General features: G+C 46.2%; 57 protein-coding genes and 1 tRNA gene (2 of these 58 cut by a window edge). 10 read left to right on the top strand and 48 right to left on the bottom strand.

What is annotated here, in order from left to right:
• The 10 genes from eno to GJB59_RS05030 form a co-directional block, all read right to left on the bottom strand.
• Nucleotides 1-642 carry the 5' portion of a phosphopyruvate hydratase gene (gene eno, locus GJB59_RS05075; protein WP_142828879.1) on the bottom strand. It extends 654 nt beyond the left edge of the window, so 642 of the gene's 1,296 nt are visible here — the first part of the coding sequence; it begins with the start codon at nt 640-642; its stop codon lies off the left edge, out of view.
• Nucleotides 643-658: 16 nt separating this feature from the next.
• Complete coding sequence (gene gpmI / locus GJB59_RS05070) at nt 659-2,191, bottom strand: 2,3-bisphosphoglycerate-independent phosphoglycerate mutase (protein ID WP_142828877.1); 1,533 nt, start codon at nt 2,189-2,191, stop codon at nt 659-661.
• Nucleotides 2,184-2,945 carry a triose-phosphate isomerase gene (tpiA, locus tag GJB59_RS05065; RefSeq protein WP_142828875.1) on the bottom strand — a complete coding sequence of 254 codons (762 nt, stop codon included), beginning with the start codon at nt 2,943-2,945 and terminating at the stop codon, nt 2,184-2,186. The genes gpmI and tpiA overlap by 8 nt, the downstream gene beginning before the upstream one ends.
• Before the next feature lie 27 nt (nt 2,946-2,972).
• Nucleotides 2,973-4,157, bottom strand: coding sequence for a phosphoglycerate kinase (locus GJB59_RS05060; protein ID WP_142828873.1), 1,185 nt, complete (start codon nt 4,155-4,157; stop codon nt 2,973-2,975).
• Nucleotides 4,158-4,267: 110 nt separating this feature from the next.
• Nucleotides 4,268-5,275 (bottom strand): type I glyceraldehyde-3-phosphate dehydrogenase, encoded by a 1,008-nt coding sequence (gap, locus tag GJB59_RS05055; RefSeq protein WP_142828871.1) that lies wholly within the window; start codon nt 5,273-5,275, stop codon nt 4,268-4,270.
• Nucleotides 5,276-6,319 (bottom strand): sugar-binding transcriptional regulator, encoded by a 1,044-nt coding sequence (locus GJB59_RS05050; RefSeq protein ID WP_142828869.1) that lies wholly within the window; start codon nt 6,317-6,319, stop codon nt 5,276-5,278.
• Nucleotides 6,320-6,426: 107 nt separating this feature from the next.
• On the bottom strand, nt 6,427-6,657 hold the full coding sequence (locus GJB59_RS05045) for a glutaredoxin family protein (protein ID WP_142828866.1): 231 nt from the start codon (nt 6,655-6,657) through the stop codon (nt 6,427-6,429).
• Between the two features lie 95 nt (nt 6,658-6,752).
• Complete coding sequence (locus tag GJB59_RS05040; RefSeq protein ID WP_142828864.1) at nt 6,753-7,535, bottom strand: TPM domain-containing protein; 783 nt, start codon at nt 7,533-7,535, stop codon at nt 6,753-6,755.
• Nucleotides 7,532-8,116 carry a LemA family protein gene (locus GJB59_RS05035; protein WP_142828862.1) on the bottom strand — a complete coding sequence of 195 codons (585 nt, stop codon included), beginning with the start codon at nt 8,114-8,116 and terminating at the stop codon, nt 7,532-7,534. The genes GJB59_RS05040 and GJB59_RS05035 overlap by 4 nt, the downstream gene beginning before the upstream one ends.
• Nucleotides 8,117-8,380: 264 nt before the next feature.
• Nucleotides 8,381-8,452: transfer RNA gene (locus GJB59_RS05030), tRNA-Arg, on the bottom strand.
• A gap of 172 nt (nt 8,453-8,624) precedes the next feature.
• Between GJB59_RS05030 and clpP the strand changes: the two genes are divergently transcribed.
• Complete coding sequence (gene clpP / locus GJB59_RS05025; protein WP_142828860.1) at nt 8,625-9,236, top strand: ATP-dependent Clp endopeptidase proteolytic subunit ClpP; 612 nt, start codon at nt 8,625-8,627, stop codon at nt 9,234-9,236.
• A gap of 63 nt (nt 9,237-9,299) precedes the next feature.
• Here the strand turns inward: clpP and GJB59_RS05020 are convergent, their stop codons facing one another.
• The 20 genes from GJB59_RS05020 to hprK form a co-directional block, all read right to left on the bottom strand.
• Nucleotides 9,300-9,557 carry an HPr family phosphocarrier protein gene (locus GJB59_RS05020; protein WP_142828858.1) on the bottom strand — a complete coding sequence of 86 codons (258 nt, stop codon included), beginning with the start codon at nt 9,555-9,557 and terminating at the stop codon, nt 9,300-9,302.
• A 59-nt stretch (nt 9,558-9,616) separates the two neighbouring features.
• Complete coding sequence (whiA, locus tag GJB59_RS05015) at nt 9,617-10,567, bottom strand: DNA-binding protein WhiA (protein ID WP_142828856.1); 951 nt, start codon at nt 10,565-10,567, stop codon at nt 9,617-9,619.
• 23 nt (nt 10,568-10,590) lie between these two features.
• Nucleotides 10,591-11,586, bottom strand: a complete 996-nt coding sequence (gene mgfK, locus GJB59_RS05010) for a gluconeogenesis morphogenetic factor MgfK (protein ID WP_142828854.1) — start codon at nt 11,584-11,586, stop codon at nt 10,591-10,593.
• Between the two features lie 4 nt (nt 11,587-11,590).
• A complete protein-coding gene (rapZ, locus tag GJB59_RS05005) occupies nt 11,591-12,472 on the bottom strand; it encodes an RNase adapter RapZ (protein WP_142828852.1) in 882 nt (293 codons plus the stop codon).
• On the bottom strand, nt 12,465-12,950 hold the full coding sequence (locus GJB59_RS05000; protein WP_142828850.1) for an NUDIX domain-containing protein: 486 nt from the start codon (nt 12,948-12,950) through the stop codon (nt 12,465-12,467). Before GJB59_RS05000 ends, rapZ begins: the two co-directional genes overlap by 8 nt.
• A 205-nt stretch (nt 12,951-13,155) precedes the next feature.
• Complete coding sequence (trxB, locus tag GJB59_RS04995) at nt 13,156-14,118, bottom strand: thioredoxin-disulfide reductase (RefSeq protein WP_142828848.1); 963 nt, start codon at nt 14,116-14,118, stop codon at nt 13,156-13,158.
• 69 nt (nt 14,119-14,187) lie between these two features.
• Nucleotides 14,188-15,711: a tetratricopeptide repeat protein gene (locus GJB59_RS04990; RefSeq protein WP_142828846.1), complete on the bottom strand. Its 1,524-nt coding sequence runs from the start codon at nt 15,709-15,711 to the stop codon at nt 14,188-14,190.
• An 81-nt stretch (nt 15,712-15,792) separates the two neighbouring features.
• Nucleotides 15,793-16,419 (bottom strand): bifunctional phosphoribosyl-AMP cyclohydrolase/phosphoribosyl-ATP diphosphatase HisIE, encoded by a 627-nt coding sequence (gene hisIE, locus GJB59_RS04985; protein WP_142828844.1) that lies wholly within the window; start codon nt 16,417-16,419, stop codon nt 15,793-15,795.
• Entirely contained in the window at nt 16,416-17,168 is a 753-nt protein-coding gene (hisF, locus tag GJB59_RS04980) for an imidazole glycerol phosphate synthase subunit HisF (RefSeq protein WP_142828842.1), read from the bottom strand. The genes hisIE and hisF overlap by 4 nt, the downstream gene beginning before the upstream one ends.
• Entirely contained in the window at nt 17,162-17,890 is a 729-nt protein-coding gene (hisA, locus tag GJB59_RS04975; protein ID WP_142828840.1) for a 1-(5-phosphoribosyl)-5-[(5-phosphoribosylamino)methylideneamino]imidazole-4-carboxamide isomerase, read from the bottom strand. Before hisA ends, hisF begins: the two co-directional genes overlap by 7 nt.
• Nucleotides 17,883-18,512 (bottom strand): imidazole glycerol phosphate synthase subunit HisH, encoded by a 630-nt coding sequence (hisH, locus tag GJB59_RS04970; protein WP_142828838.1) that lies wholly within the window; start codon nt 18,510-18,512, stop codon nt 17,883-17,885. Before hisH ends, hisA begins: the two co-directional genes overlap by 8 nt.
• Nucleotides 18,509-19,096 (bottom strand): imidazoleglycerol-phosphate dehydratase HisB, encoded by a 588-nt coding sequence (hisB, locus tag GJB59_RS04965; protein ID WP_142828836.1) that lies wholly within the window; start codon nt 19,094-19,096, stop codon nt 18,509-18,511. The genes hisH and hisB overlap by 4 nt, the downstream gene beginning before the upstream one ends.
• Entirely contained in the window at nt 19,093-20,376 is a 1,284-nt protein-coding gene (hisD, locus tag GJB59_RS04960) for a histidinol dehydrogenase (RefSeq protein WP_142828834.1), read from the bottom strand. Before hisD ends, hisB begins: the two co-directional genes overlap by 4 nt.
• Nucleotides 20,373-20,999 carry an ATP phosphoribosyltransferase gene (gene hisG, locus GJB59_RS04955; RefSeq protein WP_142828832.1) on the bottom strand — a complete coding sequence of 209 codons (627 nt, stop codon included), beginning with the start codon at nt 20,997-20,999 and terminating at the stop codon, nt 20,373-20,375. The genes hisD and hisG overlap by 4 nt, the downstream gene beginning before the upstream one ends.
• Entirely contained in the window at nt 20,999-22,156 is a 1,158-nt protein-coding gene (locus GJB59_RS04950) for an ATP phosphoribosyltransferase regulatory subunit (protein WP_142828830.1), read from the bottom strand. Before GJB59_RS04950 ends, hisG begins: the two co-directional genes overlap by 1 nt.
• A gap of 132 nt (nt 22,157-22,288) precedes the next feature.
• A complete protein-coding gene (locus GJB59_RS04945; RefSeq protein WP_142828828.1) occupies nt 22,289-22,801 on the bottom strand; it encodes an acyltransferase in 513 nt (170 codons plus the stop codon).
• The gene (gene ppaX / locus GJB59_RS04940; RefSeq protein ID WP_142828826.1) at nt 22,798-23,454 is read right to left on the bottom strand and encodes a pyrophosphatase PpaX; all 657 of its coding nucleotides are present in this window, start codon (nt 23,452-23,454) and stop codon (nt 22,798-22,800) included. The genes GJB59_RS04945 and ppaX overlap by 4 nt, the downstream gene beginning before the upstream one ends.
• Nucleotides 23,451-24,386 (bottom strand): nucleoside recognition domain-containing protein, encoded by a 936-nt coding sequence (locus GJB59_RS04935; RefSeq protein WP_142828824.1) that lies wholly within the window; start codon nt 24,384-24,386, stop codon nt 23,451-23,453. Before GJB59_RS04935 ends, ppaX begins: the two co-directional genes overlap by 4 nt.
• 19 nt (nt 24,387-24,405) lie before the next feature.
• Nucleotides 24,406-25,218 (bottom strand): prolipoprotein diacylglyceryl transferase, encoded by an 813-nt coding sequence (gene lgt / locus GJB59_RS04930; protein ID WP_142828822.1) that lies wholly within the window; start codon nt 25,216-25,218, stop codon nt 24,406-24,408.
• A 21-nt stretch (nt 25,219-25,239) separates the two neighbouring features.
• Nucleotides 25,240-26,166, bottom strand: coding sequence for an HPr(Ser) kinase/phosphatase (gene hprK / locus GJB59_RS04925; RefSeq protein WP_142828821.1), 927 nt, complete (start codon nt 26,164-26,166; stop codon nt 25,240-25,242).
• A gap of 167 nt (nt 26,167-26,333) precedes the next feature.
• Here hprK and GJB59_RS04920 point away from each other — a divergent pair, with 167 nt between their 5' ends.
• The 3 genes from GJB59_RS04920 (at nt 26,334) to GJB59_RS04910 (ending at nt 29,396) form a co-directional block, all read left to right on the top strand.
• Nucleotides 26,334-26,882: an N-acetylmuramoyl-L-alanine amidase gene (locus GJB59_RS04920; RefSeq protein WP_142828820.1), complete on the top strand. Its 549-nt coding sequence runs from the start codon at nt 26,334-26,336 to the stop codon at nt 26,880-26,882.
• A gap of 110 nt (nt 26,883-26,992) precedes the next feature.
• Entirely contained in the window at nt 26,993-28,939 is a 1,947-nt protein-coding gene (locus GJB59_RS04915) for a GTP-binding protein (RefSeq protein ID WP_142828819.1), read from the top strand.
• Nucleotides 28,940-28,970: 31 nt separating this feature from the next.
• Nucleotides 28,971-29,396, top strand: coding sequence for a DUF1801 domain-containing protein (locus GJB59_RS04910; protein WP_142828817.1), 426 nt, complete (start codon nt 28,971-28,973; stop codon nt 29,394-29,396).
• Nucleotides 29,397-29,439: 43 nt separating this feature from the next.
• Here GJB59_RS04910 and GJB59_RS04905 read toward each other — a convergent pair whose 3' ends face one another.
• The 6 genes from GJB59_RS04905 to GJB59_RS04880 all read right to left on the bottom strand — a co-directional run bounded on the left by GJB59_RS04905 (nt 29,440) and on the right by GJB59_RS04880 (nt 37,885).
• A complete protein-coding gene (locus GJB59_RS04905; protein ID WP_185960084.1) occupies nt 29,440-30,672 on the bottom strand; it encodes a M20/M25/M40 family metallo-hydrolase in 1,233 nt (410 codons plus the stop codon).
• A gap of 23 nt (nt 30,673-30,695) precedes the next feature.
• Nucleotides 30,696-31,139 carry a potassium channel family protein gene (locus GJB59_RS04900; protein ID WP_142828815.1) on the bottom strand — a complete coding sequence of 148 codons (444 nt, stop codon included), beginning with the start codon at nt 31,137-31,139 and terminating at the stop codon, nt 30,696-30,698.
• Nucleotides 31,140-31,253: 114 nt separating this feature from the next.
• Nucleotides 31,254-32,426 carry a DUF4097 family beta strand repeat-containing protein gene (locus GJB59_RS04895; RefSeq protein WP_142828812.1) on the bottom strand — a complete coding sequence of 391 codons (1,173 nt, stop codon included), beginning with the start codon at nt 32,424-32,426 and terminating at the stop codon, nt 31,254-31,256.
• Nucleotides 32,427-32,526: 100 nt separating this feature from the next.
• Nucleotides 32,527-35,409, bottom strand: a complete 2,883-nt coding sequence (gene uvrA / locus GJB59_RS04890) for an excinuclease ABC subunit UvrA (protein WP_142828810.1) — start codon at nt 35,407-35,409, stop codon at nt 32,527-32,529.
• Between the two features lie 6 nt (nt 35,410-35,415).
• On the bottom strand, nt 35,416-37,398 hold the full coding sequence (uvrB, locus tag GJB59_RS04885; RefSeq protein ID WP_142828808.1) for an excinuclease ABC subunit UvrB: 1,983 nt from the start codon (nt 37,396-37,398) through the stop codon (nt 35,416-35,418).
• A 244-nt stretch (nt 37,399-37,642) separates the two neighbouring features.
• Entirely contained in the window at nt 37,643-37,885 is a 243-nt protein-coding gene (locus GJB59_RS04880; protein WP_142828806.1) for an IDEAL domain-containing protein, read from the bottom strand.
• A gap of 177 nt (nt 37,886-38,062) precedes the next feature.
• On the opposite strand from GJB59_RS04880, the gene GJB59_RS04875 reads away from it, so the two are divergent.
• Entirely contained in the window at nt 38,063-38,617 is a 555-nt protein-coding gene (locus GJB59_RS04875; protein ID WP_142828804.1) for a competence protein ComK, read from the top strand.
• 210 nt (nt 38,618-38,827) lie between these two features.
• Here the strand turns inward: GJB59_RS04875 and GJB59_RS04870 are convergent, their stop codons facing one another.
• Nucleotides 38,828-40,444, bottom strand: coding sequence for an ABC1 kinase family protein (locus GJB59_RS04870; RefSeq protein WP_142828801.1), 1,617 nt, complete (start codon nt 40,442-40,444; stop codon nt 38,828-38,830).
• 101 nt (nt 40,445-40,545) lie between these two features.
• Here GJB59_RS04870 and GJB59_RS04865 point away from each other — a divergent pair, with 101 nt between their 5' ends.
• Nucleotides 40,546-41,322: an enoyl-CoA hydratase-related protein gene (locus tag GJB59_RS04865; RefSeq protein ID WP_142828799.1), complete on the top strand. Its 777-nt coding sequence runs from the start codon at nt 40,546-40,548 to the stop codon at nt 41,320-41,322.
• Between the two features lie 70 nt (nt 41,323-41,392).
• Here the strand turns inward: GJB59_RS04865 and GJB59_RS04860 are convergent, their stop codons facing one another.
• From GJB59_RS04860 to lplA, 7 genes are all read right to left on the bottom strand, one after another.
• Nucleotides 41,393-43,369: a S9 family peptidase gene (locus tag GJB59_RS04860; RefSeq protein ID WP_142828797.1), complete on the bottom strand. Its 1,977-nt coding sequence runs from the start codon at nt 43,367-43,369 to the stop codon at nt 41,393-41,395.
• A 183-nt stretch (nt 43,370-43,552) separates the two neighbouring features.
• A complete protein-coding gene (locus GJB59_RS04855; protein WP_142828795.1) occupies nt 43,553-45,106 on the bottom strand; it encodes a fatty acid--CoA ligase family protein in 1,554 nt (517 codons plus the stop codon).
• A gap of 97 nt (nt 45,107-45,203) precedes the next feature.
• Complete coding sequence (locus GJB59_RS04850) at nt 45,204-47,141, bottom strand: ABC transporter permease (RefSeq protein ID WP_142828793.1); 1,938 nt, start codon at nt 47,139-47,141, stop codon at nt 45,204-45,206.
• Entirely contained in the window at nt 47,113-47,886 is a 774-nt protein-coding gene (locus GJB59_RS04845) for an ABC transporter ATP-binding protein (RefSeq protein ID WP_142828791.1), read from the bottom strand. The genes GJB59_RS04850 and GJB59_RS04845 overlap by 29 nt, the downstream gene beginning before the upstream one ends.
• Nucleotides 47,789-48,892 carry a sensor histidine kinase gene (locus GJB59_RS04840; RefSeq protein WP_142828789.1) on the bottom strand — a complete coding sequence of 368 codons (1,104 nt, stop codon included), beginning with the start codon at nt 48,890-48,892 and terminating at the stop codon, nt 47,789-47,791. Before GJB59_RS04840 ends, GJB59_RS04845 begins: the two co-directional genes overlap by 98 nt.
• Nucleotides 48,892-49,596 (bottom strand): response regulator transcription factor, encoded by a 705-nt coding sequence (locus GJB59_RS04835; protein ID WP_142828787.1) that lies wholly within the window; start codon nt 49,594-49,596, stop codon nt 48,892-48,894. The genes GJB59_RS04840 and GJB59_RS04835 overlap by 1 nt, the downstream gene beginning before the upstream one ends.
• A gap of 72 nt (nt 49,597-49,668) precedes the next feature.
• On the bottom strand, nt 49,669-50,661 hold the full coding sequence (lplA, locus tag GJB59_RS04830; protein ID WP_142828785.1) for a lipoate--protein ligase: 993 nt from the start codon (nt 50,659-50,661) through the stop codon (nt 49,669-49,671).
• 142 nt (nt 50,662-50,803) lie between these two features.
• Between lplA and yhfH the strand changes: the two genes are divergently transcribed.
• A complete protein-coding gene (gene yhfH, locus GJB59_RS04825) occupies nt 50,804-50,929 on the top strand; it encodes a protein YhfH (protein WP_142828783.1) in 126 nt (41 codons plus the stop codon).
• A gap of 784 nt (nt 50,930-51,713) precedes the next feature.
• On the opposite strand, the gene GJB59_RS04820 is transcribed toward yhfH, so the two are convergent.
• From GJB59_RS04820 to hemE, 4 genes are read right to left on the bottom strand one after another with little or no spacing between them, the layout of a single operon-like run.
• The gene (locus GJB59_RS04820; protein ID WP_142828780.1) at nt 51,714-52,184 is read right to left on the bottom strand and encodes a FixH family protein; all 471 of its coding nucleotides are present in this window, start codon (nt 52,182-52,184) and stop codon (nt 51,714-51,716) included.
• Nucleotides 52,181-53,620 (bottom strand): protoporphyrinogen oxidase, encoded by a 1,440-nt coding sequence (hemY, locus tag GJB59_RS04815; RefSeq protein ID WP_142828778.1) that lies wholly within the window; start codon nt 53,618-53,620, stop codon nt 52,181-52,183. The genes GJB59_RS04820 and hemY overlap by 4 nt, the downstream gene beginning before the upstream one ends.
• Nucleotides 53,621-53,644: 24 nt before the next feature.
• Complete coding sequence (hemH, locus tag GJB59_RS04810; RefSeq protein ID WP_142828776.1) at nt 53,645-54,577, bottom strand: ferrochelatase; 933 nt, start codon at nt 54,575-54,577, stop codon at nt 53,645-53,647.
• A 25-nt stretch (nt 54,578-54,602) separates the two neighbouring features.
• A complete protein-coding gene (gene hemE / locus GJB59_RS04805; protein WP_142828774.1) occupies nt 54,603-55,649 on the bottom strand; it encodes a uroporphyrinogen decarboxylase in 1,047 nt (348 codons plus the stop codon).
• Nucleotides 55,650-55,862: 213 nt separating this feature from the next.
• Here hemE and GJB59_RS04800 point away from each other — a divergent pair, with 213 nt between their 5' ends.
• The 3 genes from GJB59_RS04800 to GJB59_RS04790 form a co-directional block, all read left to right on the top strand.
• Complete coding sequence (locus tag GJB59_RS04800; protein WP_142828772.1) at nt 55,863-56,375, top strand: antibiotic biosynthesis monooxygenase family protein; 513 nt, start codon at nt 55,863-55,865, stop codon at nt 56,373-56,375.
• Nucleotides 56,376-56,427: 52 nt separating this feature from the next.
• Nucleotides 56,428-57,423 carry a sodium:calcium antiporter gene (locus GJB59_RS04795; protein ID WP_142828770.1) on the top strand — a complete coding sequence of 332 codons (996 nt, stop codon included), beginning with the start codon at nt 56,428-56,430 and terminating at the stop codon, nt 57,421-57,423.
• Nucleotides 57,424-57,578: 155 nt separating this feature from the next.
• Nucleotides 57,579-57,671: the 5' end (the start) of an amidohydrolase gene (locus GJB59_RS04790; RefSeq protein ID WP_142828768.1), read on the top strand. 1,077 nt of this gene lie beyond the right edge of the window; the window shows 93 of its 1,170 coding nt (coding positions 1-93); it begins with the start codon at nt 57,579-57,581; its stop codon lies off the right edge, out of view.

Here is a 57,671-nt window from a genome sequence, read left to right as displayed (position 1 = left end):
TCCCAGGTTCGGAGCAAATCCGCCTTCGTCTCCAACTGAAGTGTTATAGCCTTTTTCTTTCAATACGGCTTTCAGGTTGTGGAAAATTTCTGCGCCCATTTGAACCGCTTCACGGAATGATTTTGCACCAACTGGCATTACCATGAATTCCTGGATGTCTACATTGTTGTCAGCATGTTCGCCGCCGTTTAAGATGTTCATCATTGGAACAGGCAATTGTTTTGCGTTAAATCCGCCCAAGTATTGGTAAAGTGGAACGTCCAAGTAGTCGGCAGCTGCGTGTGCAACGGCCAATGAAACGCCTAGGATTGCGTTGGCGCCTAAGCGGCCTTTGTTTTCTGTTCCGTCCAGCTCGATCATTGCGTTATCGATTGAGACTTGGTCAAGCACTGAGTATTTTTCTTCGATCGCTTCTGCAATTTCAGTATCAACAAATTCGACAGCTTTTAATACGCCTTTTCCAAGGTAACGGCTCTTGTCGCCATCGCGAAGCTCAACTGCTTCGTGTTCGCCTGTAGAAGCACCTGAAGGGACGATTGCACGGCCAAATGCGCCGCTTTCTGTGAATACCTCAACTTCGATTGTCGGATTTCCTCGTGAATCTAGAATTTCGCGTGCTTGAATTTGTGTAATAATTGGCAATTAAAACAGCTCCCTTTTAATATAATGGTTTCCCGGTCATTTCGATCGGTTGTTCGACGTTCAGCATTTTTAAGATTGTTGGTGCCAGGTCGGCAAGAATGCCGCCTGGGCGCAGTACCTGATCTGACTTTGTCAAAATCACCGGTACTTGATTGGTCGTATGTGCCGTCATTGGCAACCCTTCTACCGTGCGGACTTCATCGGCGTTGCCATGGTCAGCTGTGATCAATGCAGACCCTCCCTGGGCATGCAGTGCATCAACAATGCGTCCCAGACATTCATCCACCACTTCGATGGCACGGATCGTCGGTTCCAACAAACCGCTGTGCCCGACCATATCCGGATTGGCAAAATTTAGAATGATGGCATCGTGTGCCCCCGCTTCAATTTGCTCTACCAATCGATCCGTCACTTCGTACGCGCTCATTTCAGGCTGCAGATCATATGTTGCAACCTTTGGAGATGCCACAAGGATGCGGTCTTCACCAGGAAAGACGTTTTCACGCCCTCCGCTCATGAAGAACGTCACATGCGGATATTTTTCGGTTTCTGCGATCCGCAGCTGAGTCAATCCATTAGCTGAGACGACTTCCCCGATGGTGTTTTCCAAGTTCAGTGTTTCAAATGCCACGCGTGTCGGCAAATCCTCACTATAGGAAGTAAATGTGATATAAGTTAGATCTTTCGGGTGTTTGGCGCTTAACGGGAAGCCGGTAAAATCTTCCCGTATAAAAGCAGCTGTTAATTGAATCGAACGGTCCGGACGGAAGTTGAAGAAAATCAACGAATCGCCTGAATCGATTGTTGCAACCGGTTTGCCGTCTTCGACAATGGCAAATGGCACGACAAATTCATCGGAAACATCCTGGTCATATGAATATGTGATGCCGGCATTTGCTGAAGGAGCCGTTATGCCAATGCCGTCAACCAAAACACGGTATGCCAAATCGGCACGTTCCCACCGTTGGTCACGGTCCATCGCATAATAGCGGCCACTGATTGATGCAAATTTGCCGACGCCAATTTCTCTCATTTTCTGCTCGGCCTCTTCTACGTATTTAAGTGCAGTTCGCGGCCCGACATCCCGGCCATCCAGGAAACCATGAACATATACTTCCGTCAGTCCTTGCTGCTTTGCCAGCCTCAATAAAGCAAATAGATGCTCATAATGGCTATGGACCCCGCCATCCGACAATAAGCCTAAAATGTGAAGCGCTTTGCCGCGGCTTTTGGCGTTGGCAATCGCTTCAAGAAATACCGGTTTTTCATAAAAATCGCCTTCACGAATCGCTTTATTGATGCGCGTCAGGTTTTGGTAAACCACCCGTCCAGCACCAATATTCAAGTGCCCTACCTCTGAGTTGCCCATTTGCCCATCCGGCAAACCGACCGCTTCTCCAGAAGCCGTCAGCAGTTCATGCGGATAGGTTTTCCAAAGGCGATCAAAATTCGGTTTGTTCGCTTGTGCAACTGCATTACCGAAAGTCTCTTCACGGCAGCCAAATCCATCTAAGATGATAAGGGCCGCTGGATGTTCGGTTTTACGCATGTGAACCAGCCTCCAACAATTTGACAAAAGAATCGGCTTCCAGGCTTGCGCCTCCAACCAATGCTCCATCAATATGCTCCATGCCCATCAATTCATCGATATTAGCCGGTTTTACGCTTCCGCCGTACTGAACGCGAAGCTGCTCAGCTGCTTTATCGTTGTACAATGCTGCCACTTTCTTGCGGACAATTCCGCAAACTTCGTTAGCGTCTTCGGCAGTAGCAGTTTTTCCTGTACCGATTGCCCAGATTGGCTCATATGCAATAACCAATTGAGTAATCTGCTCTTCACTCAAACCGGAAATTCCTTTTTCCACTTGTGCTTCAACAATAGCACCAGTTTCACCATTTTCACGATGCTCCAATGTTTCACCGACACAAAGAATCGGCACTAAACCATGGTTGAAAGCGGCTTTTACTTTCTTGTTTGCAGACTCATCTGTTTCATTGAAATACTGGCGGCGCTCTGAATGGCCGATAATGACGTATTTCACACCAATGTCCGTTAGTTGCACAGGGCTGATTTCTCCGGTAAATGCGCCTTCATCTTCTTCAGACATTGTTTGAGCCCCGATTTGAAGCGGGCTGTTTTCTGCAGAAGCGACGAGCTGTGTTAAGAAAATCGCAGGTGCGCAAATTACGGCATCCAGTTTTTCAGAGTCCGGTACTAAGCCATTTACTTCTTCGACAAATTGTTTTGCCTCAGTTGCTGTTTTATACATTTTCCAGTTTCCTGCAATAATTGGTTTTCTCACAAAAACACTCCCTTTCAATTAATCGCCTTACTTATCTGTTAACGCACTAACGCCTGGCAACTCTTTGCCTTCCATAAACTCCAGGGAAGCGCCGCCGCCTGTAGAGATGTGATCCATTTTATCGGCCACATGGAATTTTTCAACAGCTGCAGCAGAATCGCCGCCGCCAATTACTGTATACCCGGAGGTTTCAGCCATTGCTTGTGCTACCGATTTTGTGCCATTTTCATAAGACGGCATTTCAAAGACGCCCATTGGCCCGTTCCAAATGATTAATTTTGAGTTTTTGATAACCTCTGCATACAACTTCACAGTTTCAGGTCCGATATCCAGCCCTTCCCAATCAGACGGAATTTCCTGGATATTCACATTTTTCTTATCTGCGTCATTAGAGAATTCACTGGCAACTGTAGCATCGACCGGCAAATAAAGTTTTACGCCTTTTTGCTCTGCTTTTTCGATGAACGATTTAGCCAAGTCCAGTTTGTCATCTTCCACTAGTGAGTTTCCGATTTCAAAGCCTTGTGCTTTGATAAAGGTATAAGAAAGTCCCCCGCCGATCAGCAAGTTATCAACTTTATCCAACAAATGGTCAATTACACCGATTTTATCTTTTACTTTAGCGCCGCCGATGATTGCCGTAAATGGACGGTCGGGTTCTGACAATGCCTTGCCCAAAACATCCAGCTCTTTTTCCAGCAGTAAACCGGATACGGCTGGCAGGTGGCTGGCAATACCGGCTGTAGAAGCGTGTGCACGGTGAGCCGCACCAAATGCATCGTTTACGAAGACATCTGCAAGATTGGCAAACGCTTTTGCCAGCTCTTCGTCATTTTTTTCTTCGCCTGCGTGGAAGCGGACGTTTTCAAGCAGGATAATGTCGCCTTCTTGCATAGCTGAAATTTCCGTTTCAACTTTCTCGCCGATCGACTCATCCAGGCTCTTCACTTCTTTATGTAACAATTCACCTAACCGGACACCTGTCGCAGCGAGTCTCATGTCTTCGTTGACTTGACCCTTTGGACGTCCCAAATGGCTGGCCAAAATCACTTTTGCACCTTGTTCGATCAAGTATTCGATTGTTGGCACTGCTGCACGGATTCTTGTATCATCCGTTACCTTGCCTTCTTCCATCGGTACGTTAAAATCAACACGGCAAAATACACGTTTCCCTTTCAAATCCAAATCTTTCATGGTCATTTTCTGCTGCATGAAAATACCTCCTATTTGTATTCAAAAAAATAAGGGACGGGGTATGTCCCCGCCCCTTTTACCCTCTTTTATTATAGGGGTTCATTGGTAATTAAGCTATGATTTTGGAATTACAATCCTGTTTTGTACATGTGCAATGCAAGGTCGATACAACGCGCTGAATAGCCAGACTCGTTGTCGTACCAAGCAAGAACTTTAACCATGTTATCGCCAAGTGCCATTGTTGACAAGCCGTCAACTGTTGAAGAAGCAGAGTTGCCGTTATAGTCTTTAGAAACTAATGGCAGGTCGCTGTATTCCAGGTAACCTTTCAATTCGTTTTCAGTTGCTTCTTTCAATGCTTTGTTAACATCTTCTGCTGTAACTTTTTGCTCAAGATCCACTACCAAGTCAATTAAAGATACGTTTGAAGTTGGTACGCGGATTGCCATACCGTCAATTTTGCCTTCCAGTTCAGGCAATACCTGTGCTACTGCTACTGCTGCTCCAGTTGTTGTTGGAATCATTGATTCTGCAGCTGCGCGTGCACGGCGGTAGTCTTTATGCGGTGAATCCAAAAGAATTTGGTCATTTGTGTAAGAGTGGATTGTTGTCATCATTGCGTGCTTGATGCCAAAACGGTCGTTCAATACTTTAGAAATCCCAGCTAAGCCGTTTGTAGTACAAGATGCGTTCGATACAACATCGTGTTCTTCTGGGTTGTAAGATTCATGGTTAACACCCATAACAAGTGTTTTCATGCCGCTTTTTCCTGGTGCTGAAACGATAACTTTCTTCGCGCCGGCTTGGATGTGTTTTGAAGCAGATTCTGTGTCTGTGAAGAACCCAGTAGATTCAACAACAATATCTACGCCAAGGTCTTTCCATGGAAGGTTTGCTGGGTCTTTTTCAGAAAATACGCGGATTGTTTTGCCGTTCACGACAATGTTATCGCCTTCTGCTGAAACTTCAGCATCCAATGTTCCGTGGATTGAATCGTATTTTAGTAGGTGAGCAAGCATTTTAGCGTCAGTCAAGTCATTTACTGCAACAACTTCCACTTCTTCGTTTGCCATTGCCCCACGAAATACGATGCGTCCAATACGTCCAAATCCGTTAATTGCTAATTTTAAAGTCATTTATAATTCCTCCAATTTTTTAGTCAATTCGATAATTTTTCTTGCAGCGCCCTCGTCTGTGACCAGCACTGTCGGGTTTGGCGCATTTTTGAAATAAGATAAAATCGCTCTTGCTTTAGAACCTCCACCGGCAACTGCTAAGATCGTTGAAGCTTTTTGCACCTGTTCCAATTGAATGCCCGCTGTGCGGATGCGATAAACAATTTTTCCGTCTTTATCGAAATAATAGCCAAAAGCCTCACTTACCGCTCCGCCTGAACGTATCTTTTCTACCTCTTCCAGAGAAGAATGCCGGCGGACCGCCATCTCCTCTGCGTTGCCTATGCCATGGACCACTATGTCTGTCTGATCGTACAAGTCCATCATTTCCTTGATCACCGGCTCTTTCATCATCATTGCGAAAGCTTCAACGCTCAAGTGATCAGGCAAGTAAAGGGTTTTGAATGAACCGCCTGTTTTTTCAGCAAAGGCGGCTGCGATGGTGTTGGCCTGATGCAGGACATCCTCTCCCAGTCCGCCGCGGGCTGCGATAAATTGAAGCGCCCGGTTGGGTTTGCCGATTGACAATTCTTTTGAAATGGCTGCCATGGTACTGCCGCCAGTAACGGCAATTTTTTTATAACGGCCAAACAACACTTCCAGAAGACGGGCTGCTTCTTTGCCGATATGAGATTTCACTGCCGGAATTTCATCGCTGTCTTGCGGCAAAATCACCACTTTTGAAATTCCTAAAATTGTCTGCAGCTCCATTTCCATATCTGTCAGTCCGGATATTTCACGAACAAAAACTTTCAGCTTTTCCAGCACTTCCACTCCTTGCGAAGTGACAGTCATGCCTGCCGTCTTCATTTCAATCAGCTGCTGATTGCGCAGCAAATCGGTTTCTTTCCTGATTTCACGCTCTGTTGCACCGGCAACTTCACTTAAAGTTCGCCTGCCGATCGGTTGTTCCAAATAGATTGTCTGTAAAATCTGGTATCGCTTTTTCAGGAGTTCGGACATTTCCGGCATCAGTTTTCGCTGAGCGACAGATAATGCATCCATAATTTCACTCCGTTCTAGCTGGACGTTTTTTGTCCCATTAAATAATTTTGTGTCCCACTAAATTCATTCTACCCAATCCGTCTATTAATTGCAAATAAAAAGAAGCGTTAACTTTCTAACGCTTCCAATAATTCTACGTATCCGATATTGCCATACAGCAATACTTTGTCGTCTCTTTCCAGCACTGGAATCATCAGCATGTATTTCTCATGCAATGCTTCATCGCTTTCGATATCGACTTCTTTGTAAGGCAATGGAAAATCTTCGTTGACCAGCTCAATCATTAACTTTGCTTCATCACAGAGCGGGCAGTTGGAGCGGGTGTATAAAGTGAACATCCTATCCCTTCTTTCTATTGGAAGACAGAAGAACTTCTTTCGTTCTTGCAGCAACTTTCCTTTTGTAAATCTGCAGCAGCAATTTGATTTATGATTTAGAAACCTCGGCCTGCGCCGCCTCCACCTGATGAACCGCCTCCGCCTCCACGAAAACCACCACCGAAGCCCCCGCCGCCTCCAAATCCACCGCCAAAGCTTCCAGGGCCCATGTAAACGCCTCTTCCTCCACGGCGTCTCGCACGGCCGCCGCCTTTGCCTCCGCCGCCTCCAGTAATGAAGATGAGAATGGCAGTGACGATCACGATGGTCATGAATGGCGGAAGACCCTGTTCTTGCTGCTGGGAAGCTGCGGCTTGCGGTTCTACGGCTTCGCCGTTCCACTGGTATTCAGCGGCCACTTCCTGATAAAGCGCCTCATATAAGTTGATGACACCTTCACTATAGTTGCCCTGGCTTAAATAAGGAATGGCATAATCATCCAACATCCGGCCAACTTTGCCATCCGGCAATGCACCTTCAAGTCCATAGCCGATTTCCACATAAATTTCCCGGTCATTCGGTTCATCCAATGACAAGACGACCAATACGCCGTTGTTTTCTTCTTCTGAACCGACGCCATAATGGCGAAATGCTTCATTGGCGTAGCTTTCGATCGGCTCGCCTTCTAATGTTGGAATAACCAGCACCATGATTTGCGCAGTCGTCGCATCTTCCAGTCCACGGCCAAGTTGCCGCAGTTTATCTTGCTGTTGTTCCGAAAGAATGCCCACTTCGTCTTGAACATAAAGGTCATTTGTCAATTCGGGAAAGTCAGCTGCAAAGCCATGCCCGCTGACCATCAGCAGCAGGAAAAATAGGATCGCTGCTGTCCGTTTCATTGCTCATCCTCGTCCGTTCCAAAATCAACTTCCGGAGCTTCAGAGGCATCTGAGTCCGCTTCGAAATACTCTTTTTCGTTAAACCCAAAAACTCCGGCTATCATATTTCCAGGAAAGCTTCTTGCTTTCCGGTTAAATTCAGAAACAGTGTTGTTGTAATCCTGTCTGGCAACCGCAATGCGATTTTCCGTTCCCGCCAGTTCATCCGACAGCTGCTGGAAATTTTCACTGGACCGAATTTCCGGGTAGTTTTCCACTACGACCAAGAGACGGCTAAGCGCCCCACTCAGCTCAGCATCCGCTTCAGCCTGTTCGCTCACGCCTTCAGCACCAGCCAAATTAGACCGGGCTTCCGTGACACTGTCGATGACGCTTTGTTCTTGGTCCGCAAAGCCTCTCACCGTTTCCACCAAGTTTGGTATCAAATCCAGCCTGCGCTGCAATTGGTTGTCGATCTGCGCATAGGACTGGTTAACGTCCTCTTCCAACTGCACAAAGCCGTTATAGCTTGGCACCAGAATCGCTGCAACAATGGCAATTAACGCGACTACAATAATAATGGGAATCAATAATTTTCTCAAATGCTCCACCTCTTTGCTTGTATGTACTATTAGTCATTTCCCTTTGCGGCTGTTTTTTTAAACGCTGTACTATCAAAAAAATACCGGCTGCCATTTTCCGCAAAGTTTGCAACTTGCCCACCTCTTCGAAATGTGGGTACTCGTTTTCCTTTTGGAGCAGGCTTTTAACTTCTGTCCACTTTGCCGAACTGTGTCCCGCTCTGAACAAAAGACAAAAAAGCCCGCTTTGCCATGGAAGAGGCAATGCGGGCTTTACTTTTTTTATGCCCTCGGAAGGAATCGAACCTCCATCTCAAGAACCGGAATCTTACGTGTGATCCATTACACTACGAGGGCGTTTTCGCTATTAGCGACTTTTCTATTATACGAAAATATTTTAACTTAATCAAGCTTATTTTTTTAATTCGTTAGATTTGACCTTCATTGACCATGATGTGTATGATAATAGTACAGCTGAGAGATCTTTCAGCATTGTTTGCAAACCACTTAATCGAGGAGGAACTATTCTATGAACTTAATTCCTACAGTAATTGAACAAACTAGCCGAGGCGAACGTGCTTATGATATTTATTCGCGTTTGTTGAAAGACCGTGTAATTATGCTGGGCAGCGGCATTGACGATAATGTCGCGAATTCAATTGTTGCACAGCTCCTGTTCCTAGAAGCAGAAGATCCAGATAAAGATATTTCAATTTACATCAACAGCCCAGGCGGCAGCATCACAGCCGGTATGGCGATTTATGACACAATGCAGTTTATCCGTCCGGATGTTCAAACAATCTGCATCGGTATGGCTGCTTCCATGGGGGCTTTCCTGTTGGCAGCTGGTACAAAAGGCAAACGTTTGGCGCTGCCAAATGCTGAAGTCATGATTCACCAGCCTCTTGGCGGTGCTCAAGGGCAAGCGACGGAAATCGAGATTGCTGCGAAACGCATTCTTCACCTTCGCGAAAAATTGAACCAAATTCTTTCTGAACGCACGGGCCAGCCTATCGATGTTATTTCGAAAGACACTGACCGTGATAATTTCATGACAGCTGAACGCGCACTTGAATACGGCTTGATCGATCAAGTCATCACACGCAGCAAGCTTCCTGAAAACCACAAAAAAGATATTTAAAACAAAAACTCACAGCCTCTGCGCTGTGAGTTTTTTCTGTCTTCTAATTAGAATGCTGTGTGCTTACGATTCCTGTTCGATAATCTCCGATAAGGAATTAACTGCTTTTTCCTCATCCAATCCATCAGCCGATATTTTAACTTCCGTTCCTTTGCTGATGGCCAGGCTCATGATTCCCATGATGCTTTTGGCATTTACTTTTTTATTGTCTTTTTCTAAATAGACATCCGCACTGTACCGGTTCGCTTCCTGAACAAATAGCGCAGCCTGCCTTGCTTGAAGACCTGTTTTTAATAGCACTATCACTTGTTTTTCAACCATCCTTATCCTCATCCTCCTCTGAAACTTCACTCTCATATATATGAAAGAACAGCCGATAGTTAACGGCCGATCATTTCTCCTTTTCTCAATGACGCTGCAATCTCATCGATCTTCCGCAGTCTGTGGTTGACTCCCGACTTGCTGACTGATCCACCCGAGACCATTTCACCCAACTCTTTAAGAGTCACGTCTTGATACTCTACCCGAAGTCGGGCAATTTCACGCAGTCTTTCAGGCAATTGGTCGATTCCGATTGCCCCGTCGATAAAACGGATGTTCTCAACTTGCCGCAATGCAGCATCGATGGTCTTGTTCAAGTTAGCGGTTTCACAATTTACGAGGCGGTTCACGCTATTTCGCATGTCGCGGATGATTCGGACATCTTCAAACTTCAATAAAGCAGAATGTGCTCCTGTAATGCTCAAAAAGTCAGCAATTTTTTCTGCTTCCTTCAGATAAGTCACAAAGCCTTTTTTCCGCTCAATGGTCTTGCTGTTCAAATGAAATACGTTCATCAAATCCACCAAAGAGTCTGCATGGTCTTTGTAAAGAGAGTAAACCTCTAAATGATAAGATGAAGTTTCAGGATTGTTGACCGATCCGCCGGCCAAAAACGCCCCCCGTAAATAAGAGCGTTTACAGCAGTTTTTCTCAATCAGGCTCTTGACGATCTGATGCTGAAATTGAAAGCCTTCTGTCAGAATTTCCAAGTCTTCGAGTACGTGCTTGGCTCCTTCACGAATTCGGCAAATGTATATGTTGTTCTTTTTTAAACGCATCTTTTTTCTGACGAGCAACTCAATAGGATATGCTTTGTAAAAGCGTTTCAACAGCGTATAGATGCGCCGTGCAATCGCTGCATTTTCCGTTTGGATGTCCAAGCTCAGTTGCCGATTGGAAAACGACAAAGTTCCGTTCATCCGGATCATTGCAGAAAGCTCTGCTTTTCCACAGCAGTCGTCCACGTCAATTTGCGTCATTTCTTTTTTTGTTTCAGATGCAAAAGACAAAATTCGTTCCTCCTTTCAAAGCATTAAAAGTAAAGATGCTTCGAATCTTCGCTTGCACGGCCTCCGGCATATTCAAACAACCATTCTGCCACTTTCATCGGCTCATGTCGGACAATTTCACCAAAGATATTGGCGATGTCTTTTCTGTAAACTTCCAGCCCCATCTGCTTCAGGCGATCTTCATCATATTCCACTGGTGAAGCAAGCTCTTTTTTGTAGCGTTCCGCAACAACCGGCGGCATTTGGACTTTATCAAGAAGTATAGCGTCGAGAAAATTTTCCCCGACATGATCGTAAATCGCCTGGACGTGGTCGGAGGCAGTATATTTATAAGTTTCGCCCGCTTGCGTCATTAAGTTGCAAATGTAAATTTTCTTAGCTTTAGCAGCAACTACTGCTTTTTTTATATCTTTCACTAACAGGTTTGGCAAAATGCTGGTATAGAGAGAACCCGGACCAACCACAATAACGTCTGCATTTTCAATCGCCGCTATGGTGGCGGGCAAAGTTTTAACATCATGCGGCTCTATGAACACCCGTTTGATCGGCTGAAGATAGGCAGGAATCTTGGATTCGCCTTTGATGATGGTGCCATCTTCCAATTCCGCATTCAGCGTGACGATTTGATTGGCCGCTGGCAATACAGTTCCATTAACACTTAAGACGCGGCTCATCTCGCGTACTGCATGGGAAAAATCCCCCGTAATGTCTGTCAAAGCGGCAAGCATCAAATTCCCGAGAGAATGGCCATCCAGATCCAGGGATTGCTTAAAACGGTATTGGAACATTTCAGCAACCAAGGGTTCGGTGTCCGATAATGCTGCCAAAACGTTCCGGATATCTCCCGGAGGAGGAATATCCAAATCATTTCTTAAGCGGCCCGAACTTCCCCCGTCATCTGCGACAGTTACAATCGCCGTCAAATCCAAAGGATACAGCTTTAATCCGCGCAAAAGCGTGGAAAGCCCGGTGCCCCCGCCTAAAATAACGATGCGTTTCAGGTGCTGGTTGCGTTCCATGCACTCATTCCTTTCTTATTTTGACATCTCTATGCGTCACAATCACTTTATTGTTTTCAGCCAGGAGCTTGCCGTAGTATTCAGCCAAGGTCACCGAACGATGCTGGCCCCCAGTACAGCCAAAGGCGATAACAAGCTGGGCTTTTCCTTCATTTTTATACTGCGGAATCATAAATTGCAGCAGATCCGTCAATTTCTCGAGAAGGATCTGTGTTTCCTGCCATTTCAAAACGTAGCTTGACACCCGCTCATCAAGACCCGACAAGGGATTCAGCTCCGGAATGTAATAAGGGTTTGGCAAAAAGCGGACGTCAAACACCAAATCAGCGTCAATCGGCATGCCATGCTTAAAGCCGAAAGACGTGACATTGACAGTGAATACATTGCTCGTCTTGGTAGAAAAGTCAGTGTTGATTCGTTCTTTCAGCTGTCGCGGCGTCATATCCGAAGTGTTGTAGATGTATTTTGCTCTGCCTTGGAGGTCACTCAACATATCGCGTTCTTTTTTAATGCCGCCTAATACCAATCCGCCTGGCGATAAGGGATGGGATCTGCGTGTTTCTTTATACCGGCTCACTAATGTCTGGTTTTCCGCATCCAAAAACAGAACGGTTATAGAGACGTTCGGTTCCTGCGACAAATGGTCGATTGCATCTACGAGGCTGTCAAAAAAGTCTCCGCCCCGCAAATCCATAACTGCCGCCACCCGCTTCATCGACTTTCCTGAATCTCTCATCAGTTTGATAAAAGTAGGCAGCAGTGCAGGGGGTAAATTATCAATTGTAAAAAACCCCAGATCTTCGAAGCTTTGGATTGCGACGGTTTTGCCTGCACCCGACATGCCAGTGATGATGATTAATTCTGTTTCTTCTTGACGGTTATCCATTCTGATGGTTCACCTCTTCGATTGATGATTGGATGGTCTCTTTGATCAGCTGGAATTCTGGCGTGTAGTAGAAAGTTCCGTATTGAATTCCCTGCTGGTTCACTGCAAATTGGAGATTGGTGCGGTCGCCTTCAGCCATTGGCAAAAATGCCAGTTCTTCTATTGGATGCCATTCCAGCAGACCTTCATTCGTTTCTTCAAATAATTCTCCGATTAAATTGTTTGCTGCAAACGTGAACAGCATCCATTCATCCACAATTTGTCCACGTTCCTGGATCATCATCGTATAGATGCCTTTTAAATGCGTACCGATTGGCGTTGCGTTTGTTTCTTCTTTGAATTCACGGACTGCCGCCTCGAATATCGACTCTCCGGGTTCCATTTTGCCACCGGGTGCGACGTACCAATCACGCCGTGGTTTCTTTAGTAATAGGACTTGTCTATCTTTGATAACGATTAAATTCGCGATTCGCTGCACATTCGACACTCCGCATCTATTGTAAACTTACTCCATTATACATCTATCCTGGTGTGTCATGCAAAAATACGCAAAAAAAGAGGCCGTCTTTCGAATTTCTCGAAAAACGGCCATCAAAAGTTTCTTTATAAAAAGGGGGTCAACTTACTCTTCTTACTATAGCCCCTATTCATGACAAGCGCGTTACAAAATGATTAAGAAATAATTAAGCTTGTGTTTTCATGCTGATTTTCTCAACCAGTTCTTCGATATAATGCTGTGCTGCCTGCGCGGCAATACTGCCATCACCTGTTGCCGTAACAACTTGGCGCAATGTTTTTTCACGAACATCGCCTGCTGCGTAAATTCCAGGTACGTTTGTCTCCATTTTTTCATTGGTGACAATGTAGCCATCGTCATTTAAAATGCCCAATTCTGCAAATGGCTTAGTCAACGGCAACATTCCGATGTAGATAAAGACGCCATCTGCTTTGAATTCTGTTTCTTTTTCATCATCTGTTGACACCAGCGTAACACTGCCAACTTTGCCATTTCCATCATCGTGAATTTCCTTGACCGTATGGCTCCAGATAAAGTCGATTTTGTCATTGGCAAATGCGCGGTCCTGAATGATTTTCTGTGCACGGAGCTCATCGCGTCTATGGACGATTGTGACTTTGTCTGCGAAACGGGTCAAGTAAACCCCTTCTTCAACTGCAGAGTCTCCACCGCCGACAACAACCAATTCTTTCTTCTTAAAGAAAGCTCCATCACATACGGCACAATAGCTGACACCGCGGCCACCCAGTTCTGTTTCACCAGGAATGCCCATTTTTTTGTACTCTGCGCCTGTTGTAACGATAATGGCGCGTGTTTTGTATTCTTTCGAGCCAGCTTTAATTGTCTTGAATTCTTCACCGTCGATAATTTCGGTTACATCTCCATATGCATACTCAGCGCCGAATTTTTTTGCATGTTCAAACATTTTCGTTGAAAGATCAGGTCCCAGAATGTGATCAAATCCCGGATAGTTTTCAATTTCTTCCGTATTGGCCATCTGGCCTCCGGGAATACCGCGTTCCAGCATTAATGTTGTCAAGTTCGCACGTGAAGTATAAACAGCGGCAGTCATGCCTGCTGGCCCTGCTCCAATAATAACTACGTCATAAATCGTGTCTGTTTCAGTCATAATGATAGGCCTCCTATTTCTCAGTAGCTAAATCGTATAAGATTCCAGCAAAAGCTTCAACTTTTATGCTTATGAATCCGGCTTTGCCAAATACGCAGACATTTCTTTTACATACTTTGTCAAGGTAGCGACAGATACGCCAAAGCTTTCTGCCAGTTCTTTTTTAGTCGTTTTTTCGTTTTTAGCGGATTTGATCATATAGTCGACAGCCGAAGCCAACGCAGCTGGATTTCTGAATGTATAATTTTGGCTGTAAGCTTTTTCAACCAACAGGAACCACAACTGGAAAGCTTCAGCTTGCTGTTTCGTGACCATACCGTGCCGGACATAAAGATGTTCAGCCGTTTCCATCGCCCGCATGAATGCCTGTTCGGCAGGTATTTCTTTTTTAAACGGATGTCCGAGAGCATATCCCAATACAAAGGTTTCCAGGACAGAGGGCTGATCGGATGCCAGCCAATTCGGATGGGAAATGATTTCCTGTTTATGTGCCGATTTGCCAAGCAGAAACAAGCCGAACAACCGCTCACTTTTTTTCTCGTGATCCAGTTTTCCCGCTAAATAATCCCGGTCATGCTCCAGCGCATCGGCATGCGGCATGGATGAATGATCGCTCCATGGTTCATAGCCGTCTTTGCCAGGATCCATTTTTTTCAATTGATCCCAGGCTTGGCGGGAAGCTTCTTCGTGCCCTGAATGATAAGCAGCATGCGAGAGCCAGAAATAGAAAGCTGGATCTCCATCAAAGCCCCGTTTTTGAAGGCTTTTCAACCAACGGTAGGCTTCTTTATACTTGCCGACCAGCGCAAACGTCGCCCCCAATTTATAGCGGTGTTCAAATACATAGGGCTGAATTTTTTTCAGCAAATCCAGGACATCGTCCAGTTCTGCGTTTTTTTCATAATAATGAAAAACTGCCAAATTGCAGAGTGCATGCAAGTTGCCGGTATTTTTCCGGAGAACGTCATGGAGCAGGGCTTTCGCCATTTCTGCTTCACCGATATAAAAATAAGCCAAAGCCAAGTTGTTATAGGCTCCCCAAAAATCCGACTTTTCTTCGACTAGCTTTTCCAGCCGCTCGATGGCTCCAGCGAAATCTCCTTGTTCCATCATCCGGCGAGCTTTTTCCTGACGAAAATAGTATTCGCTGTTTTGCGCTTCCCCATCATCATCAAAAAGCTGCCAGTCTTCCTGTTCTGCAAAATCAACAATTTCCATGGCTTCCGCCGCATATTTCCCTTGTGTTTCATAGACTAAGTATTTTTTGGCGTATTTTCGGGCATCCCAAAACAAGCCCATGTGTGCATGGACTTCTGCGAGGAAAAACAGGATGTCAGGTTCTTTAGAATCCAGTTCATGTGCTGAATGCAGCATGTCCAAGGCCTGTTCAAACTCCTGCATTTCCATCAGCACAATGCCGTATTGCGTCAGAATGAGCGGGTCTTTCGGGCTCAGTTCTGAAGCGCGGCGTAAATACTTATGCGCTTTTGGATAGTTTTCACGCTGAAGCTCTTTCAGCGCTTTTCTGTAATAAAATTCCCCTGAAGGAATAAAAGACAGCACGTTCTTAAAATTTGTTTTTTTATTCTCCAAAATATGCCTCCGAAAAAGTAAAAGGAACGATTGAAATCGCTCCTATACTCAAATGTGCTGTAATTATAGCATATTTCCTTATTATTTACTTGTCGTTTTTGTAGCGTGGCGCTCTTTTAATACGTCAACCACTTGGCTAAACCCCACTTTTTGTTCCTGCAGAAGCACCAATACGTGGTAGAACAAATCAGCAGCTTCCATTGACAATTCTTCAGCATCTCGATTTTTTGCTGCAATGATGACTTCAGACGCTTCTTCGCCCACTTTTTTGCAGATTTTATCTACGCCTTCTTCAAACAGGTATGTTGTATACGCTCCTTCAGGCATTTCTTCTTCACGCGTTTTGATTAATGAAGTCAACTGCCCGAACATATCGCCTGGGGATTCGTTGCGCTCTCCGTGGATGGTTTCAAAAAAGCAGCTGTCCTTGCCGGTATGGCAAGCTGGTCCGTTGGGAATCACTTCATAGATCAGCGAATCGCCGTCACAGTCCAGACGCACAGCCGTCACTTTTTGGGTGTTGCCGCTCGTTGCACCTTTGTTCCATAATTCACTGCGGCTTCTTGAATACAGCCACGTTTCATTGGTATCTATAGTTTTCTTTACAGCTTCTTCATTGGCATAAGCCAATGTCAGCACTTCTTTTGTTTCGGCATTCTGGATAATGACAGGAATCAGCCCGTCTTGGTCGTATTGGATCGTCGTCATCGGACATTCACTCCTTCTTTACGCAAATACTCTTTTACTTCAGCTACACTGGTTTCTTTGTAATGGAAAATCGATGCGGCCAAAGCAGCATCAGCATCCACCGTTTGGAAAACTTCGCTGAAATGCTCTTTATTGCCTGCTCCGCCGCTGGCAATGACCGGCACTTCTACCGCTTCACGCACAGCCTGCGTCAACTCCAGATCAAACCCATCTTTCGAGCCGTCTTTGTCCATGCTCGTCAACAGCAGTTCGCCGGCACCGAGCTCAACGCTCTTTTTCGCCCATTCAATGGCATTCCACCCGGTTTTATTGCGTCCGCCATGCGTATAGACGTCCCAACTGTCGCCGTTTCGTTTGGCGTCAATAGCTACTACGATGCACTGCGAACCGAAAAAATCCGCTCCTTCTTTGATCAATTCCGGACGATCGAGAGCCGCCGTATTCAACGATACTTTATCCGCACCGGCACGAAGCATGCGCTTCATATCATCCAGGCTCCGGATTCCGCCGCCCACTGTAAAAGGAATCGACAGTTCCGTCGCAACGATTTTGACCACTTCGACCATCGTTTCCTTGCCTTCATGGGAAGCTGAGATGTCCAAAAACACCAGCTCGTCTGCTCCTTGCTTATCGTAAAAACGGGCCAGTTCAACGGGATCTCCCGCATCACGCAGCGAAACGAAACTGACGCCTTTAACGACGCGCCCTTCTTTGACATCCAAACATGGAATGATGCGTTTTGTCAGCATGACAATGCCTCCTCCAGGGTAAACCTTTTTTCGTACAGCGCTTTCCCTATGATAACACCTGCAATATTGCTATGGGTAGACGCTTTTTTTACATTGCGGACATCTTCCAGTGATCCTATGCCCCCAGAGACAATCACTTGCGCCTCTTCAGAATCAGCCAATGCTTTGTTCGCTTTGATATTGGGTCCGGCTAACGTGCCATCAGTTGCGATGTCTGTGTAGATAAAATGCTTGGCGCCTTTGGAAGCAAAATAATTTGCCACTTCGGTTGCGGCTTGTCCGGATGTTTCAATCCAGCCTTCGGTTGCGGCCATACCATTTTTGGCATCGATGCCGATGACGATCCGATCTGCACCGAACTCATCGATAAATGACACCGCAAGCTCCGGGTTGCGGATAGCAAGACTCCCGATAATGACGCGTTCAACACCGTTCGATAAATAGTGTTCAATGTCTTCGCGCGTCCGGATGCCTCCGCCAACCTGCACCTTGGCATCCAGCTTTGCCGCCTCGATAACCACTTGATCATTGATCCGCACGCCATCTTTAGCGCCGTCCAAGTCGACCATATGTATCCATTGTGCGCCGGCTTCTACAAATTTTTTCGCCATGTCGACCGGTGAATCACCGTAGATGGTTTCCTGAGCGTAATCTCCCTGGAAAAGGCGCACGCATTTGCCGTCCCGCAAATCGATGGCGGGATAAATTTGAAACTCAGTCATTTAGTTTCCTCCTGACATTTGCAATCCACTGTTCTAATAAATAATGGCCGAAATCTCCTGATTTTTCCGGATGAAACTGCATACCCGTAATCAACCCGTTGCCAACCACTCCGGGAACGTCATGATTCGCGTAGCTTGCAGTCCCCCAAACTTCCTCATCTTTTGTATTGACCGCCAAAAAGGAGTGGACAAAATAGACATGTGTATCGCTTAACACCTCACCCAGCCAATATGGCACCCGGGAAAATTCAAGCCGGTTCCAGCCCATATGCGGAATCCGGTGCATGCCTTTTTCAAAACGGCGGATCTGCCCCGTCAATAAGCCCAACCCTTTTGTCGGTTTTACTTCCGAGCTGTCTTCGTATAATAACTGCATGCCTAGGCAGATTCCCATAAGCGGAATGTTTTTCTCGGGCAGCGTTTGGATAAATGCTGAAAGGCCTTTTTGATTCAGCAATTCCATCGCATCAGGGAAAGCACCGACTCCGGGAAGAAGAATCGCTTCCGCTTCCAGCAGGACTGCCGGATCATCCGAGATGATGACTGTGCATTCCAGTTTCTTCAACGCCTGCTCGACACTGAACAAATTGCCCATGCCGTAATCGATGATGCCGATGATCATGTTAACAGCCCCTTTGTCGATGGCACTCCTTTGACGCGAGGATCGATGCTTGTCGCTTCGTCCAGTGCCCGTGCCAATGCCTTAAACACAGCTTCGATAATGTGATGCGTATTTTTCCCGTAATGAACGATGACATGCACATTCATGCGTGATTCAAGCGCAAACTTCCACAAAAACTCATGGACCAGTTCAGTGTCGAATGCACCTACTTTTTCGTTCGGCAGCTCGCAGCGAAACTCCAGATGCGGCCGGTTCGAACAGTCGATGACCACCTGTGCCAGCGCGTCGTCCATTGGTACAAACGCATTGCCGTAACGGCGTATGCCTTTTTTATCGCCAAGTGCCTCTTTGACTGCCTGGCCGAGCACGATGCCGATATCTTCAGTCGTGTGGTGGTCATCAATATGAGTATCGCCATCTGCTTTGATGTTGCCGTCAAACAAGCCATGCTTGATGAACAGATCGAGCATATGGTCCATGAACGGAACGCCGGTATCGATCACCGATTTGCCTTCTCCATCCAGTGAAAAATTGATGGCTACTTTGGTTTCATTGGTGTTTCTATTGATTTCAGCACTTCTCATTTTTCATTCCCCTTTTCCCACGACCGCGATTCGACTGCGCGCGCATGGCCTTCTAAGCCTTCAAGTCGTGCCAGACGGGCGATTTTTTCTTTATTGGTGTTCCAGGCTTGTTCACTGTAGCGAATAATGCTCGTTCGTTTAACAAAATCATAAACGGATAACGCACTTGAAAAGCGTGCTGTGCTGTTGGTCGGCAGGACGTGGTTCGTGCCCGCAAAATAATCGCCGACTGGTTCGGACGAATAACGGCCGATAAAGATGGCACCGGCATGGCGGATTTTGTCCGCTACGGCTTCCGCATCTTCCGTCATGATTTCCAAATGCTCCGGAGCCAATTGGTTGGCTGCCTGGATCAACTCTTCCAGCGTGTCTCCCAAATAAATCATGCCGTGGTCCGCAATCGCGGGACTGGCAATCGCTTGACGCGGCAAAGCTGCCAGTTGACGCTCCACTTCTTTGGAGACGGCATCAGCCAACTTTTCGCTGGCCGTCAGCAACACTGCACTGGCCAATGGATCATGTTCTGCTTGTGACAATAAATCCGCAGCCACTTCATCGGCATATGCGGAGTCATCGGCAATGACAGCAATTTCACTCGGTCCGGCAATCATGTCGATCGCGACATCTCCATTAACTTCCCGTTTTGCTAACGCCACAAAAATATTGCCGGGGCCGGTGATTTTATCGACCGGTTCGATAGACCTTGTGCCATATGCTAAAGCGGCAATGGCCTGGGCACCGCCAGATTTATATACTTCCGTAATACCCAGAATATGAGCCGCTGCCAGAACGCCGTCCGACAAGGTTCCGTCTTTGCCCGGAGGCGAGATGAGCACGATGCGTGAAACGCCTGCGACTTGAGCCGGAATGACGTTCATCAGTACGGACGATGGATAAGCGGCGGTTCCGCCCGGTACATACAGCCCGGCGGATTCGATTGGCGTAACACGCTGGGCCACATACGAGCCGTCTTCGCTGTCATGCCGGTAGCCCTGCTGCTGCTGACTTTCGTGATAGCTGCGGATATTCGTCGCCGCTTCTGTCAAATCCTCTAGTAATTGGCGGTCAAAACGTTCGACTGCTTGTGCAATTTCTTCATCCGTTACACGCAAAGAAGTCAATTTTGCGCCGTCCCATTTTTCTGCATAACGGAACATCGCTTCGTCTCCATTATCCCGTACGTCCCGGATAATGTCTTTCACTGCTTCGACCTGCTGACCCGTTCCCTCTGCAATCGTTCTTCTGATGGAGATTCCTGCTGATAAACGAGTCACTTTCATAAGCTCGCCTGCTTTCTCAACTTTTCAACCAATTCTGTAATCCTTTTCTGCTTCAAGCGATAGCTTACCGGATTGGCAATCAATCGCGACGTGATGTCGACGATTTTTTCGTATTCGACCAAGCCATTTTCTTTCAAGGTTTTCCCGGTTGAGACGATATCCACAATGCGGTCGGCCAACCCGATCATCGGCGCCAATTCGATCGAACCGTTCAATTCGATAATTTCGACTTGTTCCCCTTTGCCTCTATAATACTGCGAAGCCACTTTAGGATATTTGGTTGCGACACGCGGCGTCACTTCATTCATCGGCGTGTCAGGCATTCCGGCTGTTGCAATATAGCAGCGGCTGATGCCAAGATCCAATAGTTCATAGACATCTCGGTCGTGCTCGAGCATGACGTCTTTGCCAGCTATTCCGATATCCGCCACCCCGTGTTCTACATATGCAGGAACATCCATCGGTTTGGACAGGATAAAGCGGATATTTTCATTTGGCGCTTCGACAATCAGCTTGCGTGAATCGTCCAATTCTTTTGGCAAGTCATAGCCGGCCTTTACCAATAGTTCATAGGCTTCTTCAAATATTCGCCCTTTGGGCATTGCAATCGTTAATGCATCCATCAGTTGGCACCTTCCAATCGTAGAACGTTGCTGAACAGTCCGCTGAAGCTATCGACAGCCATCACGGCTGGCGCAAATTGAAGTGTGACACGGGCACCCTGCTCGCGAAGCTCTAGTGCTCGATCAAATGCCAAATCTTCATTTTGCTCATCAAATAGGATGAGGGTATGATCTTCTTCTTCCGGAACAGCAGATATAATTTCCAAGAGACGATCGACGCGCAATCCGAATCCTGTTGCACCGACCTGCAGCCCAAACTGCTTCATAAGCCCGTCATAACGTCCTCCATTGCCGAGCGGAAAACCGCTGCCTGCTCCGTATACTTCAAACACTAGGCCGGTGTAATAAGTCATGTGGCTATTAAATGATAAATCATAGGTGACCGCATCGGATAAACCGCTGCGATCCAATATTTTCTTCAATTTTTTCACGTCTTCGAACAAAGAATTTTGTTTCGCGTTGTGAGGGTCGATCCATTGCTGCCATTCTTCTACAGTGGACGTTGCCATCAACCCGATAAAAGATTCCCACCGGGAAGGTTCTATCGGCAATTGCTTGGCCAAGCTTTCAAAACCGACACTGTTCTTTGAAACGAAAGCGCTATGCACTTTCTCAATTTGTTCCTGGTCTAAACCGAAATCTTGCAGGATCAGCTGCAGCAATTGCGTGTGGCCGATTACGAAACGGCTGGATTTGATATCGAGTTTCTTTAAGACATTCCAGGCCAAAATGATGACTTCTGCATCGGCATATAAAGAATTATCACCGATCAGCTCGACGCCCATCTGATCAAATTCAGCTGGACGGCCCCCTTCACGCTTCTGGGCGCGAAAGACATTTGAATAATATCCAAGGCGCACCGGCATTTTTTCTTTCAACAGCTTGGATGCCGCAATACGTGCGATTGGCGAGGTCACATCTGGACGCAAAACCAAAGTTTCGCCTTGGCTGTCCAATAATTTGAACAAGGCATTATCAGCAATTGCCGAGATTTTGCCGATCGTTTCATAGTATTCCAAAGTCGGCGTCTGCAGCAGGTCATAGCCTGCCTTTTGGATGATAGAGGTCCCGCTTGCACGGAGCTCCGCTTTCTTTTTTGCGATGAATGGGAAATCGTCTCTCATGCCTAACGGTTTTTCGAACATTTGTATGGTCATTCATAAAACTCCCTAATATTGGTTATTTTACTTTAGTTCGCTAATGTGGTGAAGTAATAATTATTTTAGCGCATTTTTCCATCCATCGTCAAGAGATATACCCGAAAAAAATCCTGAAAGCAGTGGCTGCTTTCAGGATTTTGCTTGGCGCTCCGCCATTTGTTCAGCTGTATAGATAATGCTCATCGGATTTCCACCGACAAAAGCTCCAGCTGGCACATCTTTATGGACGAGCGTGGCAGCGGAAACAATGGCGCCGTTCCCAATGGTGATGCCGGGCAAAATCGTGGTGTTTGCTCCGATCATAACGCGGTCTCCGATGATCACGTCGCCGAGCCGATATTCATCTATTAAATATTCATGTGCGAGAATCGTCGTATTATAGCCGATCACCGAATTCTTGCCGACCGTGATCTTTTCCGGAAACATGACATCCGGCATGACCATTAAAGCAAAAGAGGAATGTTCTCCAATTTTCATTTTAAGGAAAACTTTGTACATCCAGTTTTTCATCGGCAGAAATGGTGTATACCGGGCTGTCTGGATCACCAAAAAGTTTTTGGCGACTTTCCAGAATGGTACCGTTTTGTAGATATGCCAAAGCGAATTGGGACCTTCCACAAAATGACGTTGGGTGTTTCTCATTTTGCATCCTCTTTCGTCAATTCCAGCAAATCACTGATATGCTGCAGCATAAAGTCAGGATTAAAGCTTGCCAGGAAGTCTTCGCCTTTTGCTGTCCATGCAACGCCAGCCGTCCGGACACCCGCATTTTTACCGCCTTCGATATCATGTGAGTTGTCGCCGATCATCAAAGCTTCTTCATGGGAAGCCCCCAATTGCTCCAGTGCCAAATGCAAAGGTTCCGGATCCGGTTTTGGATTGCTGACATGATCCAAGCCAACCAGTACATCAAACACATCGCTGACCCCCATCAAATCAAGTCCGTGGCGGATGGTTTCGCTTCTCTTTGTCGATACAATCGCCATTTTCAAGCCTTGTGCTTTCAAAAGGCGCAGCGTTTCTGCCACGCCATCGTATTCTTCAACCAGTTCGTCGTGCATGATGCGGTTGAGGCTGCGGTACTGAACAGTCAGCTCCTCCACCCGCTCCGGATCGATTGCTGTAAATGTTTGTTCCAATGATGGACCGATAAAATGCAAAGCATCCTCGCGTCCAAAACGACCCGGATAATGTTCGCCCAATACGGACAGGAAGGTCTGGATGATTAATTCATTGGTATCCAGCAAGGTGCCATCAAAATCAAATAATAACGTATTAATCTGTTTTACCGTCATGTAGAAACCACTTCCTTCTGTTTTTCTTCCGCTTTACGCCACATATAAGAAACAAAGATTGTCAGCACCAGTGCTGTGACAACACGTATCGCCAGCAGCGGCCATATCGGGATTCCCAATGGAATGAATATCAGCGTATCTTCTACGATGGCATGACAAGCCACAAGGAATATGAATACCAATGTCGCATCCTTTTTGCTGACGCCATCTTCCTGCACAGCCTGGATCATGACTCCTGCTCCCATGGCCAGTCCGAAAATCAGTCCGGAAGCAAGTGTCAGGGAAGCATTTTTCTCTACACCCAACAGACGGGTCAAGGGACCAAGCATCGCAGATATTTTCTGCAGATACTTTCTGTCTTTCAAAATTTGGATCATGATCATCAAGGGAATGACGATCATCGCTAATTGCAGGACGCCGAACGAAGCTTTTTCAAGCCCGATCAGCAAGATCCCCATCCAACTTTCCGGTGCAGCCGCCGCTTCAGGCGCAAAGCCGTATTGCGCCACTTCACCGCCGCCTTTCCAGAAAAGGTTGATGACGATAGCGGACAGTCCAGCCAGACCAAAACGGACCACCAGCACTATCCAAAGCTTGACGCCTACCTTCAGCGCGACACCGGTTTCAATAAAGATGTTATGTGAAAAAGACAGCATGACGGCCAGTATGAAAACTTCCTTGACCGTCAGTTCCAATGACAGGATTCCGGCAATTCCGGCATAAAGATTCAACGCATTTCCGAGGACCAGCGGAATGGCAGCATCGCCGCTTAAACCGAATAAGCCCATGACCGGTGCCACCAATTCAATAATAAACGGCAAAACTGGTGTATATTGAAGCATTGTGACGAGCAGGGTAATCGGGAAAATGATTTTCCCCAACGACCAGGTCGTCTTCAGCCCCGCTTTCAATCCATTTCTTAACGTCGACATTTGATCGCTCTTTTCTTGGTTATTTGTCTTTATAATGCGGCGGGTTTTTGATTGCCGCGCGGCGGTAAACGATCAATACTGCTGCGATGATGATGGCAATAACCGATACCAGCTGAGCTGCACGAAGTTCGCCAACCACATAGAGGCTATCGGTCCGCATGCCCTCGATAAAGAAGCGACCAACCGAATACCAGATCATATAGAAGAAAAACATTTCGCCGCGTACCAAATTGACTCTCCGGAGCAGCAGCAAGATGATGATACCGACCAAGCTCCACATGGATTCATACAGGAAAGTCGGATGGTAGTAAGCTCCATCTATGTACATGTGATTGATGATCCAATCGGGTATGAACAGATTTTCCAGGAATGCGCGGGAAACTTCTCCGCCATGTGCTTCCTGATTGATGAAATTGCCCCACCGGCCAATCGCTTGGCCGATCAGGATGCTGGGCGCCAATATATCTGCCACTTTCAAAAAAGGCGTATTGCGTTTTTTAGTAAATATATAAGCGACGATTACAGATGCGATTAATGCACCATGTATCGCGATCCCGCCGTTCCAAATGGCAATGACTTCGCCAAGATTGTCTTTATAATGTTCCCACTCAAACGCGACATAATAAATGCGTGCGCCGACAATCGCCAGCGGCACCGCCCAAATCAGCAAATCTGTTAAATATTCGGGATGCAGCCTCCGTTTGACCATCTCGCGCTGCCCCACCAAAAAGGCGATGACAATTCCTGCAGCGATGATGACACCGTACCACCTTACCGAAAGTGGCCCGAGCGAAAAAGCGACCGGGTCTATTGTAGCCAGTATAGAAAACATGTAGTGCACCTTCCCATTCGCTTAGTTTGTATCTTGTGCAATCACGTCATTCAAACGCTTCGAAAATTCTTCAGCGGCATTGATGCCCATACGTTTCAAGCGGTAGTTCATCGCAGCAACTTCTATGATGACGGATAAATTTCGCCCGGGACGGACTGGAATTGTCAGTTTCGTCAAGTCTGTATCGATGATCTTCATCTTTTCTTCTTCCAGTCCAAGACGATCATAGGTTTTATCCTGATCCCAAATCTCCAGATCAATCACTAAGGAAATCCTCTTGAAAGTACGAATAGCACTTGCTCCGAACAAGGTCATAATATCAATGATGCCTACTCCCCGGATTTCAAGCAAATGTTCAATCAGTTTAGGGGAATGGCCAACCAATGTATTTTCTCCCTCCTGGTGGATTTCCACACAGTCATCCGCTACAAGACGATGGCCTTTTTTGACAAGCTCCAGTGCCGTCTCACTTTTACCGACCCCGCTTTTCCCGGTCAACAACACTCCAACGCCATAAATATCAACAAGCACACCATGAACGGCTGTTGTTGGAGCCAATTGGCTTTCCAGAAAATTCGTCAGCAAACTGGAAAACCGGGTGGTTGACATTGGTGTAGTCATAACCGGCACATGCCGGTTGCTTGAAGCGATAACCAATTCTTCCGGAACCGGAACACCATGTGAAACGATGATGGCCGGTGTATCGTCGGTGCATAGTTTCATCATGCGGTCCAGCCGCTCTTCCGGTAATAGCATGGAAAAAAAAGAAAGCTCGGTTTTGCCGAGCAGCTGCACACGGTTTGCTGGATAGTGAGTGAAATAACCGGCCATTTCCAAACCGGGTCTTGAAATGTCACTGATAGGAATATGACGGCCGATGCCTTCTTCCCCGCTAATCAGATCCAATTCAAACATTTCCATCACTTGTTTCGTTGTTACTTGTCCCATTTGTTACCCCTCATTCCTTATCCACACAGTATTTCGAATTTTCATCGAAGTTGTTCTTTTTGCATGCGGTTTGCTCTTATTTTAACATGGAAAAAATAAATTTGAAGATTTTTGTCCCCTTTCCTGTTCCCTTCATCTATATAGAGCGCAAAAGGAGGTTTTCAAAAATGAAGATTATGATCGATGCCGGACATGGTCCGGACACGCCAGGGAAGCGATCGCCGGATGGTCGGCTGAGAGAATTCCATTTTAATTCGGCTGTTGCCGAAGAGGTTAAAAAACGGTTAATAATGGATGGCCATAGCGTATTGTTTAGCCATCAAAATGATTTGGACGTTCCGCTTCACGAACGCACCTCACTCGCCAACCGTTTGAAGGTGGATTTGTTTGTTTCTATACATGCAAATGCCTTCGGACAGACTTTCAATACAGCAAACGGTCTGGAAACTTTCACATACAGCCGTCCGCATGCAGCAACAAAAGAGCTCGCAGCGGCGGTTCAACGTTCACTGGTGCTGGTGACTGGCCGAAAAGACCGTGGAGTCAAACAAGGAGAATTTGCTGTTCTTCGCGACACCCATATGCCGGCCATTCTGGTGGAATGCGGTTTTATGACGCATAAACAGGAGCTGGAACTGCTCAAATCAACCGCTTATCGGAAACGCTGCGCAACGGGCATCTGTTTCGGCATCGCCTGTTTCGACGCCAGCCGTTGATCCCATTCCCTGTGAATCTATAATATCCGAACGCGAAAGCCAATGTGGCTTTCGCGTTTTTCGTATTTCAGATCCACATTCTGCTAAAATGGAGCTAAAGAGGTGATGACATGAACAAAACCATCGGAATTCTTGCACATGTCGATGCCGGCAAGACCACGTTCTCAGAACAATTGCTTTACCACACAAAAAGCATTCGCCAGCGTGGACGGGTCGATCACCAAAACGCATTTCTTGACAGCCATGCCATCGAAAAAAGCCGAGGCATCACGATTTTCGCCGACCAGGCAAGTTTTTCGTTTAACGAATCCTCATACTTTCTCATCGATACGCCAGGACATGTCGATTTCTCTCCTGAAATGGAACGGTCAATCCAAGTGATGGATTACGCCATCATCATCGTCAGCGCAGTCGACGGCATCGAAGGGCATACCGAAACCGTTTGGCAGCTTCTTGAAAAATACAAAGTGCCTGTCTTCTTTTTCATCAATAAAACCGATCGTGAAGGCGCAGAGCCGAATCAGGTCCTGGAGGAAATCCGTCTGAACTTTTCCAAGGAAGCTTGTGACATTAACGGTTCTTTTCAAAACGGAGTTATGAGTGAAGAGCTGGCTGAATTTATCGCCGAACGAAATGATGCCTTGCTGACACAGTATTTGGAATCGGGTTATGACGAGACACTTTGGCTGGAGGCATTTCGCAACATGATTGCAGCCCGGCAAATTTTCCCTTGTGCCAGCGGCTCTGCACTGCAGGATACTGGCATCATGGAATTTCTTGCGCAACTCGATGGACTAACGGTCAGCTCCTACGCTGACAGCGAGCCGTTCGGAGCCCAAATCTACAAAATTCGGCATGATGAAAACGGCAATCGCATCTGCTTTCTTAAGGCATTTAGCGGTACTTTGCAAGTGCGCGACAAAGTGCACTATGGTCCAAGTCATCTCGAAGAAAAAGTCACACAGATCCGCGTTTACAATGGCCATAAATTCCAGGCTGTGGAACAGGCGCGCGCAGGTGAATTGTTCGCCATCGCTGGATTATCAGAAGCGTCCATTGGCGATGCTATCGGCGTCCGGCAGGAAAGTTCCTTATTTAATGTAATGCCGACCTTAAAATCCACTGTCCTTTTTGATCTATCTATTCATTCAAAAGAAATTTTGGCCTGTTTTAATTTACTCGGCGCTGAAGATCCGTCTCTTTCAGTCTACTGGGATGAATATTTTCAAAAAATCCAAATTCAGGTCATGGGTTCCATTCAATTGGAAGTTCTGAAGCAAATTGTTTTTGAAAGGTTCGGGCATCCCATACAGTTTGGCCAACCGGAAATTTTGTACAAGGAAACAATTGAGACAGCTGTTACCGGTTATGGACATTTTGAACCGCTTCGGCATTATGCAGAAGTTCACTTGAAACTCGAACCAGGTGAACGCGGCAGCGGCTTTCAGGTGGCCAACGCCTGCCATGCTGATGCAATGTCGGTCGGCCACCAAAACCTCGTCCTTCATCACCTGACAGAGCGCGATCACCATGGCTTATTGACCGGCTCTCCTTTGACCGATGTCAAAGTGACGCTAGTAACTGGCCGCGGACACAACGAGCACACTTCAGGCGGCGACTTTCGGGAAGCCTCTTTCCGTGCGCTGCGCCAAGGGCTCGAGCAGGCACAGAACCGGCTGCTCGAACCTGTCTACCGTTTTAAAATCAAAGTCAATCTCAATCAGATGGGCAAAGTATTGTCCGACATTCAGCAGGCTCATGGCAGCTTTGATGCGCCTGAAACAAAAGATGGGAAAACTATCATCGAAGGCCGCGTACCGGTTGCTACATTTATGAATTATAGCTCGGAACTCGCTGCCTATACCCATGGCAAAGGGGCACTCAACCTACTGTTCGACGGCTATGATTTCTGCCATAATGAAGAAGAAGTAATTGCACGGATCGGCTACGTCAAAACCGAAGATCCCCTTTATACGTCCACTTCCATCTTCTGCGCTAAAGGACAGGGCTATAAAGTGCCATGGGACAAAGCAGAAAAAGCGATGCATTGTTTGTAGAACCACATCTAAAGGAAAAGAGGGATTGGCCATGTACGAACAAAAAACAAAAGAAACGGATGCCGATGTCATTGAATTTATTGAAGCGGTCGACAATCCAAAAAAACGGCAGGATGCTTTTAAATTGCTGGAACTATTCGAGCAAACCAGCGGCTTTCCGGCAAAAATGTGGGGATCCAGCATCATCGGCTTCGGCTCTTATCATTATGTATATAAAACTGGTCATGAAGGTGATGCACCGCTTGTCGGCTTCTCTCCCCGCAAAGCGAAAATCAGCCTGTATTTTGCGACCGGCGACGAGGACCGCGGTCCTCTGCTTGAGAAATTCGGCAAGCACACCAGCGGTAAGGCCTGTGTCTATATCAATAAAACAGAAGATATCGATCTGGACGTACTACAGCAATTGATTAGGCAATCCATTGATTTTCTGCAGGAATTGTATTCAGCTAAAAAATGAAAAATCCGGATAGCCCTCATAGGCCGTCCGGATTTTTTCATTTTTAAAGCAATGGCGGACTGATTTTTTCAACACCGACCAGTCCCAGTATTGTCATCAAGCTTTTTTGGATGGCCAAATGTCCATTTTTAGGATCATGCCATTCTTCCAATGTGTGTGCCTTGTCAAACTCACCACCGAGACCGATGGTGATAGCCGGTATTCCGATACTCATCGGATAGTTGGCGTCCGTGCTGCTTGGCTCCTTCAACTCAGGTTCTTCTCCAAGTGCCCGTAATGCTGCGCTTGCCACTTGTACAATCGGCTCTTCGGCCGATTGGCTTGCCGGCGGCCGGTTGCCAAAACGGTCGGTTTCAACCTGCAGGCGGACATCACCCCAACGTGCATTTTCAGCTTGAGCCGCTTCTTCTACGATTTTTAGAAAACGCTTTTCCAGTTTGTCCAGTTCCTGTTGATCATTGGAACGGAGATCGACCAGCATCATGGCTTCCTGGGCGATGGCGTTGACCGAAGTTCCTCCGGAAACCTCTCCGATTGAAAAAGTGGTCTTTGGCTCACTGGTCGTTTCCAGGTCAGCAATTGCCGCCATCGCCCGTCCTAACGCATGGGTTGCACTCGGTGTGCCAAAAGCCGCGAAGCTATGTCCACCGGGTCCTTTATATGTAATCTTGTAGCGATAACTCCCTGTGCCCAAATACGTAATGTAATTAAATCCTGGACCATCCAGTGACAGGAACGCTTCAATGTCCTGATGCTCCGTAAAAAAGGCTTTTACTCCACGCAAATCGCCGGCCCCTTCTTCGCCGACTGTCCCGCCAAAAATAATATCGCCGCTATTTTCAATATCCGATTCTTTAAAGGCTCTTACAACTGCCAGCAATTCCGCCAGTCCACGGGTATCATCCCCAATTCCAGGCGCATGCAAAATACCCTCTTTCTGATGGACCGTAGTGTCCGTCCCTTCAGGAAAAACCGTATCCAAATGTGCCGACACAAAAATTTTCGGACCTTTTCCTTGCCCTTTTCGCAAACCATAGACATTTCCTTCCGCATCCATGCGAACATCTGTCAATCCCAAGCCCTTCAGACGCTCCATGAAGTTTTCAGCACGCCTCTGTTCTTTGAATGGAGGTGCTGGAATTTCCGTCAAGGCAATCTGTTCTTCGATTGTACGCGGATGGTCCTGTTCAATAAATGCGAGTGCCTGTTGAATGGTGGGTTCATTCACCAATTGATCGAATGTAGCTTCTAAATTACGGGTTGTTTTTTTATTCACTGCTCTTTTCCTCCTTTTTCTTTTTATTCACTTTTTTTATCGCTTCGGTTTCCTTGTCCTTCTTTTTCCTGGCTTCCCATTTCATTAAATGCTTTCACAAAATAGGCTGATGGCAGAAGCAAGCCTAATGCCGCTTGAATGACAGCAAAAAAACGTGCAGAACCAACCGGGACCATATCTCCATAGCCGATGGATAACATCGTCACACCACTAAAGTACAAATAATCCCAGAAGCTATCCCCCGCCGCTCCTCCAGTTTCATCACTGATCCGGAGGATATCGGTATTCATAGAAAGCAAGTAATAAATGACTGCAAAACCGAAAGTGATTGCGGTCATGACGAGAAACAGTTTTGTAAATAATGAAGTATGGATGAAGCTTTCCTTCTGCTGTTGATTAGTGAAGAAGTAGTACAGATTCAACAGCATCAGAAGGATTGTGAGTCCGATTAAAATAGTAGCTAGCATGTCTCAAAACCTTTCCTTTATTTAAATGGTAAAAGAAAAATGAGAAAAATACCAATTATGTGAATTTCGTTAGAAAAGCCGACACAAAATGCATGTGCCGGCTCGGAGATTGCTTTATTCGATTGTTAAATAGCGAAGCAGGACAGAACCTGTTTTCGTTTCGCCATAGACCAATAATGGAGCTGCAGCTGGTTCAGTCCCCTGTTTTGAGAACCGGATCGATTTTTGCATGAATTGTCCTTGCTCATGCGTGCTGTCGATATCCGAAAGCAAGACATCCATTTTACCAAGATTTGATGAAACCTCACCTTTCAGCGGCAAATGCGCTGGGATGTAAATTTCAACATTTCCTGCCAACGTTTTCGCTTCCAGTTTCCGTGCTTCTTTGCATCTTGTTGTAGCGACAATATTGCCGTTCAATGACTTGGAAACGATTGTCTGAATATCGCCATCAATGTAAATGCGGCCATTCAAGGTTTCGGCTTCCAGTACTTTGCCTTTGGTTTCCTGAACGTGAATCGCACCATTGGCAGTTTCCAATTCTGCATCATCAAACTCCACATGCTTCAAATCGATTTTGCCGTTCGCCGTTTTCACTTTGATTAACGCAGCATCAATGCGCTTCATTGTGAATCCGCCATTAAACAAGCGGGCTGTAATGTGTTCATAGGAAGCTTCTGGCACATAAAGAATCACATTTACTTGAGTTGTTTTAAAGTCACTGATGATCCGCAGTTTGTGATCATCGGCAATAAAGACGAACTTATCAAGAAAATCTTCTTTTGCCTGTGCCGGGGATTCTGCCCGGTAAGCTTTAACGCTGCATTCTGCGCGCAGCAAGCCGTCTTGAGATGGAAAAATTTCCAATTGGCCATTGGCAATATCCGCAATGATAGTGTTTAAATCAGTCATTTCATCTGTAAAAGTATGACTGAATTGAACTGCTTCACCAAATGGCGAATCGAATTCTATCGTTTTCAGCTTGCCTACAGAAGATTGCATAAAGTCCATCATTCGGGTACCAAAGTCGTTAAAATCACGCGATACATTTTTTGAGACATTTTTCGATACATTCTTCGAGAAGTCTTTTGATACTTTTTTCACAATATCTTCAGGTCTGAAAAATCCGCGTTTTGCTGATTTGTCTTTCTGGCTGTTGCGGCCGTAATTCGGTTCATTCGAAGAAGAACTGTTGCCATCTATAGCACGCAGCAACTCAACCGCTTCCCGCGCTGAAATCGTGCCGTTCTCTACCATGTCTAAAATGCGTTCTTTTTCGCTTTGCATGTATTTTGGCCTCCTTTTTGCCTGAATGCCGATAAGCACAAGCTTACCGGAACAAACAGATCTGTCTTTCTAATTGTTACGTTTGCCAGCGACAAAAGTTTCATTTCACTGCTTTTTTCTTCCGGCTGGCTCCTTTGACGGTTGCTTCCATCCGCGCACGATCCCGCTCTAGAATCGGCTTCAAGTATTTGCCGGTATAGGAATTTTCAACAGCGGCAATTTCTTCTGGCGTACCTGTCGCCAAGATGGTGCCGCCTTTATCGCCGCCTTCAGGGCCTAGGTCAATAATATGGTCTGCCGTCTTTATGACATCCAGATTGTGTTCAATGGTCAATACCGTATCGCCATTTTCAACAAGCCGCTGCAAGACCGTCAGCAATCGGGAAATATCATGAGCATGAAGACCGGTCGTCGGCTCATCCAAAATGTAGAATGACTTGCCGTTTGAACGTTTATGAAGCTCAGATGCAAGCTTGACGCGCTGCGCTTCCCCTCCGGATAAAGTTGTAGCGGGCTGTCCCATGGTGATATATCCTAATCCCACATCTACAATGGTTTTCAGCTTCCGGTTAATCTTTGGAATGTTCTCGAAAAATGAATAGGCATCTTCCACGGTCATCGCCAGTACATCGGCAATGCTTTTATTTTTATATTTCACTTCCAAGGTTTCCCGGTTGTACCGTTTGCCATGACAAATTTCGCATGGAACGTAGACATCCGGAAGGAAATGCATTTCTATCTTTATAATACCATCTCCACGGCAAGCTTCACAGCGACCGCCCTTGACATTAAAGCTGAAACGGCCTTTTTTATAGCCGCGGACTTTTGCTTCGTTCGTAGTGGCGTAAACATCCCGAACATCGTCAAAAACACCGGTATAAGTTGCCGGGTTTGACCGCGGCGTCCGGCCGATCGGCGACTGGTCGATTTCAATGACTTTTTCCAACTCTTCAGTGCCTTCTATAGAATCAAAATGGCCAGGTTTCGCTTTGGCACGGTTTAATCGATGCGCAAGCGTTTTGTAGAGAATCTCATTTATGAGTGTACTTTTCCCGGATCCGGAAACGCCGGTTACCGCTGTAAACAAACCAAGCGGAATATCGACATCCACTTTTTTCAAGTTGTTTTGATTTGCGCCGCGGATTGAAATCTTCCGATCGCTTGGAGTTCTTCTCTCTGCAGGCAATGGAATAAATTTTTTGCCGCTCAAATATTGTCCGGTCAATGATTTTTTGTTTTTCATCACCTTATCGGGTGTCCCTGCCGCAATGATTTCCCCTCCATGAACGCCGGCTCCAGGTCCAACGTCAATCAGGTAATCGGCTGCCAGCATCGTATCTTCATCATGTTCGACAACGATTAGCGTATTGCCGATGTCACGCATGCTTTTCAAGGTCTCAATCAACCGGTCATTGTCGCGTTGATGCAGGCCGATCGAAGGTTCATCGAGAATATACAAAACGCCAGTCAGTCTAGAACCGATTTGAGTCGCCAAACGGATGCGCTGTGCTTCTCCTCCCGACAGCGTTCCTGATGCTCGGTTTAAGGTCAGGTAATCCAAACCGACATTGATCAGGAAACCGACACGTTCCTGAATTTCACGCAGGATCAATTTGGCAATTTGCATATCTTTTTCAGACAGCACCAGTTGATCGAAAAACTGATTGGCTTCGATAATAGAGAATTCAGCCACAGTACCGATATGCAGACCATTGACTTTAACAGCCAGCGTTTCGGGTTTCAAGCGATAGCCTTCACAAACCGTACACGGCTGCTCGCCCATGTATTTTTCCATCTGTTCGCGGATATAATCAGATGATGTTTCACGGTAGCGGCGGTCCACATTGGAGAGCACCCCTTCAAATTGAATGTGGTTGTCGCGAATCTGTCCATAATCGTTTTCATAGCGGAAACGGATTTTGTCACTTCCAGAGCCGCGCAGGATGACATTGATGTGCTCTTCCGGCAAATCACTGACAGGGACGTCCATATCGATTTTGTAATGCTTGCAGATCGCTTTTAATAATTGCGGATAGTATTGTGAACTAGTCGGCTGCCAAGGGACAATGGCTCCTTTATTAAGTGACACACTCCAGTCTGGAATCACCAGGTCAGGATCGACTTCGAGTTTCATTCCCAAGCCGTCGCATTCCGGGCACGCCCCGAATGGCGAGTTGAACGAGAACATTCTCGGCTCTAATTCTCCGATGGAAAATCCGCAGATCGGACATGCGTGGTGTTCACTGAACAGCAATTCCTCCTGCTCCATTACATCAACCAATACCCGTCCATCTGCTAGCCGTAGAGCCGATTCCAGTGAGTCGCTCAAACGCGGTGCAATGCCTTCTTTAATAATGATTCGGTCAATGACCACTTCGATATTGTGCTTTTTGTTTTTATCCAATGTAATATTATCATCCAGATCAATCAGTTCCCCGTTGACACGGACACGCACATAACCCTGCTTTCTAATATCTTCAAGCAATTTGACGTGGGTGCCTTTGCGCCCTGAGACAATCGGTGCCAAAATTTGCATCTTGGTGCGTTCCGGATATTCCACAATGCGGTCAACCATCTGTTCAATTGTCTGCGATGAAATTTCAATCCCATGATTCGGGCAGATTGGCTTGCCGATTCGGGCAAACATCAAGCGCATATAGTCATAGATTTCCGTGACCGTCGCTACTGTGGACCGCGGATTTTTACTGGTGGTTTTCTGGTCAATTGAAATGGCCGGTGACAGGCCTTCGATCAAATCGACATCCGGCTTGTCCATCTGCCCCAAAAATTGGCGGGCGTATGCAGACAACGATTCTACATATCTCCGCTGTCCTTCTGCATAAATCGTATCAAATGCCAGAGAGGATTTGCCGGACCCTGACAGTCCGGTCATCACAACAAGCTTGTCACGCGGAATGACAACATCAATATTTTTTAAATTATGCGCGCGCGCGCCTTGTATGCGTATTTCCTGTTTTTTCACTTTCCATCATCCTTCCGCTTTCAATTCAAGCACTGTATCACGCAGTTCTGCAGCCCGTTCGAAATCGAGCGCTTTTGCCGCATCTTTCATTTCTGTTTCCAGTAAACTGATCAGTTTCAGGCGGTCTTCTTTTTTGAGCTTTTTGCCTGATACCGCTTTTGAAATATATTCCTCTGACTCTTCCGCAGCAGCAGTCGCACGGATAACGTCACGGATTTTCTTCTGTATCGTAATTGGCGTTACGCCATGTTTTTCATTGTAATCGGCCTGGATTGTGCGGCGGCGGGTTGTTTCGTCCATCGCTTTCTGCATCGAATCGGTTATTCGGTCCGCATACATGATAACGTGGCCGTTTGAGTTTCTTGCTGCACGGCCCATCGTTTGGATCAAGGCGCGTTCTGAACGCAAGAATCCTTCTTTGTCGGCATCCAGAATGGTCACCAAAGAAACTTCCGGAATATCCAATCCTTCACGCAGCAAGTTGATGCCGACTAATACATCATAGACGCCCATCCGCAGCTCGCGGATAATTTCAATCCGTTCCAGCGTCTTGATTTCGGAATGGAGGTAATTGACCTTGATGCCGGCATCTTTCAGATAAGCCGTTAAATCTTCCGACATTTTTTTCGTCAATGTGGTTACCAATACACGCTCGTTGTTCTCGGCACGCTGGCGAATTTCATACATCAAGTCATCAATTTGGCCTTCGATCGGACGAATTTCAATGGTTGGGTCAAGCAGCCCAGTCGGCCGGATGATCTGTTCGACCATCTCCGGGGTGTGTTCCAATTCATAAGGTCCCGGAGTAGCCGAAACAAATACTGCCTGGCTGATATGATCTTCAAATTCATCAAAAGTCAGCGGCCGGTTATCCATCGCTGATGGCAGACGGAAACCATGGTCGACCAGCACTTTTTTGCGAGCCTGGTCACCATTAAACATGCCGCGCACCTGCGGCAACGTCACGTGGCTTTCATCCACCACCAGAAGAAAGTCCTCCGGAAAATAATCAATCAATGTATAGGGCTGGGCACCTGCTGGACGCAGCGTCAAATGCCGTGAATAGTTTTCGATACCGGAACAAAAACCCATTTCCCTCATCATTTCCAAATCATAGCGCGTCCGTTGTTCAAGCCGCTGCGCTTCCAGCAATTTGTCTTCGGCGCGCATTTCTTTCAAACGCTCTTCCAATTCTGCTTCGATGTTTTCAATCGCTTTGACCATCTTATCTTCGCGCGTAACAAAGTGGGATGCCGGGAAGATGGCGACATGATCGCGTTCACCGATAATCTCACCTGTCAGTGCATCGACTTCCCGGATCCGGTCAATTTCATCGCCAAAAAATTCTACTCGGAGACATCTTTCATCGCGTGACGCTGGAAAGATTTCAACGACGTCCCCGCGTACACGGAATGTTCCGCGGATAAAATTGATATCGTTGCGTTCGTATTGGACATCCACTAATTTCCGCAGCAGCTGGTTGCGTTCAATTTCCATGCCTTTGCGAAGGGAAACGACCAATTCGCGGTATTCTTTTGGTGAACCAAGTCCGTAAATGCAAGAAACGGAAGCAATAACGATCACGTCGTCCCGCTCGAATAATGAACTCGTAGCAGAGTGGCGCAGCTTGTCGATCTCATCATTGATGCTGGCATCTTTTTCAATAAACGTATCCGATTGCGGCACATATGCCTCCGGCTGATAATAATCATAATAACTGACAAAATACTCAACAGCGTTATCAGGGAAGAATTCCTTGAATTCACTGTAGAGCTGTCCTGCCAGTGTTTTATTGTGGGCCATGACGAGTGTCGGCTTCTTCACCTGCTGGATGACATTCGACATGGTATAGGTTTTCCCTGTACCTGTGGCTCCCAGCAAGGTCTGGCAGCGCTTGCCATTGATGATGCCTTGTGTCAGTTCCGTAATGGCTTGGGGCTGATCGCCTGCTGGTTCGTATGGTGCTTGAAGATTAAATTCCTGTTTCATGATATGACGTCCTCCCGTTCTTTCAATACCTCTACTTTACCATATGCCCTAAAAAACCACTAACAAAAAGCGAACGTATGTTTTTTTGTGCGGCCTGCTAAAAAATAGTGAGCAATAATGGGTTTTAATCCTGGAAGTGCTTTTCCCTAAACAGAAGTTTTGTGGTTCTCAAAAATTGCAAAACAAAAAGGGAAGCCGGATCCATCCGGCTTCCCTTTTTTCAAGACTCTTTTCAAGCAGCCATTTATTCAGCTTCTTCATGCTTTAAACTTTGTAATTGAGCGGCATATGTGATGAACGCTTTTTGATCATGACTATCCAGGGCTTCATCGATAAGAGTCAACAGCTGTGCTTCCTGTTGGGAACGGTGTACATGCTTTAAGAACAGATCCAAGTAGATGTCATTCAGCAGTTTTTCCGCTTCTGTGATTTTTTTTGTTTGAGCCATCGCTTTCATGAAATCAGCATAAGAATAATAGTTTTCCATTCTTCTTCACCCCGAATGCTTTTCATTAGTATACATTAGACAAAGAGGATAAATCAAGATTTATTTGAAAATTCCGATGAAATAGAAAAAATTTTATTTTCAATCTAATGCGCATTGCGAAATTTCCATTTTTTATTATAATAAGGTATGTAAAGTAAATTTAGGGGGTTAATCTTCATGAGCAAAAAGAACCATAGACCACATTCGTATACGATCTGCGCAAATACTTATGCCCTTTTACCCTATTCGGATGGCCATCGCACCTGGATGCGTGTGATTGAAGACCGCAGTGAATTTATCGTTGAAGAAGCGGTTTATAAAACAGTGACAACTTCTTGCCGATTCTATCGCGCTTCGCTGGAAAGTGCCACACTCTATGCCCAAAAAGCTGTCGGCGTAAAACACAAGCCCCCTGTCATCATAGGCGAGTATTACGGCAATCCACTCATTTTCTTCCCGACACACTCTCCAAAAAACAAAGAATGCGTTTGGTTTAATTACGATGCCATCGATTTGATCGAAAGCGACAGCAGCGGCAAAGGCAGCATTATATACTTAAGCAACAGCGAGACGGTTTATTTGGATGTGTCTCCCATCGCTTTACGGAATCAGCATTCTTTTGCCGGTTCGCTGCGCCGTTACTTCAAAAAGGCGCAGCGTGTTCATCACCATCCTATGGCTTATGTGACAAAACGGACCTTCCCTCCGCGCAAACAGCAGCCGCTCGAATAAATTCTGCTTTTCAATATGCAAAATGTTCCCTGTAAAGGCCACATCCCCATTGCCGCGCAGCATTTTCCATATGGAGCCACTGCATATGGACCTCTGTTCCTTACTGCAAAAGCTTTCTATCTTCACCCATCCGTTTCTACTATATGAATAAAGAGCTGTCGCCGAAGTCATAGCAATGACTTTGGCGACAGCTCTTTATTTTTTCCTTGCTTATTTAATGGAGCGGTAAGCCCATAGGGAACCGACGAAAAATACCGAGGAAACCCATAAGTACGGTTCGTTCCAGAACCAAACAGAAACAGAAATTCCGGTAAATGAAATGATGGTGAAAATCCCGGCAAACATCCGGGATTGCAAATCACGCCGATACTCCCGTTCCCGGCCATCCCGATTTTCGAGGTAATGACGGAGACGTTCCGGTTCCTCCAGGTAGTTGATGACTTTTTGTGGAAATACACGCAATGGCCCCGTCGCGTTCAGTGCCCAGCGCAGGACATCCTCTTTTCCAAAGATGCCTTTGCCTTCTTTCTGTGAAGAAGCCCATTCCAATATTCTTGGTCTGGCAAGCGCCAGCAAGTCCACATTGGGATCCAATACATGCAGGACGCCGACAAAAATGGAAGCAGCCCGTCCAAAAAAGGCAAACTCTGCAGGCAGTTGAACCGGTTGTGTCCGGACGATTTCCTGCATGTCCTGTAATAGGCGCTCAACGACAAAACTGTCCATTTGCGAAAGTTCGTTCGATTCGTAAGCGGTGATAAGACGGGAAATGGCATCTCCTAATACTGCACGATCGGCCTGCGGCAATAAGAACCGGAGGTCTTCGAGTGAATCAAGCACTTGATCGTAGTTCTTGAAGATGACGCCTTCCGCTGCCCTTAATACCGCTTGGGAATCCTTCTTGCTGATATTGCCAATCATACCGAAATCGATCAGGACGATTCCGCCGTCCGGTTCCAGCAGGATGTTGCCTCCATGAGGATCTGCGTGGAATTGCCCACCGTACAAAACCTGCTCCAGGAATAAAATAAACAGCCGCTCTGAAATTTCATGGCGGTCCAGTTCATTTTTTTCGATGAATGCCAAGTCTGTGATGCGCGCCCCTTCGATCCATTCCATGACCAATACACGCCGCGTCGTAAATTCATCAAAATACAGCGGAATGCGCACACCTTCCATAGCGTCAAAGCGATCGGCAAAAGAACGGCCATTCTGAAGCTCTTTCAAAAAATTCAATTCCGCACCAATCGTCTCTGTCATTTCCGCATATAATAATTTAAAATCAATTTGTTTGGCATACGGAGTGAACTTTTCAGCCATCCAGATGACGATGCGGATTGCTTTGAAATCCGCGCGCAAAATACGGTCTGTTCCTGGCCGCTGTACTTTGACGGCCACTTCCATGCCGTTTTTCAATACGCCTTTATATACTTCACCAATAGAAGCTGATGCAACTGCCGAATCCGACAATTGCTCCAGGTAATTCGTATGCGGTGTATTCCATTCCTGCTCCAGCACCGAGACGATGCTCTTTCTTGGAACGGATGGTACCCGGTCAGTCAACCCTTCCAATTCTGCAAGAAATGAAGGCGGCATGATGTCTGCCCGTGTTGACAAGAACTGGCCCAATTTAATCATAAGTCCGCCCAGCTTCAATGCCAGGTTCTTATATTCTTTAGCTTGCTTTGTTATCATCTCGTTCCATCTTTTTTCAACGAGCGGGTTCCAATTTCCACGATTTCTCTTCTGGAAGAACGTCACTTGCAAAAAGATTTTGACTGCCAGCCAGACAATCCGGAAGATGCGGATAAACGTAATTTGATTCATAAGTGCAGTCCCTCCCATGGATTTCATTATAGAGTCTGATAGCGAAATAGTCCAAAAAGTGGTATGTTTTTAACGGATGGAACGACACAAGGGGGATGAAAATGGACACAATTCATTACGAACAACGAAACAATTTAGCTTTTATTACCTTAAACCGGCCAGAAGCAATGAATGCCTTCAACTACGACATGCTCCTCGAACTGGGCCAGGTCGTGGAAGCGATCCGCATCAATCCCGATATTCGGGTTGTGGTGTTTACAGGGGCAGGCGAAAAAGCATTCAGCGTTGGAGCGGACTTGAAAGAACGCAAGAATTTGACGGAACAGCACGTCAAACGCAATATTTTCAAAATCGGCGAAGTATTTTCCACCATTGAAAGCTTGCCGCAGCCGACCATCGCTATGATGAACGGATTTGCATTCGGCGGCGGCATGGAGCTCGCGCTGGCATGTGATTTCCGTATTGTCGCTGATGACACCTTGCTTGGCCTCACTGAAACTAGCCTGGGCATCATTCCAGGAGCTGGCGGCACACAGCGTTTGCCGCGCTTGATCGGAGAATCCAAAGCATTGGAATTGATATTGACTGCCCGACGCCTGAAGTCTGCGGAAGCACTGGATTATGGGTTGGTGACACGTGTTGCAGCGCGTGAACAGCTGGCAGAAGTAACCGGTGCTTTTGCCGATGCGATTTTGGCAAATGGCCCCATTGCCCTTCAACAGGCAAAGTTCGCTGTTAAGAATGGCATGAACACGGATTTGCAGACTGGCCTCCAAATCGAACGCAAGGCTTACGAAATCACCATCCCGACAGAAGACCGGATGGAAGCACTTGCCGCTTTCGGCGAAAAGCGCAAACCTGTGTTTAAAGGAAGATAAGGAAGAACGAATCTTATGTTTTCTCAAACTAAAAACGGAGCGGCTTTTATGAGCCGCTCCGTTTTACTACTTACAAATATTTTTCCATCCAACCCGTAATCTGCTCGAGACGTGCGAAGCGAAGATTCGGTTTGCCGGTTCGCGATAAATTGTGGTCAGCTTCCGGGAAACGGACAAATTCCGTTTCTTTGCCCATGCTCTTCAATGTTACATACAATTGTTCCGACTGTTCGATCGGACAGCGGTAATCATTTTCTGAATGAAGGATCAGCAACGGAGTTTCTACATTCTTGGCGTACTTCAATGGCGAATGCTCCCATAGTTTGTCGACATCCGTCATATCTGCACCAATCTGCCAGTCACTGAAATAATAGCCGATGTCCGAAACGCCGAAGAACGACACCCAGTTGGAGATGGAGCGCTGGGTCACCGCCGCTTTGAAACGGTTTGAATGACCGACAATCCAGTTGGTCATGAAACCGCCATAGCTTCCGCCGGTAACACCTAAACGGTCAGCATCAATCCAGTCGTTCGATTCCACCGTATCGGTGACCGAATTCATGATGTCTTCGTAATCGCCCCCGCCATAATCGCCGCGCACTGCGTCGACAAACTCCTGGCTATAGCCATGGCTGCCGCGCGGGTTAACATACAGAACGCCAAAGCCGCGTGCTGCCAGCAATTGCATTTCATGGACAAAGGTATTGGCATACATAGCATGCGGTCCGCCATGAATATTGACAACCAACGGGTATTTCTGGCCGTCCTTATAGCCATACGGCTTCATCAGCCAGCCATGGACTGGCCAATCTTTTGATCCTTTTGCAACGATTGGCTGTGCTTCAGTCAACTCTGTGTTTTCCAGGAATTCCTGGTTGAAACCAGTTAATGCCTCACGTTCACCCGCCGCAATCGTCAAACGGTACAATTCACCTGGATTGACTGGATTGCTGATAGCTGCAATCGCAAATTCGCCATCTTTCGAAACATCATAGCCGTAAACATGTTCCATATCAGGAGAAGCTGGAAAAATCATGCCATCAAGTGAAGCGAAATACAGGCGTACATCTCCCATCGTCGAGACTTGGAAATACAAATGATCCTCTTTCGTCCACACAACACCCGGTGCAGCCGCCCCCTGCTGGTGATCGGCCACCACATAATCACCGACAGGCACATCCAACCCTTCGGTTAGACAGATGCGGGTTTGGCCGTTTAAATCCGCTACATAAATTTCTGTATGTGTCGCATTTTCATACTGTCGCATGCTTCCTACAAAAGCGACCTTTGAATCGTCGAATGAAAAAGCCACGCCACCGAAATAACCTTCTTCTTCGATCAGTACCGATTCCTTTTTAGTCTCCAGATTATAAATATAAAGAGGCTGCCGGAAGACAAAATCCAGATTCTCCTCACGAGTTACACCATAAATCAGTTTTTTGCCATCATGCGAGACAGCTTCGAGGCCGTAATGGTAGCTTCCTTCCGTCAGCTGCTCTACTTTCTTTGAGTCGATATGCACCGATCCAATATGGCGATGAAAGTCTTTGGGCAATAAGCCCATGCCGTCCATCTTGTATTTCATTTTGTCGACATGATACGGTTCAGGCTGTTTCTTTTCTTCTTTTTCTTCCTTAGCCGTGAACGTTTTCCCTTCTTTCGCCAATGCAGTAAACCAAATTTTAGTGCCGCACGGCGACCACTCAAATCCATTGACCCCTTTTTCGAAATCTGTCAGCGACCGTGCTTCCCCGCCAGCAGCCGACATCACGAACAACTGATTTTTTTCGTCCCGATCCGATAAAAAAGCCACAGCCGTACCATCAGCTGACCACCGTGGTGAACTCACCCGTTCCTTGCCATGTGTCCACTGCGCCCGCTGTCCGGTTATCAGGTCAATATGGTATAGATGGGATCTATATGTATTTTCTTCTTCATCAATTTTTGTATGGACAAACACCGCTCTTTTTCCATCTGGTGAAATCTGTGGGTCTGTTACTGAAACCAATTGGGTTAAATCCTTAATTTCCACTGCTTTTTTCGCCATTCTATTTCCTCCTCGAATCTAACTATTTCGAAATTCGTAATACTACCCCTTAACTATAATCAAAAATGTCAGTTTTTTCAATCAAATTCTAATCAAGGCATCAATGATGGAAAAAGAGCTGACCTTTTGACCTTTAAACAGCAAAAGGCTCCGGGTTTTATGCCGGAGCTACTCTTAACCAATTTATTTTTGCATCGCCTGATCTTTTAGCGAGCGGCGTAGAATTTTACCAGTTGTATTTTTCGGCAATTCTTCCAACACTTCAAATTGTCTTGGAACTTTGTATTTCGCTAAATGCTCTGCGCAATACACTTTCAGTTCTTCCACCGAGACAGCGGGATCCTTCAGCACGACATAGGCGTTTACCGCTTCGCCAAAATCCGGATCCGGCAAGCCGACAACTGCTGCTTCCAAAACGGCTGGATGTGCAAACAGCACTTCTTCGACTTCGCGCGGATAGACGTTATAGCCCCCTACAATGATCATGTCTTTCTTACGGTCTACGATATAGAAATAGCCTTCTTCATCAACACGGGCCAAGTCCCCTGTGTACAGCCATCCATCGCGAATTGCTGAAGCAGTTTCTTCAGGCATTTTATAATAACCCTTCATGACGTTCTGTCCGCGGACGATCAACTCTCCGACTTCATTCGCAGCCACTTCTTCACCCAGCTCATTGACGACTTTATTTTCCACATTGATAATGGAAGTTCCGATCGAACCGGCTTTCCGCTCGCGGTCAATCGGGTTAAAGCAAGTAACTGGCGAAGCTTCAGACAACCCATAGCCTTCTGAAATACGGACATTGAATTTGTCTTCAAAGCTATGAAGTAAAGCCACCGGCATCGCAGAACCACCAGAAACCGCCAAACGCACAGAAGCGAAATCAGCAGGGTCGACATCCGGCAATTGGTTCATGAAGTTGAACATGGTCGGTACTCCGGCAAAAACGCTCGCTTTGGACGTCTTGATCGCTTCGAATACCTCTTTCGGATTAAAGCGCGGCACCAAGACAATCGTTGCGCCTTGCAAAAGAGGTGCATTTACGACTACCGTCAGTGCGAATACATGAAATACTGGCAGTGTTGCCACCACTCGGTCATTTTCACCGATTTGGAGGTATTCACCGACATCACGCGCGTTCGAGTATAAGTTTTGATGCGTCAGCATGGCTCCTTTTGGTTTTCCAGTCGTACCAGATGTATACAAAATAACTGCATTATCGTCTGCTTGGACTTCCGCAAATCCAGCATGCGGCATTGATTTGCCTAACAGTCCTGTAAACGAATGGACTTTTCCTTTCACTTCTTCAGAGAGTTGCCCCATTTTCTCTGGAGTCGACGGATCTATCTCGCAAATGATATAAGATTCAACAGCCGGCAGCGCCTTATGCGCTCCTTCCACAAGCGGCAAAAGCATATCAAGCGCTACAACTACTTTGGCATCGCTGTTATTAACGATGTAAGCGATTTCATCCGGGCTGTAAATAGGATTGATTGGCACTGCTGTAGCGCCCAAACGCATCGTGGCGTATAAAGAAATTAAAAAATGTGGTGTGTTGCCTAAAAGAAATGCGACATGGTCCCCTTTTTCCACGCCTAACCCTCGCAAAGCACCAGCAAAAACAGCAACAGACTGATCGAATTCACCGTAGCTCGTATCTTTCCCCATAAAGCTGTAAGCGACTCTGGCAGAATCCTGCTCAGCAATTTCATGAACGCATGACATTAAATTCATTTCCATCCCTCTTCCATATTGAATGAATACTCATTCATATTTTAATCTATTTTTATTATAAAATAAATCTTCAGACAATACAACAGGCACCGTAAATTTACGGTGCCTGTAGATGGGCGACATAGCGCCAACGGATCAAGAAAAAGTATAAAATTTGAGCAACGGTAAAGCCGCCCAGTACCAATGCCATTTCTCCGAGAATCGAAAGCTCGGCAAATTCCTCCCATACCACTTGCAGCGAAATAAAAGCAAATGCGCTGTGCAGCAAAGCTAGGATCCATGGCAAAAAGAATTGGGGTACCAGTTGCCGGTTGACGATTTTGCCCAGTTCCTTATCCGTCATGCCCAAGCGAACCAATAGTTTATATTGTTTCCGGTCCCGTTCAAGGCCAGTATACAATTTGAAATAAATAAAGCTGCCGGCTGCTAAGAGAAAGACAGCAGCTACCATAACGCCGATAAACAGCAGCAAGGCAAACGATGATTTGAACCAGCGGTAATCATCGCCCGGATTTTCAAAGAAAAAGTTTACTCCACTGAAATCTGCGGTTTCCACCGCTTCGCTCACTGTATTCGTAAGCTGATTGCCGATATTTATCGTTTCTGTCCAATTTAGCACATCAAAGGCATAATAAGTAAAATCCGATGTGCCTGTTTCATATCCTAACAGCGGCTGATCGATTGCTTCATAATCGGCGTCGCTGACCACAATCGTATTGACATTTAAAGTATGGATGGGAAAGACGACATGCGGGTAAGTCGATCGAATCGACAGAGACACGTCACTCTCAAACAACACGGTGTCGACGCTTGTACTCTCCAGCTCTTTTAAAGCATCTAATGAAAAAGGGACAAACATCCCCTCGCCGTCCTGCAATTGTGCCGGATCAAAATCAAGCGCGCCTGCTAGGCGATTAAACTCGGACAGCGATAAGATGTCCACATCGTTACCGGTAGCACCTGACGTTTGGCGCTTTACCGTCAGCTCGACCAGGTCATAGGATAATTGTTCACTTTCCAACTGGCTTGTCAGGCGCTCGATATGCTCTGCTTCCTGTTCGTTGCCATTAAAAGAAATATAGACGAGGCCAAGCGGGTTGGATTCGCGGAAATCACCTGTGTAGGACATGAAAGACGCCAACGTTCCCACCGTCAAAAAAGCAACTGTCGATACGATTGTGACAATGAAGAACATTTGGGCACTGTCTTTCAGTTTGACCGAAGCTTCTGCCAGCGAAACTAAACGCGTTTTTTCCCAATAGACATTCTTTTTGCGTTTATACAGCCGCAGCAAAGAATGAATCGTATGGGTGAAAAATAAATACGTGCCGAATGTGGCAAGCGGCGGAACGATAAAAATCATCTGGTAGACGGTCCGGTCAGAAACGTTCGCAGCGAATGTATAAGCGACGGCCAAAAAGACAATTCCCATAATCGACAACACCGTCGACGATTTTGTTTCTTCTTCCACTTTCCAAAAGCCTTGCAGCAAATCGACAATCCGCTTTGTGCGGATAAATCCGACACTGATGAACGAAATAATGACAAACAGGCTGGCAAACGCTGCAATGGTCAGCAGGAACGGTTCCCACGACACATACAGCGGCAAAGACTCCAGCTCCATGATTTCCCGGCCGATCATAAAAAAGAATTTCGAAAAAGCAAAACCGAACGCAATGCCTGTCGCAGTAGAAACCGTACCAATGATGAGCATTTCAAAAAAGATTAGTTTGTTCAGTTGCTTTTTCGTCATTCCTAAATGCATCAGTACACCGAATTCCTTTGAACGTGCCTGCAAAAAAGCGCTCATTGAATAAAACAGGAAAAACAACGTGAAAATATAGAGGACCACTTCCGCGATCAGCATTCCGCGTATGGCAAGCAGCCGAAGACCTTCTTCCTCGAACGCCGGATGAAAAATGAACATCGAGTAGACAAAAAATACCATGACTGAAAAAACACTGGCTAAAAAGAACGCCGCGTAATTTCTTCGGTTGCGGACAACATTATGGTAAGCGAGTTGCCGAAAGGTCATTCACGGATCCTCCTAGCAACGACAGGACATTCAAAATCCGCTGATAAAATGTTTGACGCCGTTCATCTCCATAAATTTCATTGAAAAATTCACCATCTTTAATGAATAGGACACGGTCGCAATAGCTCGCAGCAATTGGATCGTGCGTTACCATAATAATCGTTGTTTCGTTGTCCTTGGCCGCATTCGATAAAATTTCCAGCACGTCGCGCGACGATTTAGAGTCCAGATTCCCTGTCGGCTCATCTGCAAGAATGAGTGCGGGCTGGTGGATAAGTGCCCGGCCAATTGCCGTTCGCTGGGCTTCTCCTCCGGAAATTTCATTCGGCTTTTTATGAAGGATTGAAGTCAGCCCGAGGCGTTTGGCAACTAGCAGTACCCGCCGTGCCATTTCATCAATCGGTACATAATCAAGCGTCAATGGCAGCACCAGGTTTTCTTCCACTGTCAGCATCTGCAATAAATTAAAGTCCTGAAAAACAAACCCCAATTCCCTTCTGCGAAACAGCGCCAGCTCATTTTTATCCAAGAGATGCGGATTGGTGCCATCGATTAAAATTTCTCCGGAAGTCAGTGAGTCAATTGTGGAAATCAAATTCAACAGCGTTGTTTTGCCGCTGCCTGAAGGTCCCATCACTGCCAAAAACTCACCTTTTTCCACTGTGAAGCTCAGCTGGTTGACTGCTCGGCGGGTCACTTTCCCCTCGTATACTTTTGTCACTTCGTCGATTTTCACTACTGTCATCATTTTCCTCCTGTGTTGCAAGATCTTGGTTGAAGAACAGCACAGAGACGGTTGTCCCTTCTCCTTGAACGGAAGAAATCGATAGTTCATGGCCCAGTTTTCGGCAAACTTCTTTTGCCAAGAACAAACCCATTCCTGTAGACTCTCCCGTTTTCCGTCCATTTTCTCCAGTGAAAAATGCCTTGGTAACACGCGGCAGATCAGACGAAGGAATGCCGATCCCTTCGTCCCGAATTGTGAGAAGCGTGTTGCCATTTGAGCATTCAGCGGAAATCATCACTTTTTTATTCGGTTCGAACGTATATTTGACCGCATTTGTCAAAAATTGACCGATGATAAACTTCATCCATTTTTGATCGGTTGCGACAATATGGTCTTCACCAATCGAAATTTCCGGGTAAACACGTTTTGATATGAACAACCGCTTGTTCTCTGTGGCCACTTCGCTCACCAAAGAACGCAAACCAACTTGTTCAATCTGCATATCTTGCTCAAACGTATCTAAACGGGCATTCATCAAAACCGTATCCAATCCTGCTTTCAAGCGGTCCATTTCTTCGCGGACACTATTCTTATCAAGTTCCTGCTCTTCCTGAAGCAGCAGATGCATAACGGATAAAGGCGTTTTCATCTGATGCACCCATTGGTTCATAAACTGCAGATGACGGTTTTGGGTGGCGTATAAGGATTGCACTTCGTGCTGGTACAAACGGTACAATTTCTGCAGGTAAATTTCGTTCTGAATCTGTTCAGGTGATTTCCCTTCACGCTGAAGTACGTGTTCCATGCTTTGCGGCGTTGCCAAAATCCGCTGGTAATACTGATAGCGTTTGACAAACCGGGCTGTCAGGAACGTGATAACCAATACCGTGCTAATGACAAACGAATAGATGGCCGTATCCAGATTACGGAAGCCATCCAGCCAGTACAGCAGCATGATGAACGCCACCAGCACAATCTGAAAGACGATGAAGGCCGCATGCTCTCTAAGGAATAATCGCAGCATTATGCTTCCTCCTCATGGAGCAGCAGCCGGTATCCAGCCCCTCTGACCGTTTCGATGGCAGACAGCACGCCGTAGTCGGAGAGTTTTTTCCGGACGCGCGTCATATTGACATTCAATGTGTTTTCATCGACAAAGGCCTGGTCATCCCATAGTTCCTCCAACAGCTGCTCGCGAGACACCACTTTAGGATAGCTCGTTAGCAGCAGTTCGAGAATCGTGCATTCTTTTTTCTGCAACGGAATAGCTTCCGATTTTACGTGGAGCTCCATGCGTTCCATGTACAGCACAATGCGCCCCGCTTTAATGGAGCGCTCTTCCTGCTTCGGCGCATATTCGCCGTAAGCCCTGCGCAAATGGCTTCTTATTTTTGCAAGGACGATTTCATAATGGAAAGGTTTCGTAATAAAATCATCTCCGCCGTTTTCGAGTGCGAAGACTTGATCCATCTCCCCTGAACGGGCTGAAATGAATAATATCGGGCAAGTGGTTTGCTGCCTGAGCTGGCGGCACCAGTAATAGCCGTCATAAGAAGGCAAATTAATATCGAGTAAAATCAAATGGGGATCAAAAGCTTCGAATTCTTCGATGATTTGATCAAAATCTTTTGCGGTCTCTACTTCGTAATGGTACTTTCGTAAGGTTTCTGCCAATAACTCCGCAATTTTCAAATCATCTTCTACAATGAAGATCCGTTGAACAGCCACATTGATTCCCCCTTTCCTTTTTCTTTCCATTTTAACAAAAGAGCCTGCATAAAAGCAGGCTCCCGGACATTCTTAGTAAATTAATTTCAAAAACTCTTCCGTTGTGATGCCGCCAAGAAGTTTCGGAATATCGATTCCTTCAATCGCCATGTCCAAAGAAGCACGCTCATATTTCGAACCGATGATTGCCTGTTCGATTTCAGATACATCGCCTACTCCAAAAAAGTCGCCGTAAATATTGGCGTCCTGCACGATGCCCTTCTCTACCTGAAGACGGACATCAATACCGCCAACCGGGAAGCGGTGCGAATGCTTGATGTTGAACTTTGGCGACTTGCCGTAATTCCAATCCCAATTGCCGTAGCGCTCTTTCGACAACTCATGAATGTTCTTCCAGTCTTCGTCTGTCAGTTCATAGTAGCGGACATTTTCTTCACCTTCAAAAATTGAATGCAAAACAGCGTTGCGGAATTCTTCCACAGTCATCGGCTCTTTCAGAAACTCAGAAATATTCGCCACACGGCTGCGAATCGATTTGATGCCTTTCGACTCGATTTTCTCTTTGCTGACTTTCAGTGCAGAGACCACTGCGTCCACTTGTGTATCAAACATCAACGTCCCGTGGCTGAACATGCGCCCTCTCGTTGAAAATTGCGCATTGCCCGAAACTTTTCGGCCTTCTGCCATCAAATCATTGCGCCCGGACAGCTCTGCATTGACGCCAAGGCTCTGAAGGGCTTTTACTACAGGCTCCGTGAATTTTCGGAAATTGCGGAAGCTGTTGCCGTCGTCCACTGTGATAAAACTGTAATTCAAATTCCCAAGATCATGGTAAACCGCTCCGCCGCCGGACAAACGGCGCACGACATGAATGCCGTTTGAATCCACATAATCCGTATTGATTTCTTCTGACGTGTTTTGGTTCTTGCCGATGATGATGGAAGGTTCATTGATATAGAACAGAAGGAATGGATCCTTTTCAACGTTCATCGACTTCAATAAATATTCTTCGATTGCCAGGTTAATCCGTGGATCTGTAATGCCTTTATTGTCTACGAAATACATAATCTCTCTCCTTTTGGCTGCGTTCCTGTTTCTAGTTTAACGGATTATTTAAATAAATTCATTGTTTAGGGTTGACGAATCCAAACTGTTATAATACACTGTTTTAAACACCAACAGTACTATAACAAAGGAGATGGAAGTTATGATTGAAAACGTAGTCGAATTTTTCAAGAACTTGCCCCCGAAACAGTGCGCATCTTGTGGAGAAAAGATCGAAGAGCAGCATGAATGTTATGGTACTAAATGTGATTCCTGCAACGAATTATAAAATCAACTAAAAATACTTTTAAAAATGAGGCAACGCTAAACAGCGTTGCCTCATTTTTTGTTTTCGAAATAGTTAAGAAATCTCTCCAAGTGGACGCTTTCGGGCCCACAGGATGTGGGTCATGTAGCTCGTGTCGCTCTTCACCTCGCTCCGTCACTGCTCCAACAATGGGAGCAGGCTTAAATTTTTTTTCGCAAGAGAGAAGTGGCAGCTTGGAGATTGGTTTCGTGTTCTTACCTTCACGTTCTAAATTCTTACCTAAACCTTTGAAGCGGCTACCTAAACCTTACAGGCCTTTACCTGCACATTCCCCACTTTTGCCTCCCCCCACCTGTTTCACAAAAATACGATTCCTCAATTGGCAGCTGTTTACGGGTCAAACAGCTGGAATGGAAGCGAAATGTTCATGTATAGAAACAAGAGTGTCAGATAGAAACGAGAATTCTACTTATAAAGTCCGCTTTCCGATCCACACACTTCAAGCGAAGGCGCGTGCCCCACCGCTGCCAAGCGTTTACGGAACCTCATACCATCTATCTGCTACACATAAATAAAATTTCTGCATATGAAGCAGCCACCAAGCTGAGGCGCGTCAACGGAGTGGGTGAAGCGATAAGACTGGCAGCGTACTTCAGCTGCTTGGCTTATCGCGGGAACCCATTCCAAAGCGTCCGAAGCGATTATTGAACCGTACAAACCATGCTTTCCACTCTCCCGAACGTTCGCTCTTTTATGCACACAACAAAAAAAGACACCGCCTAAGCGATGCCTTTGATGTTCTGTATCAATGTCCGGAATGGTCTTCCATTTTATCCATGCCCTGTGAATCATCACTGTCATCCGGAACGATGGAATCCGGGTCTGGGCTGCCGACCGTAATTTCCTGTTTCGGCATAACGTGCAGGCTTCTTGCTGTCGTATGCGCCTGCATGTAATACAGTCCCTCTTCTTCAAATATGGTTTCTGCTTCGTAGACACCATCTTCAGCATGCTCGGCCGGAATCATTTCGCTGTTGTTGCGATCTCCGGATTCCCAAACTTCAAAGACGATTTCGTCCGCATCTTCCACAACTTCGTCTCCTTGTGTCACAGTCACCGACAAGACAACTTCCACTGCTGGATCGGCTTGTGTGTCAGTGTTGAATGCCACCATCACTTCTTCAATCGGATCTCCGGCTCCAGGAGAATCAGCTTCGCCAGTTCCGCAAGCAGCTAGCAGTAAAAACGGCAATCCAAGCCACAAAAATTTCTTCATTGTGAATTTCCCTCCATGCTGAATGGTTCAGCAGTAAATTGTTCGATTAACTTATTGGCGGCAGCTTTCCCTTGGTCAACGCAGGCAGGCAATCCGAATCCTTCAAAAGATCCACCCGCGATTTGCACCATCGGCAACGCTTCGCGCAATTCTTTTTTTGCCAAAGCAATCCGCTCTTCATGGCCCACTATATATTGAGGCATCGCTTCTTTCATGCGAGAAACGACGGTAAGTTCAGGGTTTGCCTGAATGTTCAACAATTTATTCAAGTCTTCTAAAACGGCTTTGACAATTTCCTTGTCAGACAGATCCACAACCGCTTCATCACCGACACGTCCAATAAATGAGCGGTATACAGTTTTTCCAGGCGGCACCAGACTTGGCCATTTCAGATGGACGGCTGAACACGCAGTAATGGTGAAATCACTGTTTCTTGCCACCACAAATCCACTGCAATCTTGGATCGGTGTTACGGCACCTTCCGGAAAAGCGATGGATACTGTCGCAATGGATGTAGAAGGCATTTCCTTCAAGCCCTTCATCAATCCAAGTGGTTCAAAGATCGGCAGGAGTTTAGCATGCGGCAAGGCAAAGATTACACTGTCAGCTATTATTGCAGCTCCGTTATTGAGCTGTAGTCTAGCTTGTCCAGTATGCTGTTCCAGTTTTTCAACTTTCACTCCTTTAAGAACGGTACAAGTTTCAAGTTCTTTTTCCAAAGCAGAAACAAGGGTTTCCAGGCCGCCCTCAAACGTTTGAAACATACCGGCTTTTTCAGTATTAAAAGCACGGTAGTCCGATATTCGGCTTTTTTTCAAGCCGTGTATTAAACTGCGATGCTGTTGTTCGGTTTCAAGCAATTCCGGAAAAGTCGCTTTTAAGCTCAAGCGATCAATATCACCGGCAAACACTCCGGAAAACAAAGGTTCAATTAAATTTTCAACCAATTCATTTCCAAATCTGCGTCTTAAGAACTTGCCCAGCGGCTGATCATCGAGTGTTGACGATACAGGCAGGAAAAAGTCTCCCATAGCTCGGGCTTTGCCGAACCAAGAACTAATGCCTGAAGTGAGAAATGAGCCGAAGTTCGTTGGCACTCCCATCACTGTCCCAGTCGGAATTGAATATAATTGATTTTCGACAGCCACATGTGTCTTACCAGGAGCACTTTGAATTAATTGGCTTCCAATCCCTAATTCTCTGGCCAACTGCTGGATGCTATTTTTTCGTGAGATAAACGAATCCGGACCACGCTCAATTACAAAACCATCTTTTTGCAAAGTCTGGATGTTCCCGCCTAGACGATGGGCTACTTCAATCACTGTGATTTCAATCTCCAAACCTTGCTCAATCGCTTGTTTTTGTAAGTAATATGCCGCTGACAGTCCTGTAATGCCCCCGCCAACCACGATTACTTTATGCGTTTGTTCGGCCACGTTTAATCCTCACTTTCAGTTGGTTTATTTTTCTGCCAGCTTTTTCAGTACCACGTCAGCCAAGCCATCAATGAATAAAGGCTGTACATTCGGCATTTCGGGGCGGCGGTAGTTCGCGCCAATTTCGTCACAGACCACTTTACATTCATAGTCATTATCAAAAAGAACTTCCAAATGATCTGCCACAAACCCAACTGGTGTGTAAACAAAAGAGGTGTATCCTTTTTGTTCAAACAGCTCACGTGTCAAGTCCTGCACATCCGGCCCGATCCATGGCTCGCCAGTTTGCCCGGCACTCTGCCAGCCAATTTCCACGTTTTTCACGCCAGTAGCTTGTTGAATTATTTCAGCTGTTTCTTTTAATTGATCCGGGTAAGGATCACCATTTGCGATGATTTTCTCAGGCAGTGAGTGTGCAGAAACAATCAGGCAAGATTTCGCCCGTTCTTCTTCTGACATTTCAGCAAATGAAGCACTAACTTTCTCACTCCAGTATTGGATGAATTTCGGTTCTGTGTACCAGCTTTCAACTGATGTCAATGAAATACCGGCTTTTTCAGCAGCTTCAGCTGCGCGGCCGTTATACGACTTCACAGAAAACGTTGAAAAATGCGGTGCCAACACAATCGAGACAGCTTCCGTGATGCCGTCTTTTTTCATTTCTTCAACGCCGTCTTCAACAAACGGTTCGATATGCTTCAAGCCAAGATACATCTTAAACTCAATTTCGTCTTGAACTTCATTTAAACGTTCACACAAGCCATTCGCCTGGTCTTTCGTAATCTTTGCAAGCGGCGAAAGTCCGCCGATTGCTTTATAGCGGCTGCGCAGGTCTTCCAAACTTTCTTCGCTCGGCTTGCGGCCGCGGCGAATATGTGTGTAATAGCGTTCAATGTCGTCTTCTGAGTATGGCGTTCCATATGCCATCACCAATAATCCCATAGTCTTCTTCAACATAATCACCCCAACATGAATTTTGTTCTTATTTTACATTGCTTTTATGAGCAGTGCTGTACTCATGGACAAATGAAGTCAACCGCTTCAACGTATCCGGATTGACTTCCGGGAATACTCCGTGCCCGAGATTGAAGATATAGCCATCGCTTTGCATGCCCATATCCAAAATCTTTTTCGTACGTTCCTCAATTACCGGCCAGTCTGCCAATAAATAAGAGGGATCTAAGTTGCCTTGAAGGGTTTTAGTCAATCCCATCGAGCGCGCTTCTGAAATCGGCAAACGCCAATCCAATCCAACAACATCCACTGGAAGCTCATGCCATTCTTTTGCCAGATGGCTTGCTCCGACACCAAAAATCGTCAACGGTACACCTTCTGTGCGCAATTCCGCAAAAATGCGGTCCATCACCGGCTTGATGAAAATCCGGTAATCTTCGACATTCAATGCACCGACCCATGAGTCAAAAATCTGAATGGCTTTAGCACCTGCTTTGATCTGCGCTTTTACGTATGGAATAATTGTATCTGCTAACTTGTCCATTAATGCAAACCACATTGCCGGCTCCGATGCCATCATTGCTTTGGTTTTGTTATAGCTTTTCGAAGGGCCTCCTTCAATCATGTAGCTCGCTAATGTGAAAGGCGCGCCTGAAAATCCGATCAACGGCACATTCAATTGCTCTTGCGTCAACAGTCGGATCGTATCCAGAACAAAATCGACGTCCTGTTCAGGATTGATTTCACCTAAGCGCTCGATGTCTGCCATTGTGCGGATCGGGTTATCAATGACAGGACCGATGCCCGATTTTATTTTCACGTCCACTCCGATTGCCGGCAATGGTGTAACGATGTCTTTATAGAGAACTGCTGCATCGTTGTTGTATTGATCCACTGGAAGCTTGGTCACATAAGCGCACAATTCCGGCTGATGCGTGATTTCCTCCAAAGAATATTTTTCCTTGATTTTGCGGTATTCCGGTTGAGAACGTCCAGCTTGCCTCATATACCAAACTGGTACATGGTCGGTTTTTTCTCCTCGCGCTGCGCGAAGATATGTGTCATTGAATGTCATGAATTTTTCATCCCTTCAGTCTGCTGCTATGCTGTCTGTATACCTATATCCGTCTATACTATAGACGTTCCGTCCTTTATTGTATAGATTCCGGGCGCAATTGTCATAAATTAGACGCTTCTCTTTTCACTTGATTGTCAATACCTGTTTCGTGTAGATTTCTAAAGGGAAGGTTATAATGAAGGATGTATAATTTCTTTAAGGAGGGATTTTATGAATTTTTACATGACAACAGGGACTTATGACTACATGAAAAAGATGCGCGAAAAACATTCGGCTGAAACGATGGTTCTCATGCAAGGTGAAAATACGACCTTGATGATCCATGAAACTGAGGGTAAAACGATTTTCCAAACACCTCGCCGTTATGAAGTAGTCGATGGAACTGGTGAATTGAAGGAAAAAGGTTTTTTTGTCTTCAATAATATTCCTGTCTCCGATGAAGGCCGTCCAGTTTTCGAACACCGTTTTAAAAATCGTGCAGGGGCAATCGAAAACGAACCCGGCTACATAGCATTCCGTGTTCTGAGACCGCTCGATTCTGACACTTATGTTGTCCTGACCGAATGGGAATCTCCCGCTTTCTATGAAAAGTGGAAAGAGTCGCAAGCTTTTGCACAGGCGCACTCCGCTAAACCGGAAAGTTCGGGTGGTTCCCAGCGTCCGAATATTTTCTCTGGCGTGTCCTACATCAGTACCTATCGAGCAAAACCTGAAGAAGAATGATGACCTCAAGCCACGCAGAGTTGGTTTGTTGCAAATTTAAGGAGGAAATTACTTGGTTTTTGTTATTTTCATATTAGCAGCGGTACTCACCGTATTCGCATCCATTAAGCTCTCTCAATACGCCGATGTCATTAGTTCAAAAACGGCAATGGGCGGGATGATGGTCGGTACACTATTACTCGCAGGGGCCACTTCCCTGCCTGAAGTATCCACCAGTTTCTCGGCAGCCGCGATCGGCAATGCCGATATCGCTGTCGGCAACATGATCGGATCGAACCTTTTCAACTTGTTCATCCTTGCGGGATTTGACTTTTTCCTCCGGAGACGCCGGATTTTTGATCGGGCTTCACGCAACAATATTTACACAGCCCTACTCGGGATTTTATTGACCGTTCTTGTCATTATGGCCCTTTGGCTGCGTCTTGATATACAAATCCTAGGTGTTGGTCTGGATGCTTTGATTATCGCCATCACTTATATCGTCGGTATGGTGGCGATCAACAAATTGCCTTCACTTGATCCTGAAGCAGAAGCAGTTGCGGAATCGGAAGAAGAACCTGACAATCCGAGTGCTTCATTATCATCTAAAGCGGCAATTTTCCGCTTTGTTATCGCTGCCCTTGTTATCTTGGCTGCTGGTACTGCTTTATCGATTACCGGAGACCAAATTGCGATCATTACCGGAATCGGCTCCAGCTTTATCGGCAGTTTCCTGATTGCAGCTGCGACTTCCCTTCCGGAAGCCATCTCTGTTTTTGTGGCGCTACGATTGAGCAATGTCAATATGGCAGTCGGTGCGATTCTCGGAAGCAATATCTTCAACATGATCATCTTAGCTCTGTCTGATCCAGTCTATACTGCTGGACCTATCATGTTGGATGTTTCCGGTGCGAACATGATCATTGCTGTCGGGGTTCTGGTCATGTCATTGTTGGCCTTGCTATCGCTTTACCGAAAAGAAAGTAAGTCTACACTATCGTATGTACTGCCATCAGTGATTATTCTCATCACCTACTTTGCAGCATCTTACATGAATTTCACTTATTAACAAACAAAGCGCGGCCAACCCCTCCAGTAGGGTGGCCTCGCTTTTCCATTTCCACTGGACTTTTATAACACTACTTCCCAAACGGCCACATACGGCGTCCCTTCTCTACTTTACAGCCATTTATGATATGCTTAAAAAAGAAAGGGGTTTTGAAAATGATTGATGCACTATACGCTGAGCTAGATGCTGCTTATCCGGAAATGGTGGAAATCCGCCGCCACCTGCATATGAATCCTGAACCATCGTTT

It is taken from the genome of Planococcus soli (assembly GCF_016881065.1).
Classification (GTDB): domain Bacteria; phylum Bacillota; class Bacilli; order Bacillales_A; family Planococcaceae; genus Planococcus; species Planococcus soli.
This window is presented reverse-complemented; position numbering and strand designations above follow the sequence as displayed.

Bases quoted from the DNA above. Each gene is read 5' to 3' on its own strand.
- gpmI (WP_142828877.1), bottom strand. From the start codon at position 2,191: ATGCGTAAAACCGAACATCCAGCGGCCCTTATCATCTTAGATGGATTT.
- GJB59_RS05060 (WP_142828873.1), bottom strand. From the start codon at position 4,157: ATGCAGCAGAAAATGACCATGAAAGATTTGGATTTGAAAGGGAAACGT.
- gap (WP_142828871.1), bottom strand. From the start codon at position 5,275: ATGACTTTAAAATTAGCAATTAACGGATTTGGACGTATTGGACGCATC.
- GJB59_RS05050 (WP_142828869.1), bottom strand. From the start codon at position 6,319: ATGGATGCATTATCTGTCGCTCAGCGAAAACTGATGCCGGAAATGTCC.
- GJB59_RS05045 (WP_142828866.1), bottom strand. From the start codon at position 6,657: ATGTTCACTTTATACACCCGCTCCAACTGCCCGCTCTGTGATGAAGCA.
- GJB59_RS05040 (WP_142828864.1), bottom strand. From the start codon at position 7,535: ATGAAACGGACAGCAGCGATCCTATTTTTCCTGCTGCTGATGGTCAGC.
- clpP (WP_142828860.1), top strand. From the start codon at position 8,625: ATGAACTTAATTCCTACAGTAATTGAACAAACTAGCCGAGGCGAACGT.
- GJB59_RS05020 (WP_142828858.1), bottom strand. From the start codon at position 9,557: ATGGTTGAAAAACAAGTGATAGTGCTATTAAAAACAGGTCTTCAAGCA.
- mgfK (WP_142828854.1), bottom strand. From the start codon at position 11,586: ATGGAACGCAACCAGCACCTGAAACGCATCGTTATTTTAGGCGGGGGC.
- rapZ (WP_142828852.1), bottom strand. From the start codon at position 12,472: ATGGATAACCGTCAAGAAGAAACAGAATTAATCATCATCACTGGCATG.
- trxB (WP_142828848.1), bottom strand. From the start codon at position 14,118: ATGACTGAAACAGACACGATTTATGACGTAGTTATTATTGGAGCAGGG.
- hisIE (WP_142828844.1), bottom strand. From the start codon at position 16,419: ATGACGACGATCCAATACGACCAAGACGGGCTGATTCCTGTCATTATC.
- hisF (WP_142828842.1), bottom strand. From the start codon at position 17,168: ATGCTGACAAAACGCATCATTCCATGTTTGGATGTCAAAGAAGGGCGC.
- hisA (WP_142828840.1), bottom strand. From the start codon at position 17,890: ATGACTGAGTTTCAAATTTATCCCGCCATCGATTTGCGGGACGGCAAA.
- hisH (WP_142828838.1), bottom strand. From the start codon at position 18,512: ATGATCATCGGCATCATCGATTACGGCATGGGCAATTTGTTCAGTGTC.
- hisB (WP_142828836.1), bottom strand. From the start codon at position 19,096: ATGAGAAGTGCTGAAATCAATAGAAACACCAATGAAACCAAAGTAGCC.
- hisD (WP_142828834.1), bottom strand. From the start codon at position 20,376: ATGAAAGTGACTCGTTTATCAGCAGGAATCTCCATCAGAAGAACGATT.
- hisG (WP_142828832.1), bottom strand. From the start codon at position 20,999: ATGGATGCATTAACGATTGCAATGCCCAAAGGGCGAATATTTGAAGAA.
- GJB59_RS04950 (WP_142828830.1), bottom strand. From the start codon at position 22,156: ATGACCATACAAATGTTCGAAAAACCGTTAGGCATGAGAGACGATTTC.
- GJB59_RS04945 (WP_142828828.1), bottom strand. From the start codon at position 22,801: ATGAGAAACACCCAACGTCATTTTGTGGAAGGTCCCAATTCGCTTTGG.
- ppaX (WP_142828826.1), bottom strand. From the start codon at position 23,454: ATGACGGTAAAACAGATTAATACGTTATTATTTGATTTTGATGGCACC.
- GJB59_RS04935 (WP_142828824.1), bottom strand. From the start codon at position 24,386: ATGTCGACGTTAAGAAATGGATTGAAAGCGGGGCTGAAGACGACCTGG.
- lgt (WP_142828822.1), bottom strand. From the start codon at position 25,218: ATGTTTTCTATACTGGCTACAATAGACCCGGTCGCTTTTTCGCTCGGG.
- hprK (WP_142828821.1), bottom strand. From the start codon at position 26,166: ATGGGACAAGTAACAACGAAACAAGTGATGGAAATGTTTGAATTGGAT.
- GJB59_RS04920 (WP_142828820.1), top strand. From the start codon at position 26,334: ATGAAGATTATGATCGATGCCGGACATGGTCCGGACACGCCAGGGAAG.
- GJB59_RS04915 (WP_142828819.1), top strand. From the start codon at position 26,993: ATGAACAAAACCATCGGAATTCTTGCACATGTCGATGCCGGCAAGACC.
- GJB59_RS04910 (WP_142828817.1), top strand. From the start codon at position 28,971: ATGTACGAACAAAAAACAAAAGAAACGGATGCCGATGTCATTGAATTT.
- GJB59_RS04900 (WP_142828815.1), bottom strand. From the start codon at position 31,139: ATGCTAGCTACTATTTTAATCGGACTCACAATCCTTCTGATGCTGTTG.
- GJB59_RS04895 (WP_142828812.1), bottom strand. From the start codon at position 32,426: ATGCAAAGCGAAAAAGAACGCATTTTAGACATGGTAGAGAACGGCACG.
- uvrB (WP_142828808.1), bottom strand. From the start codon at position 37,398: ATGAAACAGGAATTTAATCTTCAAGCACCATACGAACCAGCAGGCGAT.
- GJB59_RS04880 (WP_142828806.1), bottom strand. From the start codon at position 37,885: ATGGAAAACTATTATTCTTATGCTGATTTCATGAAAGCGATGGCTCAA.
- GJB59_RS04875 (WP_142828804.1), top strand. From the start codon at position 38,063: ATGAGCAAAAAGAACCATAGACCACATTCGTATACGATCTGCGCAAAT.
- GJB59_RS04870 (WP_142828801.1), bottom strand. From the start codon at position 40,444: ATGAATCAAATTACGTTTATCCGCATCTTCCGGATTGTCTGGCTGGCA.
- GJB59_RS04865 (WP_142828799.1), top strand. From the start codon at position 40,546: ATGGACACAATTCATTACGAACAACGAAACAATTTAGCTTTTATTACC.
- GJB59_RS04860 (WP_142828797.1), bottom strand. From the start codon at position 43,369: ATGGCGAAAAAAGCAGTGGAAATTAAGGATTTAACCCAATTGGTTTCA.
- GJB59_RS04855 (WP_142828795.1), bottom strand. From the start codon at position 45,106: ATGAATTTAATGTCATGCGTTCATGAAATTGCTGAGCAGGATTCTGCC.
- GJB59_RS04850 (WP_142828793.1), bottom strand. From the start codon at position 47,141: ATGACCTTTCGGCAACTCGCTTACCATAATGTTGTCCGCAACCGAAGA.
- GJB59_RS04845 (WP_142828791.1), bottom strand. From the start codon at position 47,886: ATGACAGTAGTGAAAATCGACGAAGTGACAAAAGTATACGAGGGGAAA.
- GJB59_RS04840 (WP_142828789.1), bottom strand. From the start codon at position 48,892: ATGCTGCGATTATTCCTTAGAGAGCATGCGGCCTTCATCGTCTTTCAG.
- lplA (WP_142828785.1), bottom strand. From the start codon at position 50,661: ATGTATTTCGTAGACAATAAAGGCATTACAGATCCACGGATTAACCTG.
- yhfH (WP_142828783.1), top strand. From the start codon at position 50,804: ATGATTGAAAACGTAGTCGAATTTTTCAAGAACTTGCCCCCGAAACAG.
- GJB59_RS04820 (WP_142828780.1), bottom strand. From the start codon at position 52,184: ATGAAGAAATTTTTGTGGCTTGGATTGCCGTTTTTACTGCTAGCTGCT.
- hemH (WP_142828776.1), bottom strand. From the start codon at position 54,577: ATGTTGAAGAAGACTATGGGATTATTGGTGATGGCATATGGAACGCCA.
- hemE (WP_142828774.1), bottom strand. From the start codon at position 55,649: ATGACATTCAATGACACATATCTTCGCGCAGCGCGAGGAGAAAAAACC.
- GJB59_RS04800 (WP_142828772.1), top strand. From the start codon at position 55,863: ATGAATTTTTACATGACAACAGGGACTTATGACTACATGAAAAAGATG.